We start from the raw sequence: 51,256 nt of genomic DNA, 5'->3' as shown, positions 1-51,256 counted from the left end.
GGCCACAACAACCGACGCGACAACACGCCGGAAACGGGATGCCAGCTGGCCCACTTCAGCTAGCGAGACTGGCCACTTTCACTTAGCGCCATCAAAGTATCCGATGTCCTCGTGCGGAGCCTTCGAGATTTCGTCGCCGAGGTTACGTCGGTGGAACCGCCGGCCGGTGCACAGGGAGCGTTCCTGGGTGTTGAACCCGATCCACCCCAATTTCCGGGCCTTCAGGAAGATAGCTGGTTGAAAGTCCTTGCCGAGGTACGCCATGCCGGTCGCCTCGGTCCACCACTGCGCAACCTCGGGGGCGGCCGCAGCTTCGCTCCAGTGCGGGCCGGTGCCGTGCTCGCGCCAATATGCTGCCACCGCTTCGGCCAGTAGCTTGCTGAGAGCTGTCACGTCCTTGGTCGTGGAGATGGCCTTCTTCGCACGCTGTTGCCTGGCGAACCATTCGTGCGTTTTGGCCAGCTTCTTCGCGGACTTGGTGGGCGCCGACCCCTCAATAGGATCCGCTGTCAGAACAGCAGCAGGCGTGGGCGTCTGCCCAACTTTCAGCAGCCACAGCACCTTGGCAGCGCAATCACTGTCCTCGGCCGGCGGGATCAAAGGTTCTCGTTTCGCGAACCCGTACCGTGCCGGAAACATCGCGCGCGTCAGCAATATGGCTGCCCGCTGATCGCTGGCCAACTCAGTCGCAGCGAGCCAGCGCTCAGCCTCTTGATCGGTCGGCTCCACACCGTTCTTGACCTTCACCACGGTGGACACTGTTCACCCTCCCGAACGCCTGAATCACCGAATACCTTCGCCGCGTCGAGGATGGCACCCGAGTTCGGGCCCATCGCTGATTCCTGCAGGTGTGTCGAGTTTTCCGACCTCGGTTGTGTGCGAATGACACCCGGGTAGCACCTTCTCGTCGTGGACATGTTTTTCCGTGAGCCGGTGTCCGATCGAGGTGATTCGATGCGTGCTCCATCGACGCCTCAGGCATGTCGGGGCCTCGGCGTAGCGTCGGAGGGCTCGGTAGTCGCCGGGCACGAACTACTGGACTGAGGAGAAACCCGTTGAGTTCGAGTCAGTATCGGAATCAGCTCAATAACAAGCGGAAGCAGCGCCTCGAGGCCGAGAAGAAGGCCGGGGAGTACCGGACGAAGGAGTCGAACTTCCGCTCCGATGCTGCGGCGCTGCGTCTCGCCGCGTCGAAGACGTCGAGTGCGTCGACGGCCAAGAGCAAGCTCAGCGAGGCCGCGCGGAAGGACAAAAGCGCCGAAGATGCTGGGAAGCAGGCTAATAGTTGGCAGCGTCGGGCCAGCACGTATGCCAAGGAAGAGCAGGCGCTGGCGCTCAACCTGAGCAAGGCCGAAGCATCTGAGACTGCCGCGGCCGAACGCAAACGTCAGTCTGATGCCGCTGCGGCCGAACGTAAACGTAAGTCCGAGGCTGACGCTGCCGAGCGTAAGCGCAAGCGCGACGAGCAGCAGGCTGCTCGCCAGCAGGCCGCGTTCGAATCTCGGATTGCCCAAACGGAGACAGCTGTCGAGCATGTGCTTCGGCAGCTGCCCGCGCCCAAGCCCGAGAAGCTTCGTGTGCTGCTGCTCGGCGCCGCATCCAAGGGGGATTTGCGAGTGGGGCGTGAGCAGCAGCGGATCCGCTCCGCTGTCGAATCCGCGCTCGGTCGCGATCAGATCGAGTTCGACGTGCGCACTGCGGCGACAACGGCTGATCTGCTCGACGGAATCACCAAGTTCCGCCCTCATGTGGTCCATTTCTCTGGTCATAGCAACGAGGACTTCATCGAGTTCGAGGCTGACGAGGACGCGCGTCATATCGGTATAGCTGTGACTGCTCGTGCGTTCGCCCGGGCGGTGAAGGCCACCGACACGCCGCCGCTGCTGGTGCTGTTGAACTCGTGCAAGTCCGCTGCCCAGATCGAGGATCTGGTGGCCGAGGTTGCGCCGTTCGCGATCGGCATGGCCGACGAGATCAGTGACGGTGACGCGATCAACTATGCGGCCCAGTTCTATGCCGCGATCGCCAACGGCCAGTCAATCAACTCGGCCCATCTGTCCGGGCAAGCCGCCCTCGAGCTCACGGGATTGGAGGGCGCGGACTTGCCGACCCTTGCTTGGGCTGAGGATGTCGACCCGACCACGACGCTCTTGGTCAAGGCGATGGGCTAGCGCTCGGCTGGTCTTTACCGCGGTAAAGAGACCGAAGCAGAGCGGCGGCGCACGCCCAGCCATGCAGATCTGGCTGTGGTATTTCAATCGGTGATCAGCTTGACCAGGGTGCCGACGACTTGACGCATGGTCACCTCGGTCACGACACCGATGCGTTCGGTGAGCCAAGGTGTGTACAGCGGATGGATGCGGTAGACGACGGCGGACAGGCCAGGCAGCGGGTCATCGTCCGACAGCTCCACCGCGAGGCCGGGCATGCGCGGTGCCTGCTCGATCGGGATCGCCAGCACGGTCGGCAGGATCGAGTTGATACTGGTCCGCTGGACCACGAGCACGCGGTCACCGCTGAGGGATGAGGGTTTCTCGCGGCCAGCGATATTCGGCAGGTAGCGCCACAGTTCGCCGTGGGCGGGAGGGGCTGCGGTCACCAGGCGGCACCGCTGCCGCGGATAACGTCGTCCATCGCCGCGCGCTCGGCCTCGACCTGAGCGAAGTATTCGGCGGTGGCACGTCCCTGGCTGTGCTCGTAGCCGGCGGCGATACGGGCCGAGTTGCGCATCACCTTGTCCAGCAGCGCCGACTCAGCGAATGCGGACAAGGTGACCCCGTCAGCGTCGGCTGCCAGCTTGGCCTGCTCCAGCACAGCAGAATCCACACTCAGCGACGTATTACGCTTCATATTATGAATCATAACAAGGTCGATGAGGCGTTTCAGACCGCTTACCGATCTGCCCCGGTCGCTGAGTAGCTATTTGCCGCGTTCCAAGGCCAGGAAGCCGGGACTCTTGCGTACGTGAGTGAGGCTGGGGCGCAGCACCAGGCCTGAGTCGGTGACATCCACGTTCGCCTCCTTGTACACCGTTGTCACCTCGGCGAGCCGCTTCTTGAAATCGCGTTTGAACTGGTAGTTGCCCTGCTTGGTGTCGGCGAGCTCGGATCCGAACTGGCCTTTGAGCGAGGCCCACGGCACGGTGGTCTGCTTCTTCAGCCGCGACATGCGGTAGGTCAGCCAGGTGTAGATATCGAGCCGCATCGGTGATTCGCGCAGCAGCATCAGCGCCTGCATGTCTACGGGCACCGGGCGTTCGACGACTTGCTCGAAGAATTCCGGCGACAACCGCACCATGGACTCCATCAGCGACGGCTGGTCATCTTCGGAGCCCGGTTTCCACCACAGGTCATATCCCGACGCCACAGACATCTGGGCGCCCAGCTGCCGGTTCTCGTCGCCGATGTACTCCACAGAGACGGTGGATCGGAAAAGGCGTTCCATCTGCTGCTTGGCGCGTGTGCCGTTGCCATTCTTGCCGCCGGTGGGTAGCTCATGATCCTTGATCAACCCGACTTTGCGCATGAACTCGGTCAGGCTCGCACCGAGCACCAGGTCCCGGCTTTTCGTGCGGACCGCTTCGGTGCTCATCCACGTCAGGACCAGCCGCGGGATGCTGCCAAACGGGTATCCGAGCGAGACTGCCTCGCCGTCCGGGCCGAAAATGACCCCGGGCCGCACGATGAGCTGGGTGTTGCCATTGACCCGTCGCCACGCCGCCGGATTGTTCTTAGGTTCCTTATACGGCAGGGAAGTTTGGGTGAACAGCCTGGCCAGATAACCGATTTCGGGCTCGGCATCCCACAGCTCGACCGCGGCGTTGAAGAAGTCCAGGTCGCTGCGTTTCTGCCGGGGCATGAGGGCCAGCCTGCCAGAGCACTGCGCCGTTGTGGCGGCACCACTCGCATACCTTGCCGACCGGGCGGCCCACAGCACCAGGAAACGCGCCCTGGCTCGCATACCTTGCCGACCCGAGACGGTTATCCACGCATACCTTGCCGACCGGCCCCGAAGCGGAGTTGTCCTCGCATACCTTGCCGACCAGTCCCCAATCTGGGGATCCGCCGCCGCTGCCAGCAAGTTATCCACGCATACGTTGCCGACCGGATCGGCCGTGTTTTCCCAGGATCGCTCGCATACCTTGCCGACCCACTCGCATACCTTGCCGACCACGCCCCTGTATCTGCGCAGGTGACACGCACAAAATCACGTCCCCCTTTAGTTCTTTCCTGTTAAGAACTACCTCTAGTAGGCTGGCCGTGGCTGTGAATGGATCCCAGCCCACATCACAGGAATTCTCGCCTTGACCAGGGCAACTTCCGGTCACGCAGCAGTTCAGCCCACATCCAGCTCGCGCTTTCCCGTGCCTTTCCCGTCCCGGCGTGTCTCGGGTTTCCGCGCCGCCGACACGGATCTTGCGTCACGGCGATCTAGGCGCTGCGGCGCGTGGTTCCGTACGGTTTCGCCTCATGACGGGAGCACACGCAGACCGCGCCGAAGGGTTCGCCGCGAAGGCCGACGAAGCAATGTGGGCGGCGCTCGATGTGATGGACAGCTTTACCGAGCAGGACGAGTGGTCAGATGCCCTCACGCGCAGGCATCGGCGAGCCGTACTGCTCGCCTGGGCGAAAGTTCACGCAATCCAGGGGCAGGCGCAGATCCATGCCATGCTTGCGCTCCTCGACAGCATGGCCGCGCGCGTCTAACTTGCCCCAGTCTCAGTCGCCTTCTTCACGTTCACGAAGTCGGCGGTCGGCCCGCTCGAAGAGAGCACGCACTCGCCGCTCGGCCTCGGCGATTTCCTCAGCAGTCGGCTCGGCATGGTCACCGCCGCGGCGTCGGGCCGCTTCCTCGGCTTGGTACTGAATCTCGTGTTCGGCTTCGGATTCCAAGGATCGGGCTGCTTCCTCGGCGCGCTCCCGGGCGGCCTCCACGGGGTGTTCGCGCTCCCAGATCACTGCGTCCCGGGCCGCGTCGGCCAGCAACCGAGACCGGCACGCCTTGGAGACCCATTCCGAGAAGTTCTCCCCGGCTTCCTGCTGTATCCGCGCGAACAAGACGTCGTCCATCTCGATGATTGCGGTTGCCATCAGCCCACAGTAGAAGCATCCTCGCGGCGGGATACAGGTATGAAGACCACAGCGAGGACGACCAAACCCGCGCCGGCTGCCAGGCCACGCGCGAACGCCCACTGACGAGCCACGAATCCCTGAGCCCATCCCATTCATCTTCCCGATGGCGCCGCTGGCGCTGTCGTGGCGCTCGGGGGTGGGGTGCCGGATCCGACTGCGGCGGTGATGGTGATCTCTGGTGCGGGGGCGCCGGGCGCTGGGGGAGTCTCGATCCTGTCCACCACCGGCGTCACTGCGTCGTAGACAGCTGTTGCAAGCGCCCTCTCCGGTGCGACCCCGCCAGTGTGCGCGTTGTAGTCGAGGATCTGGAGGTAATCGACCATCTGCGGGCCGGTCAACTCGACAGTCACCATGCCGTTCGGCTCTTCTGCCAGATCCTTCGGCTTGTCGATCTTCCGCCCACTGCCGTAGCTCTTGTCGTGATTGGTGCGAGTCCACAGATCACTGGTCATGTGCAGCTTGAACACCGGCACTGTCGCCGCCTTACGCTCGCGCTCGGGTTGTTCCTTCGGCGAGTCTGTTCCGCACGAGGCGGTCAATGTCAAGGCCCCGACCGCCAGCATGACAGTGAGCATCCGGCGAATCGCCTTGCTATTGCCGACCATTTCTGAACCCCCTTGCACCCTTGGCCGACGCCGGCCTCGATCCATTCAGGGTAAGCAACAGTGCAGGGCAACCGAGGCGAAACCGGTTGCCTCAAAGGCGAACTGGTGCAACTCGCCTGGCCGATTCAGTGCGAGCGGCGGCGGTCTTTACCGCGGTAAAGAGGATCCGGGAGGGTGTCGTCGAGACCACTTCTTCGGCGCGTCGGTGTTGTTCGCCGCGCTGGGAGTTCGCGAGGGCCGTATGCTGCGAGCCAGTTCCGAAGTAGCCGGAAGGCGAAGCACACGGGAGAGTTTGAATGGCGTTTGTATATGTGCTGCTCAATCAGAAGGGTGGCGTGGGGAAGTCCACCCTCGCGGTGAATCTGGCGGCCGTGACCGCGGATGTCATCAGCGACGCGAATGATCCAGAGGCGTCAGCAACCGTCGCGGCGGTGTCGATCGACCCGCAGGGGTCAGCGGTGTGGTGGGCCTCGCGGCTCGACAACTTGCCGTTCCACATGGTCCAGGCCCACGACGACATCGAAGGGCTGCGCAAGCTGCGCGAGTTGCCCGGCATCGAGCATGTGTTCGTTGACACCCCTGGCTGGTTGGACACCACCGGCGCGGACAGCAGCAGCGACCCTCTCGGTGAAGGACCGGCCGCGGACGCGCTTCGAGCAGTGCTCGAAGCCGCAGATCATGTGATCGTGCCGATCGAGCCGGAGCCGTTGTCGTTCGATCCAACAGCCCGCACCATTCAGAAGATCGTTCAGCCTCGTGGCCTGAAATACACGGTGGTGCTGAACAACTGGGACCCGCGCGATGGCGAAGCTGATCGTGATCAGACCATCGAATTCATCCGCCGCAACGGCTGGAACCGTGCCAAAACGGTGGTTCGCCACTACAAGCTGCACACCCGCGCCGCGGCCGACGGTCGGCTGGTCACCGAATATCCACCCAACGGGACAGCGTTGCGGGCGCGGGAAGATTTCTTCAAGCTGGCGCTCGAACTGAGGGTGGCTGTCTGATGGCCCGCGGAACCACCCGGCGCAGCCTCGCCGAGCTGACCGAGTCGATCGGCGACAAATCTCCCGTCGACGGGAAAACTGCGGCACTACAGCCCAGGACACCGACAACGGCGCCGCTATCCCACCTGGTCGCCAACCCGCGCAACCCACGCCGCGACATCGGTGACCTGTCAGATCTGGCGTCGATCAAGGATCGGCAGCTGCAGTCGGCGCTTGTCGTGTCGCGCGAGGCGTACTTGAAGCTGTGGCCAGAAGACCTGGACGCGATCGAGGACGCGTTGTGGGTAGTCATCAACGGGTGTCGGCGCCTGGAAGCCGCGCGTAAGTACGGGCGCGTCGAGCTGGATATCGTCGTCAAGAACGAGGTTGCCAGCGACCGCGTTTCACTACTCACCGCAGCGATCGACGAGAATATCGGCCGCCGCGACTTCGATGTCATCGAGGAAGCCGAAGCCGTCGAGCGGCTTGTCGCTGAATGCGGCGGCCGCGCCAGCGAGGCTGCCAAACGGCTCAACCGCACCGAGGGATGGGTGTCGCAGCGGCGTTCGCTACTGAAACTCGCTCCCGAACTGCAGGAGGCGCTGCGCGCCGGTGAACTTGCGGTACGTGTTGCACGGGGCCTGGCCCAGGTCCCCTGGGAGGAACAGGTCGCCCGGTGGCATGCCGAGCAGGAAAACGCCGGGAAGAAACAAGAGGGGGTTGAAGCCCCGAAGCCAGGGCCCAAACTTCGGCCGGCGAGCGCGCCGCGCATCGTCAAGGCGCTGAGCCGGTTTGAGCCAGAACCGGCGATCCTGGCCGAGGCGCTACGCGACTACCTTGACGCGGGGCAACTCACCCAGCTCGTATCGGCACTCCAGGCAACTCGCTGAACCGCTCGGCTGCCGCGAACTGGCGTTCTTTACCGCGGTAAAGAACGCTGCTGTCTGGCGGTGGTTGGCGGTTCACGCTGAGGCAGCGCGGCGCGGGACCGCTACATAGCTCGAATCGTCGCGCACAATCCCTCCGGACGAAGGGAGCTCGCGTGAGTCGTGGTAAGTGGTCCGATGACGTTCGTACGGCGGCACTGACGCTGATGGCGCAGCTGCATCGCCAGCGGCCGGATGCGAGCCGCCGCCTGGTTTGCCTGGAGGTCATGCGCCGGATGGACCCGGCGCCGTCATTGCACACACTGCTGTATTGGGCACGGGCCTACGCGGTCTTCCCGCGCCGCCCACAGTTGCAGTTGCAGTCGGTGTGCTACGTCGAGCCGGTCGCCTCCGAAGCCCTTGACGTGGAACCTCTGGACATCGACGAAGGCGAGGAGCTTGAGGAGATGGAGCCGCCCACACTGGCGAATGACGACGACCTCGCGGGTGCGCTGCAGGAGAAAGCGTTCGACCTGCGCGTCGAGTTGCGGAATCTTGTAGCTGCGGTCGAGGGGGACGATGACCTCGAAGTGCTGCAAGCGGCCGATGAACACCTGCTCGCCGTGGAGAGCCTCCTCCGATCTTTGGGCGAGCAAGGGCGTGGTAAGCCGCCTGTCCGTCGGGCTATCGCTGGATAACTCTGTCGAACAGGGGTCCGACTTTCGGACATCGCAGCCAGGGCATCCATCACATGTGCATACCGGAGTAGCATTTGGGTATGGCGAGGAAGCGGCAGACCCGCAAAGTGACTGTGACCGTGCCCGAAGAGGTCGCGGCCACTCTCGACAACTGGCGCGACGGCGGCACGATCGAGTCGGTGAGCGCGTTCGTCGCAGAGTCGATCCAGGCAGCTGTCGATCGGCAGAAGTCCCTGGCCACCATCGAATCTGTGTACGGCGGCCGACCGCCGCTGGAGATGATCAACCGCGGCCGTGAGCTGTTGGGCCTGCCGCCACTGTCGTCTGACGAACACCCTGCTGCCGGCGCCGCATGAGCGCAACGGCCCTGTCCGGGGTCGTGCTCGACCTGGCCGCTGTGCGCGGCTGGTGCCGCCGCGACCCGTATCCCCACGCCATCACCTGGGCGACCGTCGAGTCGGGCAACACCATCGTCGTACCCGCCGCCGTGCTGACCGCCGCTTACGCGCTGATTCCGTCCGACCAGCACGACATCCTCGCCGCCCTGGTGGGCATGCCACACACGCTGGTGGCCGCCTGCGACGAGGCCTCCGCCGGTGACATCGGCACCTTGCTGGCGGGGAAGTCGAACGCCGACGCATTGTTGTCGGCGGCGCACGCTGTGCGCGAATGCCTCTCGCGTCGCTGGCATGTGCTCACCGACCGCTCCGACGTGCTGCTCGACATCGACTCGGGCACGCTGACCGACACCATCCCATAGAACGAACCAGCGGCATGATGCGAGGCGAGGACATCCGGGCAGCCCGGAATGCGAGGGGATGGTCGATCCCGATCCTCGTCGCGGCCTTGATCGAGGCCGCCGACCGCGACGGCGTCCACCTGATGACCCCGGCCTCGCTGAAGACGTCGGTGTCGCGGTGGGAGAACGGCCACGTCGTACCCGACGACCTGTACTCCAGGCTGCTGGCGACGGTGCTGCATCTGCCGTACGCCGGCGACCCGCTCGCTCGAGGACGTGAGTATCAGCGCGACGTCGCCGCCGCGATCACCGTGCTCGACGGGTTGGCCGACAGCGACAGCGGCAACGATCCGGCCCTGGTCACCGCGGGAGCGATCACCAGCATGGGCGCCTCCCAGGTCGTGACCGGGTACCTGTTCGCGCAATCGCCCACCTTGACGGTGGAGCCGGACGGTCCGGTACACGGGGTCGCGATCGCCACCCGGATCCGAGACACGGTCTCGACGATGATGTCGATGGACTTCGCCCGCGGCGGTGGGCACGTGCGGCGCACACTGCTGCAGTTCTTCCGCACCCAGGTCGTGCCCGAGCTGCACGCCGTGCATCCGCAGCGGGTACGCCGCGAGATCTTCTCCGCTGCCGCCGAAGTCGTTCAGCTGCTGGGCTGGAGCGCCTACGACGCCGGACGCCACCCCGCCGCGATCAGATACTTCATCCAGGGCCTTCGCCTCGCCGAGGAAGCCGGGGACATGCGGATGGGCGCCCGGCTGCTGGCCAACCTGTCTCATCAAAGCAATTTCGTCCACCGCTTCGACGACGCGGTCATGTACGCGCGGGCGGCGCAGTCGGCTCTGCGGGGACACGGCACGCCCAGCGTCGAGGCCATGTGCGTGATGATGGAGGCGCGCGGGCTGGCCAGCCTGGCCGATCGCAAGGGCACCGCGGCCGCGATCCACCGCGCCGAGCAGCTGTTCGAACGCCGCCACGGCGACGAACCGACCTGGATCGGCTACTACGACCCAGCCGAACTCGCCGGCGACGCCAGCCACTGCTGGCGCGATCTGCAACTCGTACCCCAGACCCGCACCTTCGTCAGCGACGCCCTCACCGACGCCACCCCACCCCGGACCCGGGCGTTCATCCAGATGGTCTCGGCCGAAGCGTCGCTGGCCGCTGGTGACTGGGAGGACGCCGGGGCACTGGCCGCGGCCGCCGTCGTCAATGGCGGTGACCTGCGGTCAGCGCGCTATCTGAGCTACCTGCACGACTTCTACAACCGGCTGCCCGCCAGCTGCTCACGCCATCCCGCGCTCGTCGAGTTCGTCGACCTCATGCACACCCACCACCCCGCGATCGTGGCAGTGACGCGCTGAGGGGCGGGCCCGGCCAGTGAGGGAGCGGCTCAGCGGATGCCGAAGCGGCGCGCGCGCAGCTCGGCCAGCACGCGGCGCACCGCTGCCGGGTCGGCGTCGGTGAGCGCGGCCAGGTCCGCCATCGAGTAGTTGCCGCGCTGGGCGATGATGCCGCCGACCGCGTGCAGCACGACCAGATCGTGGGCCTGGGTGGTGATCGAGGCGAGTTCGGAGATCACCTCATCCAGCCACGGCACTTCACCGCGTTCGGCGCGTTCGTGCTCGGCGCTCGACAGCACCGCGTCGAACGCTTCGGCGATATCGGCGTACACCGCACCGCGAGCGTCATCACGCCCCACACATCCAGCCTTGTCCGCCGATCCGCATCGCGCAAACGGTGCGGCCTGCGCGTCGCCCAGTTGGTGTGCCTGGCTGTTGATGTCGGCGGGCGGGTGGTGGGGTGGGCAGCGCGGTGGGGTGGTGTCAGTGGGGTGTGGGTTGGGTGGTGGTTGGTGGGCCCGGGAGCAGGGTGATGTCGATGGCTTGGTTGGCGAGTAGAGCTCCGGTGACCAGGCAGGTGAGCACGGCGGCGAGGGTGATGATCATCGGCGGGGTGGAGTAGCGGTCGTAGCGGTCGCCGCGGGCTTTGGAGGTGAAGTATTCGGAGGTGGGTTGCCAGTCGCCGATGAAGTGGGTGTCGGCGTCGGCGTAGGCACGGCGGGCGATGGCGTCGAGGACAGCGCCGATGGAGCCTGCGATGAGGAGCACGATGAAGGCGGTGACGAGGATGGTTACGAGGGTGGGGTCGGCGGGGTGGGTGGTGATCATCGAATCCCCCTGTCGGTGAGATGGTTTCGGGGTGCAGATACGGGTGATTGTGTCCGCAGGGTCTGACATGCGTGTCACTGCGCGCGGAAGTGGGGGTGTGGCGGCGTGGTACGTGGAGTCGTAGTGGTTGTCCGGCGCCGGCGCGGCGTTCCCGGTTGCTCTCCGTCCCTACGACGACTACGACAGGCTCTTCCCCAACCGAGACGTCTCCCGTCGCTGAGGACGAATGCCACGTGTCCGGTGTTGTGTCCTTAAGTGGCCGCGGATCCAGCACTGGTGGGTCCGCGGCTGACGGTTGGTGTCCCTGATCATCCAGACGGTCAGAGACCACGCCAGGGTTCGGTCAGTCGGCCGGTGCGCAGTGTGCGGATCCGCTTGTCGTATTCGCCGCGGACGCGCGCGGAGTGATCGACGTTCTGTGACAACCAGCTGACCATCTTCACCTGCTGAATGGCTTGCAGGACCGGCCATCCGGACCAGGTGGTGATGTCGTAGCCGTAGCTACCCGCGAACGCGGCGTAGGCCTGTTCGGAGAGCATTCCCATCGACGCTTCGGCCGCAGTCTTGGCCAGATCCCATTCCGCCGGCCCGAACGCGAATGCCTCGAGATCGATCAGCACCGCCTGGCCGTCGTCGGTGATCATGACGTTCTTCACGTGGGCATCGCCGTGCAGCGCGGTCACCGGCAGCTGGAAGGTCAGCGCCTCCAGTTCCTGCTCCAGCTCGCGTACTCGGTGCCGCAAGAAATCGGCATCTGTGGCTGGGATCGGCGCGGTGGCCAGCCGCGCCGGAACGTGCCCGAATGCCTGCACGGCGGGGAGCGTCAGCCCGGCCGGCCGGTCGAGTTGGTGCAGCTGGTGCAGCAGATCGCCGAGGATGCCGGTTTCGTCGAGGTCGGCTGCTCGCCCCGGGATCAACCGCCAGAACGTGACGGGATGTCCGTCGATCTCGATGGGCTGGCTTCGCTCACCGGTGCTGTAGGTCTGCGCGGCGGGGAATCGCTGGACAGCAAGCCAGTTCGCGACCGCGACCTCCTTGGCAGCGTCGTCCCAATGCTGCATGTTGCGGGCGATGCGGACAACGACCGGCGCTGAGGCCAGCTGGTAGAGCATGTTCTCTCCCAGCCGCAGCATGACCGCATCGGCGGGATCCAGCCCGGCTGCCCGGCACGCTGAGATCAGCACTTTGTCGACCATGTCGGGCAGGAACGCGGATGCCGATGAGCGAGCCACGACGTCCAGGCTAGGCGACAGGCCGGATGACGCCGAATGTCGGATCACTGCGGCCGGTGCGCTCCTGGGAGGGGCTAGATGTGGCATCCCCTGAGGTGGTCATGCCCGTCGAATGCTCGGTGGTCTCATCTGAGAGGCCAGGTCAGATGTGCCACGCCCAGTAACGGCAGTGGTTGCCTGCGCCGATGTGACGGACGTGACGATGGCAGGAAGTCTGAAAGGTCCGGATGACGAGTCCGAGGGAATGTTCTGGCATCCCGAGACACCATTTCGAAAAGCGCGGGGGCGGTTGTTCCTTATACGCTCGCAGAAGCCGGATCTACGACTGTCCAGCCCGATCGTGACCAAACCTGAAATTACTGACAGTTCCGAGCATTACGAGTCAGTGGCGGCATCCCGATTCATAAAGGAGGATGTCGCGGCATACCAGCCGATGACTCTTCATGGTGAACTGGAGGACGGTACAGCCGTGACCGCCCTCTACGCCCAAGGCGGATCCGATCCCGCTTTCGAATTTGTAGAGCAGCGTTATGGGTGCCGATTCGTCATCCTCGGGGCTCATCTGCCTGGGCCGAAGCAGCTCTACGACAATATGCGGTTCCAGATGCGCGGAATCCCCTATGCTGCCCAAACGGATTTAGCGGATACGGTCCCGGAGAACTCGTGCCTGGTTGTCGACATCGACGAAGACACTGCATGGCTCCGGTATCAGCCTCAGCGACCTGGCGTCCTGCAAGAGGTCGTCAATGCGGGGGTTTCAGGGTGTCTTTCGTTGGCGGCATTGGCAACTCGTGTCCAGCCATCGGTTGTGCGGGCTCAGGTCCGTCCGGAAGGCAGCGATGTCTGGGTGGACGTTGTCAGTGCCCGGCTGCGTGAGACGCTTTCCTGGAAAGCGTCTCAACTTTTGCCGTGGTCCGAAGTGACTGTCGCCAGGCTTGCGCGCTGGATCCCGATCTCAGAAAGCTTTGACGGACTGGAGTGGGGAGTGATCTCTCCTCCCAACGGCGCTGTCCAGGTTCAGCTTCTTACAGCGGCCTCGATCGTGGAGGGCCTGCACCGTCGGACGAACGATCGCAACCAGCTCTCTCTATCAGGGAAAGCACGCGAACGAGTGATCGCTGCAGCCAAGGATGCTGGCAGGGCCGCGCTTCAGAAGGAAGGTGTCGAGGACCCCGAGGCAGGACGTCGGATACTGGGGGAGGCCCTTGGCCACTTCCACGAGCTGACCTTTGCGCAACGCGCGCGCGAGTTTGTAGCCCTCGCCGAGGAGGTGCTGCCAGAGCTGTTCGTCTCGCTGCCCGGCTACGCCGATCACCTCGTGCGGGCTCGCAACCAGCTCGCCCATCATCTACCACTCAAGGCGGCAGAGCAGCGCGAAACCCGCATCCTTCGATGGGCGGCGATCTCCCTTTCTGTTCCCTGGCTGCTCCGCATCGTCCTCCTCGACAAGGCCGGATTCCCCCGAGATCTGATCAGGAATAGCTTCTTGAGCAATGAAGACTTCCAATCCCACCTTGTAAACACAGCTCAGATCGCCCGAGATGCTGACTGGACACCTCTCTAGCCCGGCCGGATCAACCCGCCGGAATGATCTATTGAAGCCTCCTCGATTGCCGACCCCGGCAGAGTAGGTGCAACGACAGCAGGCCCGAAGCGTTGCTCCGGGCCTGCTGGTTCGTGGTTGCTTCTAGAGGCGGCTGAGGAAGGTCTTCACCTGGGCTTGGATCGGCTCGTCATTGAGGTTGTTGCCGATGACGGTGTGGGGCCAGGCCGGAGCGAACTGGGCGTCGACGCCGGCGAGGTATTGATCCCAGTGGCCCAGCTTCCAGGTGTCCTTGGCGGCCGCGCGGCGCTCGAGGTGAGTCCGCATCACCTCGGTGCTGCTGGCAACCCAGATCACCGACATGTCGGCTCCCTGTTCGGCCAGCGAGGCGGCTTGGCGCTCGAACCAGGCGCGGTTGGCGAACTGCTCGAGAAACGGTGCGATGGCGATGACACTCACCCCGTAGGCGATGTTCTCGCTCACCGCGGCCGCCAAACACTGGTACTCGGCAGGCTCGATGACCTCGCGGTAGAGCGCGGATTCCCGATCGGCGATCGTGCTACCGAGCTGGACGAGTGCCGCGTCCACCACGCTGCGGGTGAGTACTTCCTTGTCGAGGATCGCCCACCTGGTCTCTCGCGCCAGAACCCGGCCGACCTCCGTTTTCCCGCTCCCGGCATAGCCGCCGACGTACACGACCCGCGACTGCGCCGTTCGCGGCCGGTCACCAGCTGCCGCGGCTCGGTCGGCGACCACACGCCCCGACCGGGGGCGGGTGTGGATGAGCCCCTCGTGCCCGAGCTGATCCATCGCCAGGTTGACCGTCCCGATGCTGACTCCCCATCGCTCGGCGAGGGCGCGGGAAGACGGCAGCTTCTCACCCGGCCGAAGCCGGCCCGACTCGATCTCGGTCCTGAGCTCACGCGCGATCTGCCACCGCCGGCCCTCGCTACTGGTCGATTCAGTCATCCCGGCTGAGCCCTCTCTGATCTGCGCTTGTGAGCAACCAAACGCTATCAGTCCGAACCGATCAGCGGGCGACAGCGCAGATCGAGGCGCTTGTACCAACAATCTGGGGAATGTTCAAGAGTTACATCTGAATAGATCAGTTGATACGATCTGAACATTATGTGACCCGGATCTCCCCCTTTGGAGGGGTGCTCGATGAACTTTCAGACTCGGCCCGAAATTTCCTGGAAACCGGGCGAATCATCGCCCGAACCAGTGCATGCGCGGACAGGCGTCAGCGGCTCGAACATCGTCGACTCGAATGCTCTGCGCTCTCAACTGATCAATTCAGATCGCTGGGCAGTGGGTGAGATCGCGTTGTTCTGCCACCGATTCGCCGCCGCCAGCGCAGGGGCTGTTAACCCCTGCCAACTCCCGACACGCCGCCGCGCAGGAAGACGGTGAGGACATGGCTCCGAAACGTTCCTCCGCACCGAGATCTTCACGCCGCGCGACCAAGGCGTCGTCGTGGTGCACGACCGCATTCGTGCTGGTCGGTGTCCCGGTCGGGTTGGGGATCTGCACTCGTCCGATGTGGCCAGCGGGCTGGGCTGATCAGGTCGTGGAAGCCGCCACCCCGGTCGCGGCCGGGGCGGCGGTGGCCACGACGTCGGTCGCGCTGCTGGCGCTGAGCGTCTCGTCCGGTCGCGGCATGCGGCGGCGCCGGTGGGCACGCGCGGTCGAACAGGCCGGTCTCACCCGGAGCCGCCTCGGTGAGCAGTTGGTGCCGAAGTTGGTGTCGAGCAGCCGCGAGGGCGGTGAGCTCGTGTGGCGGGTGCGGATGCTGACCGGCCAGACCCCGCAGGACTGGGACCGCCGCGCGCAGCGCCTGGCCGCAGAGCTCGGTGCCGGCAAGGCTCGGGTCGCCTGGAGCCCGGATCGGATCGAAGAGATCGAGCTGCGGCTGACCCGGAAGCAGGCCGCGTAATGGCGCGGCTCATGTCGGTCAGCCTGACCGAACCCCAAGTGATCGCCCGGCAGAAGACCGTGACACGGCGGATGGGCTGGCGCATGGCGCGCGTCGGTGACCAGCTCACCCTGTGCCGGAAGGTGATGGGCCGCAAGGCCGGTGAGCCGCTGGTGCGCATCGCTCAAGTCGAGATCACCGCGATCAGCCGCGAACCGCTGGCCGCGATCAGCCAGGCCGATCTCGTGGCCGAGGGCTTCCCGGAGATGACGCCGGCCGAGTTCGTCGCCTTCTTCTGCTCCACCCACCGAGGCTGCCGCCCCGACAGCCTCGTTACCCGAATCCAATGGCGGTACCTCACCGCCGCTGACACCACCGAGGAAGTGGCTTGAGATGGACATCGAACCGGAGTTCATCGCTCCCGTCGCCCTGCTGGGGACCGGGATCGGATTCATGACGATCGCGACCGTGTACAAGACGGCCGAAAACCTGGGTGTGCCAGGGTCGGTCGGTGTCACGCCGCTGCTGGCCGGGGCGGGTGCGCTCGGCGCGCGCGCCGTGTGGTCGCGGTGGTCGGCCAAGACCCAGGTGACCCGCGCCGAGCGGGTTGCTGCCCGGGACTGGGCGGACTGGGTCACCGATTTCCCCGAAGACGTCCAGGAGACGGTGCAGATCCTGTCCACCCCCTGGGATGCGGTGAAGAAGTGGGCCGCACTCGGTTTGGGTCGGTTGCCCGATCCGGCGAACGGCGATCCGGGGGAGTGGCCGCAGCTGGTGCCGTCGCAGAGCTCCTACCCGCCCGACCGCGGCATCATCTCCGTGCCGGTGGGGTTGCGGCTGCGGCTGCGCATGAGCGACGGCCAGGAGCGCCGCCACTACGAGGAGAAGCTCAAGCGCATCGCGGTCGCCCTCGACGCCGACGCCGCTCGCGTGGTCGGCTCACGGGGGCGTGTGATCTGCCTGGACGTGCGCTACTTCGATCCGATCAAGGAGCTGGTGCCCGTTCCGGTCCCCGCCGAGCCGGTCGACCTGAAGAAGCTCAACCCCGGCATGCGCGAGGACGGCGAGCACTGGCTCGTGCCGCTGTTCGAACGCAACATCCTCGGCGTCGGCCTGCCCGGATCCGGCAAGTCCGGGTTCGTGGCGTCGCTGCTGATGGCGACCGCTCCCGCCGCCCGTGACGGCCTGCTCGTGAACTTGATGATCGACATGAAGTTCGGTGTCGAGGCCGCGCGGATGAAGGGGCTGCTGCATCGCACCGCGACCGATGCGGGCTCGAGCGGGCAGATGCTGGAGTGGCTGCGCTGGACGGTGATCGAGGAACGCGGCCGCGAGATGGAGGCCCTGGGCCTGTCCAAGCACGTCATCACCACCGGCGCCCCGATGTATCACCTGATCATCGACGAGATCGCCGAGCTGCTCGACGACCCGAAGACCCGCACCGACTTCCTGCGGGTGCTGGTGTCGATCGCGCGGCTGGGTCGCGCCCTGGGCGTCTCCATCTCCGGGTACACGCAGCTGGCGAACAAGAAGATCCTCGACATGCTGCGGGATCTGTTCCAGATCCGGATCGGCATGCGCCTGAGCTCGCCGGAGCAGATGGTCATGGTCTACGGCGATCACCACGCCGCCGAGCGTGGCGCCGACAACACCAACATCCCCGACAAGGGCAGCGCCGGCATCGCCTACGTCTTCGACGACTCCAGCTCCCAGATCGTGCGTGTGCGCGCCTACTTCGTCTCCGACGAGAACCTGGCCTGGGCCGCGCAGACCTACCCGCCGTACCCGCACCCGCATGTGCAGGAAGCCGCCGCCCAGGCCGCCGCGGTCGGTGGGCAGCGCGCCGCAGGGGGCAAGCCGGTGGTGTCGATCGACTCCGCGCGTCGTCGCCGCGGTGACGGCGAGATTCCCAACGTCACGGGGTTGCTGCTGGCCGAGATCGACGCCGAGGCCGAGGAATTGAGCAAGAAGATCGGTGACGCCCTGGCCGAGGACCAGCAGCGCGACAAGCGCGAGAGCGCCGACGAGCCGCTCGACGGCATCGACTTCGACGAGCTCGGCGACGACGACCGCAGCGACGACACCGACGACGCCGACGCTGCCGACGGGTTCGCCTGAAATCCACACAATTGGACCGTTAACAGTCTAGACTGTTAAATATCGGTTCCGCCTTGAACTCCCACCCCCAACGGGTGGGCGACCAGAGAAAAAAACCAGTTCAGGAAGGCAAATCATGACCCTCACCTTCGATCTCGCCCGCAGCCTGCTCGCGCCGCCGACCGCCGCCGAGCAGGCCCTGATCGACACCCTGACCGCCATCTCGTCGACCACCCACCAGTACGCGATCAAACTGCCCAACGGCCGCTGGTGGCGCAAGGTCTCCACCCGCCTCGCCTCCCCGAACCACACCACCCCGACCGTCTTCCACGACCGCGCCCGCGCCGCCGACGAGATGTTCGACATGACCGCCCAGGCCATCGACGACTACGGCCCCCAGGACTACCAGCCGCAGCTGATGGTTCGCGAGGTCGTCATCCGCGGCAACGAGATCAGCACCGGGCCGTGGTACCCGGCCGAAACGGTGCGGTGAACGCCATGACGATCCTGCACCCGTTCCGCCGTCACCGTGACGACGAGCTCGCGCGTCTGCGGGCCGCGCTGGCGGATCGCGACCGGAAACTCGCCGAGCTGGAGCGGCAGCTGGAAGACGCGCTGGATCGGGAGTCGATGCACGTCAACGCTCCCGACATGGAGCGTCTGACCTCAGCTGCGGAGATCGAGCGTTATGGCGCCCCACGCGCCTGCCACCGCGCCGGCCCGGCCGCTCGGCCACAGCTGAAGGCGTTGGCAGGCAACGTCACCGAGCTGACGATTACCGCCCCGCACATCGAACGCGGCGTGTGGGCGGGGTTCTCGCGATGAACGATCGGCTGGGTTCCCACGACATGTGGGCTGGGCTCGTCGTCACCGGACCGATCCGCGGCCAGGACATGACGATCACGAACTGGTCGTGCGAGGACACCGGCCGGGGGCTGAGCGTCGACGAGGCCAAGGCCATCACCCGCCAGCACCTGGAATGCCCCGGTAACGCCCCCCGGATCTGCCGGATCAAAGCCGCCGCCATGGCACTGCTCATCGACGAAGGCGTGCTCGTCCCGGCACGCAACTACTCCACCTTCTGAACAAAGGGACGCCCCAGCCAGCGTGAACCTGGCTGGGACGTCCCTCAGATCATCTCATCACAGACAGGACGTCCCGATGCGAATCACCACCTCCACCGAGGTCGCACTCGCCGAGAAGATCGCCGCCAGCGCCCACCAGCTGCTGACGCTGCTGGCCGAGCTCGACGACCTCGAAACCCTGATCCAGAAGGCGACCCGCGTCGACTGCGCCGGTAGCGCCCTCTACCTCGAGGTGCTCGACACCAGCGACCTGCCCATCACCCCGCAGACCCTGATCGACGCCGTGCGCGAGCGCCTGCCCGAGCAGCTGCGCGCCCTCGTCGGCACCGGCCGCGTCCCCCGCTGACCCACGCGGCGATCACCACATCTCACGACCCGAAAGGCCCACACAGTCATGACCATCACCGATCTCGATGCCGCCGCCCCCAGCACCGACTGGCGCGATAAGGCGGCCTGCGCCGGCCATCCCGACCCCGACCTGTGGTTCCCGATCTCCTCGGACGACCCCGCCACCGAAGCCAAAAGGATCTGCCGGGGCTGCCCTGTCCGCGAGATCTGCGGCATGATCGCGGTCCGCACCAACGAGCAGTACGCCGTCGCCGGCGGATACCGCACCTCCAACGCCGACGAGCGCGCCGAGCTGGAGGAAGAGCTGGGATTCGGGCCCCGCCGAGCGCCCAAGGTCCGCTGCACCGAGTGCGGCACGGTGTTCGCCACCCGCACCAAGTTCACCACCTGCGAGGACTGCAGGGGCTTTACCCCGGTCGAAGATCTTCACCGCCACATCAACACCCTGCTGGACGCCGGACGCAGCGCGCGCAGCCTTGCCGCCAGCGCCGGTGTCGGAGTCTCCACGATCTGCAAGCTCGCCAAAAAAGAGGACGGCTGGCAGAACGTGCACAAGACGATCGCCCGCCGCATTCTCGCCATCACCCTCGACGACGCGGACGCCGTGGCATGAACACCAACACCAACATCGACGGCGCCGCGCCGCAAGACCAGATCGTGGCCCGCCCCGAGTCCACCACGCTGCCCGAGCTCGCGGCCGCCGACGCCGGCGCGCTGTTCACCGCCGCCTTGCGCCTGGCCGCCGCGGTCGAGGCGGGCTCGATCAGCAGGGCACTGGAGGCCGCACACCGCGCCCACAGCGCCGCCGCCAACCTCGCCTGCGCGCTCGACGACATCGCAAACGCCGGTGACGACGAGGATCTCGCGTTCGACTTGCTCGCGTTCCAGCGCCGCATCGCCGGTCAGCTCGACACCGCCGTCGCGGCCTTCGACACCAGCACGGAGGTCCTGCCGTGACCAGCGCCTACTCCCCCCGCATCGAGCAGCTGCTCGCCCGCGGCCGTGCCGAACTCGGCCGCGGCGGTCACCGATCGACCCCGAAGCTCGGCGAGATCAGCATCGCTGTCGTCGACCACGGTGACCGCTACATCCTCACCGACTCCCATCCCGATGGGATGCGCGTGCACATCCGCAAACCGGCGACGGCCGAGGCCGTCAACGACGCCATCCGCGAGGCGATCGCCCACAACAGCGACTGGTTCGCCGACGTACTGACCACGAACCTTCCCATCGACGATGAGACCGAGACCGATCATGACCACCTCTGACACCACCGCCACCGCGGTCCTGGACCGATCCGACTCCCTCTATTCCTCATCCGTCGACGCGTCGGTGCCGGAGGTCTACATCTCGGCGATCTCCGTGGCCGAGATGTTCGTCGACGCCAGCTATCAGCGCGAGCTCGACAAGCCCCGGGCCCGCGCGATGGCCAAGACATGGGATCGCCGCCTCGTCGGCGTTCTCGACGTCGCTGATCGCGGCGCTGGATCCCTGGCCCGCTACGCGGTGATCAACGGCCAGCACCGCGCCGCAGCCGCCCGCCTGATCGACCCGGACATGGCCCTGGTCGCCAACGTCCACACCGGTCTGACCGTGGCAGACGAGGCTCGGCTGTTCCACGAAATCGACGCCAAGACGCGGCGATTGACCACGTGGGACCGGTGGCGCTCGCGCCGCGCGGCCGCGGACCCGACCGTCGCCGCCATCGAGGACATCGTCGGCGAGGTCGGGCTGACCGTCGCCGAGGCCGCCACGGACGGCGTCGTCCGCTGCACCAGCACCCTCGAGCGGATATACCGCACCGGCGGGAAGCTGCTGCTGGGCAACACCTTGCGGCTGATCATCGATGTCTGGGGCCGCCGCCTCGACGCCGTCGACGCCCCGCTGGTCGCCGGCGTGGCCCTCATCCTGCGCAGCTACGAGCAGCAGCTCGACCACGACCGCTTCGGCGAGGTCCTCGTCGACCTCGCGCCCCGCCAGGTCAAGGCCCGCGCGATGGCGCTGAAGGAGACCGAGAAAGGCCAGAACGGTGCGCTCGTCGCCCTGGTGATGATCGGCGCCTACAACTCCTCGCGCGGCCCGAAGCTCAACCGCGACGAACTGCGCCGCTGACCTCCACCCCATGTCGTCCAGGGAATCCGCACCCAAGGAGGAATCCGTGAAATCACTGCACCGCCAACGTCATTCGCGTATGGCTTCGGCGGCCGCGCCCACCCGGCAGCACCACCGGCTGCAGCTGGCGCCGCGAGAGACCGACACCACCGGCCGTCAGCTGTTCAGCGGGTCGTGCAGCTGCGGCGAGATGACCCCGACCCCGAGCTGGGGAACCGACGAAATCCACCACGCGCACACCCTCCACACCCAGATGCACACCGCCTTGCTCGAGCTGCGCCGCATCAACGGCCCCGCCGAGCAGCACAGGAAGGACAACAACCGATGATCGCGATGTACCGGTTCCGCCGCTGGGTTCGGCGTGAGGCCGCCGCCGCGCGCCGCGAACCCGACACCATGGCCCGCCACGCCCAGACCGAGGCCCTCGAGCCCGGATCCCTGCGTTGTGTCACCCTCCGCGACCGCGTCGGCGGCCCCTGGTGGTTGTTCGGCGCGTGGGGTCCGCTGCGCACCGTCGATATCTCCACCGGCTGCCCCCGCTGCGGCGAACCCCGCGGCGTCCCGCGCTGGCGCGGCCGCGTCCAGACCTGGACCAACCCCTGCGGGCACCGCGACCGGCCGCGGGTGGTCATCACCGAGGCCGACCAGATCATCCTCGGCGCCCGTGTCGACGCCAACGTCCAGCGCATCCTCGCGCAGTGGCCAGCGGAATCATGACCCTGACCAGCATCGGTGGCCACCATTCGACCCGCGCCGGGTCGAATGTGTGGCTCACCCCGCCGGGGATCCTCACAGCGCTCGGCCCTTTCGACCTCGACCCGTGCGCAGCCATCGACCGGCCATGGGATACCGCACGCCAGCACATCGCCCCACCGGACGACGGCCTCGCCGCCGACTGGACCGGGCGGGTCTGGCTGAACCCGCCCTACGCCGCCGTCGACCGCTGGCTGTCCAAGCTCGCCGAGCACGGCCAGGGAGCCGCGATCGTGTTCGCGCGCACCGAGACCCGCTGGTTCATCAACGCCGTGTGGGAACGCGCGACCGCTGTGTTGTTCCTGCACGGACGCCTGCACTTCTACCTGCCCGACGGCTCCCGAGCAGCCGGAAACGCCGGCGCGCCATCTTGCCTGGTCGCCTACGGAGCCCTCGATGCCTCCCGGTTGGCGACCTGCGGGTTGGCGGGCAGGTTCGTCCGGCTCAGGGAGGCGCCATGAGCCTGCAGACGGACATCGAACGATTCGCCACACCGGCGCGCGCGACCACCGCCGCATAAATCCCCCAACCCCGGAAGAAAACCCAACCAGGAGGAAGAAATGGCTCTGATCAGTCTCGAGATCCGGTGGAGCGACGGTTCCCCGATCACCATCACCGCCGAGCAGGTGACCGCGCATTTCGCGATCGCGCCCACGCTCACCGCCCGCCAGGACGGCACCCTCACCTTCGCCGACCACGGCCGTTCACTGACCCACATCCCCACCGGGCTGCTGGTCACTCGCTCCGGATGGCTGGACCTGCGCCGCTACGCCACCGAGCTGGAGAAACTGCCCATCGACTGGGCCACACTCACCCACGCCTCCGACCTCACCGCCGAGCAGGCACAGCAAGTTCGCGCGGTCAGCGACCGGCTGATGGCCGAAGACGACACCAGCTGGCCGTGGCCGGAGTGGGTGGGCGACGAATCCCGGCCCGCGCTCTCACTTCTGGCCACCGAGATCGACCAGGAGCTCAAGTTCACCGACCGCTACGACTTCATCACCACAGTGACGAAGTCCCTGCGCGCCGACCACCCCGATCTGGCCCGCACCGTCGATGACCATCTGCGGGCAGCGCTCCTCGGCCGTCACGTCACCGGATACGGCCTGGTCTACCTTCTGTCGGTCCTGCACCGTGTCGACCCGGCCGCGGCCGACCGCGCCGCCCGCAACCTCGTCGGCGCATGGGAGGACGGCAGCTCGATGGACGAGTGGCTGTTCCAGTGGCGCACCGAGCTCGCCGAAGGCGTTCCGCTGACCCTGCACGAATTCCCCGACCTCCCGCTGCTCGAGCAGGCGGCCGTTTGATGCGCAGGATCACCACGCTGAGGTGCCTGTGCGGCGCACAACTCGACGAAGTCGACACCGACACCGGAATCTCGATCGCCTGCAGCGACTGCGGAAGCGCCGAGGCGTGGCCTGAACACATCACCGACATCATCGACCTCGATCGGACCGAATCATGACCACCGTCAAAGTCGGCACCACCGACCTCCGCCACGCCCTCAACGCTGTGCGCGTGCACGCTTGCACCGACAGCGAGATCCCGCCCATCCACCGCATCCGACTCGCCGTCGACCGGCAGAACATCGTTGTCACAGCGACCGACATGTTCACCGCCGGCCTGGCCATCGCGTCGGTCTTGGACAGCGCCGACGAACCCGGGCAGTACCCGTGCACCGTCGACATCGCACCCTCCGACATCAAGAACATCCTGCAGATCTTCACCGCGGGCAAGGAGAAGAGCGACACCCCGGAATTCGAGCTGCGCCTGGACATCACCAAGGACAGGATCACCATCACCGACTGCTCCGGCCTGATCGACGGACACGCACTGACCGTGCCGCGCATGCCCACCGATGGCGGCACTCTGTGCACCATCCCCGGCCTCATCGCCCGCCAGCACGGCAGCGATGCCACACAGCTCACGGACATGTCGGTCGGGGGTGAGATGCTGGCGCGCTTCAGCGCCGCGTCCAACGCCTACGGCCAGGCACTCGACATCGAGGCGCACTCGGCCAGCCGCGCCCTGCTGATCCGCTGCGGGGAAAGCTTTCTCGGCCTGATGATGCCGCGCCAGCTCCTCGACCGCGACCGCGACGACCGCCGGGAATGGTCCGCCGGATGGGACCGCCGCCTGCCTGACATCGTCGCCGCGGCCGAGGCCGAGCGCATCGAGCAACACGCCCAGGTCGACATCGTCGACCTCGACGCCGACGAGATCGGCGACGACCGCGACATGTTCCTGCGCGCGGTCGATCTCGTGGTCCGGTCGCAGTTCGGTGCGGTGTCGATGCTGCAACGCCGGATGCGGATCGGGTTCGCCAAGGCCGCACGCCTGCTGGATCTGATGGAGCAGGCCGGCATCGTCGGCCCGAAACCTGAAGGGACCGCAGCGCGCGAGGTACATGTGCGTGCCGAAGACCTGGATTCGCTGCTGGCCGATCTGCGTGCCAGCGAACAGGACGGCGGCGACCGATGACCATCGGATCCGCCTCGATCGTCATCCGCCGATACGCCGCCGATCTTCTGGAGGTGTCCCATGGCTGAGGTCCTGCAGCTGCTACCCGCAGTGTGGCATTGCGACCGAAATTTCGACCGCCTGGTGAACGCCGATCTGCGCGACAGCCGCGGCATCGGAACGCAATACGCGGTGCTTCGCAGGAAGGAGAACCGCGTCCGTTGGCTGCACACACTCCTCAGCATTCGCCAGTCGATCATTTCGCAGAGCGCGCAGGACAACGCCCGGCTGCGGTCGCATCCCGACCGAACCGCTGGTGGAAGGCCGTCGAAGGCCTACGTCGCCGCCAAGAGCGAGATGGCCGACCGGAGGGCGAAACGGGAACGGGTGATGCGTGTGGTGAACGAGCGGATCGGGGAGGCGCGGCGGCTGATCGGCGCTGCTCCGATCGCGCGAAGCACTGCCGGTGCGATCGTCTGCCAGCTGCTCGAAGCCGATGCGTTTCTTCACGACGGTGACGTGGGAGAAGCGCGGCAGATGCTCGCCGGACTGGTTCGCGCCCTGAACGGAGAGGAGGCAGCGTCGTGACCAGTAGCAACCGTCCGCCCGTGGTCACGCTGTGCGGCAGCATGCGGTTCTTCGACCTGATGCTGGTGACCGCTGCCGAACTCACCGGCCGCGGAGAGATCGTGCTCGCCCCGTTCGTCGTCGTCGACGCCGGCGATCAGGACAGCACCGCCAAGGCCGCGCTCGACGAGCTGCACCGCCGCAAGATCGACCTCGCCGACCGCATCGTCGTCGTCACCGACCACACCCGGTACCACGGCGAATCCACCCGCGCCGAAATCGCCTACGCCACCGAGCACGGCAAACCCGTCGACTGGGCCATCCACACCCCCAGTACGAGCACGTGCACAACAGCAGCTACCACACAAGCGCGGGGGTCGGAATGACTTCCACGAGCATCGAGTGGACCGAGGTCACCTGGAATCCGGTCACCGGCTGCGATCGGATCAGCGCCGGATGCGACAACTGCTATGCGCTGAAGATGGCCAGGCGGCTCAAAGCGATGGGCGCGGCCAAGTACCAGAAAGACGGCGATCCGCGAACCAGTGGCCCAGGATTCGGTGTCGCAGTTCACGAGGACGCGATGACCGAGCCGTTGCGGTGGCGGTCGGCGCGCCTGGTCTTCGTCAACAGCATGTCCGACATCGCCCATGCCCGTGTTCCGCGTTGGGCGCAGGCGTCGATCTGGGCTGTGATGGCGCTGACGCCTCGGCATCAGTATCAGATCCTGACCAAGCGCTCCAAGCGCCTGGCCACATTGTTGACCGACCCCGCCTTCTATGCCGAGATCACCGACGCCATCCACAAGATCCTGGATCAGTTCGACGGCCGATTGCCGGTCGAGGACGTGGATGCGGCGATGCGGTGGGCCGATCCTCGTCAGCGGCTGCGTGGTGAAATCCCAGCTCCGCTGCCGAACGTGTGGATCGGGACATCGATCGAATCGGACGACTACTGCTGGCGCGCAGACGAACTGCGGCGGACCCCGGCCGCGATCCGGTTCCTGTCGTGCGAGCCGCTGCTGGGGCCACTGCCCAGCCTGGACCTCGCCGACATCGACTGGGTGATCGTCGGCGGCGAATCCGGACACAGGTTCCGGCCGCTGGATCTCGACTGGGTGCGTGACCTGCGGGACCGCTGTGTGCAGCGTCGCGTCAGCCTGTTCTTCAAGCAGGTCGGGGGCGTCCGCCCGAAGGCCGGCGGCCGGTTGCTGGACGGGCGGACCTGGGACGAGATGCCCAGTCGCTGAGGGGGTCTCAGGGTCCGCAGCGGCGTGAACCCGCTGCGGACCCGGCTCCACCGAAAACACACAGACCAATTTCTAGACTGATAACAGTTTAAACTGCTAGAGTGGGTTGTGGCGGAACGGACATCGTGAACATGCCCGATCCGCCCCATCACTCCCGAACGGAAAGGGGCGCCACCCCATGCAGGATCCCACCAACATCGAGTTGACTCCGGAAATCCTCGAGCGCAACCGGAAGCTGGTCGCCCAAGCCCCGGCCATGATCAAACGCAACCGCGAGCTGATCGCCCAGCTGCTCGAAGTGGCGGATCTGCCACCGGCCCCGACCCGTGGCGACGACCCGGCCGCCAGTGCCCGGACCCGTCGGTCTCGGGTCGCGGCGCGTGAGCAGCGCACCCGCGCCGACATCGTGAGAAGCCGATGAACGGCACCGCGTCACGCACCTAACCACCCAGACCCCGGTGCCGCCCCGCTGCGATGGGGCAGAGGGCGGCACCGGTCACCAATCCGAAAAGGCGAACCATGACCGCGAAATACGTTCTGAGCATCACCCCCACCGAGCAGGGGTACGAGAACAACCCGGCCTGGAAATTGGGAACCGCGATCAGCGTCTACAGCCGCCAGGAGCTGGATACGCGACTGGCCGCCGCGAAGGTCGCGGAGCGCGCCGGTGAAATCTCCGCCGTCAGCGTTCGCGCACTCACCCACGCTGAGCAGCTCGAAGCCGAGCGCTGCCGCCGCCTGCACGTGCGGCGGCAGCAAGAACGCGCTCGCGCGCAGCAGCGCTCCCACAGCCGCGAGCGGTGACCCACAACGCAGCTGAAGAAGGAGAGACCACCATGCCCATCACCAGCCAGGATCTTGTCGCCAACCACCTCGAGGCGGTGGTGCGCGCCGCCCAGGCCCGCATCGATCGCTACCACGCTCCCGAAGCTCCCGTCTGGGAGACGGAACCGGCGCTGGCCGTGCAGGATCTGGCCGAGATCCTGCGTGGCATCCGATTCACACCGACGTTCCCGTCGCTGGGGCGGTTCGTCGACGACTTTCTTGCCAAGCGCCACGCACGGCAAGTCACCGACATCAACGAGGTCGTGTGGTGCCCCGAGTGGTGGCAGCACGCCGAGGCCCTCTGGAAATTCGGCCTGTTGTGGCAGGGCTACGAGCATGTCCGCGCCACCGGCGGCCCGCTGGAGATGAGCGATTTCGCACTCCACCACATCGACCCGCACATGCGGGAGATGTTCGACCCGAGGGGCCCATTCAAATTTTGCAGCGTCCGCCACGGGCACAAAGACATGCTCAAGCCCCTGCCCAGTCGCATCGACAAAGCCCCAGACGGGCTTTTCGCCGGTCCTCCGACCACCACCGCCACGCTCACCGTGGCCTGAAGAGAAGGAAACCAGTGATGGATCACGAGAAATTCATGCGAGGGCACGAGAAGCGGATGGCCCGCATCGATGCTCGCATGCAGCGCATCGCCGAACTCGCCAAGGAGGCGAAGGCCAAGCAGCTGGCGCGCGACGAATGGTACCGAGCTCTGCGAGTTCGCCAAGGGCGATCACCTGAGCCCCGCATACCGGAAATCAGCCCCCGCGAGCGATAGGCGGACCCGGTCACCATTGAAGGATTCAAAATGACCACCACCACCGACTATCCGTACGTCACCACCGTGCACCGTCCCGGACTGCCGGACGTGCACCTCGGATTCGCGTTCGCGCACCAGGCCGAGCATGCAACCTGGTCGCTCACCAGCGACTTCGTCAACACCGCGCACGTGCAGGGAACCACCGTCACCTGGTCACCGACCCCTGACGGTGTGTCCGCACTACCTCCGGTGCCGACCGATCCCTACACGCTGGCCGAGCTGATCGCCACCGAGGGCGACGACCAGCCGATCGAGCACGCTTTCCCCGATCTGTTTTCGCGGCTGAAGGCGCAGCAGGGCTACGAAGCGGCGGCGCAGATCTGGCGTGCGGCCTGCTACCAGCTGGACAGCGACGAGTTCGAGGAGGACTGACCGATGCCTTTCCCGGCAAATTCGACAGACCACGTCGTGAAGCCGAACCCCACGTGCCCGTTGTGTGCGCCGAGTTGGCCGCCCGCCCGGCGCGCGCGGCGGATCCGCATTCGCCCGGCCACCGCGGCGGCTGTCGCTGTCGTCGGCGCGGCGGCTGGGTATGCGCTCGGCTACACCCACGGCTGGAATGCCTTCTGACGATGGCGCGATCCGCTTGACCTGCACATCTCCTCAACTCGAAAGGTTTTCCGTGTCATCTACTGCCGCTTCTCCCCTGGTCTTCGTCGACATCGAGACCACCCATACCGATCCGGGTCTGCGCCGGCCGTGGGAGATCGCGCTGATCCGCCGTGAACCCAACGGCTGGCAGAAGCAGATCACAATCCTGATCGAAGACGTAGACCTGTCCCACGCCGATCCCCGCGCGCTCGATGTCGGGCGCTTCTACGACCGGCACCCGCAGTACGCGCCGACGCCACCGCTGGTGCGCGGCACCCCGCCCCCGTCGATCACCTGCACCGGAGAAGACGACGTCTTCTACCTGACGGAGGCCACCGCGGCCGCCGTCGTCGACGACTGGACCGCACCCAGCGCCAACGGGCGAGCCCGGTTCGCGGGCTACAACGTCTGGTTCGACGCGGACACCCTGGACGCGATGCTGCGCCGTCATCGACGTCTGCCGCAGTGGGACTACCACCTGATCGACGTGGGCAACATGGCCGCAGGCCGCCTCGGCATCGCCGAGCCGATGCGCAGCTACGAGCTGTCCCGCGCGACCGGCGCCGAACCCCCGAGCGAAGCCGAGCAACACACCGCACTCGGCGACGCCCGATGGGTGATGCGGTGGTGGGACCAACTCACCTCCCCCGTTCCCGACGATCACGGATCAACGGCCACCGAGCACGTCGCATGGGAGGCGGCCACCCACTGACCGCGCCCCGCCGTTCCTGTCAGTGACCCGAGAGAGGATCACCGCGAGCCAGGACGGCACCGACCCCCCCGAAACGACAGAGAGGCAACGATAATGGGCACATCTGCCAGTCAGACCGTCGAAGACCTGGCCACCGACGCTTATATCGCGCTCCAGGAAGCTCAGGAAGCCGTGGAACGGCTCGCCGCCCGCATAAACGCGCTGGCAAGCCACCCCGACGAACCAGAGGTCTACTGGGCGCGAGAGGCCACCGAAGCGGCAACCAAATCGCTCGACAACGTCGGGGCGGCACTCCCGCCGGACGGCCTGTACAAGAAGACCGGAGAAACGTGGGCGGCGTCGCAATAGCCCCCTGCTGAGTCCTCAACGGCCTTCGAATGGCGGGCCGGGGACGCTTTCACCGTCCCCGGCCCGCTCACCATCATCACAAGCTCAAGGAGCGAAATGGACATCACCCCAACTTCCGGGCCGTGCCTGCTCGAGCACAGCCCGGACACCGGATTGGCCCCGTCGCGGACGATCTGCACCGACCTGCGTAGCGCGCTCGCGCTGGCCGTCCAGACCGTCGAGCCGGGCCCGCCTGAGGTGTGGCCGGACGAATGGCCTTGCGAATCGGTGAAAATCACCTGTGCCCGCGCGGACGGCAGCCTGCCCGACCCCGACCTGTGGGTATCCGGCCCGACACTCCACGTGTACAAGCAGCTGCTCACCTGGGCCGCGGATGCTTCGGTGCCGAATCTGGTGGCCGCGCTGACCGGCGAGACCAACCCGTCCGCGAACGACCTGCGCGCCGCAGTGGCCGATCCGATCCGGCTGGCCGCTGCACTGCGCGCGACTCACGGCCACACGTGGACAGAGCAGCAGTGACGGCGTGGTCGTAGAGACCGCCAGGCGTCAGCAGTGACCAACCTGAAGGCGAAAGGCCGGGGGCGTTCCCGCTCCCGGCCTTGCTTGTCGGCCGAACTGGTCGGTGCGACAGGCGGAAAATAGACGATTAGCGAAAGGACCGAGCGATTATGTCGACCTGCCGATTCCCGATCGTGAATGACGGAAAACTGATAGGCGCATGTGGAGGCGGGGTCCCCGTCGACGCAGAGCCGGTCAACGGGCGCGTGCCGATGCTGTGCGGCCGTGTCGTGTCCGGGATGCGTCACGACCTGAAAACCCTGTGCCTGTGGCGTTCGGAGGTCGACGGCCTGGCGCTGCACCAGTTCGTCGCTGCGCTCAAGACCGCAGAGGATCAGATGGTCGTCGCGCGTGAGGTGCTCGATGTCTGGCGTGACGAGCTTGTCGGTGGCGGGGAGATCTCGAGCGAACCGGGAGACGATGTCGCGCACCACCTGGCCGACGCCATCCGATCGATACGTGCCAGCCGCGCTGTTTTGGAAACCGACTGCGGATATCACGTGCGCTGACGATGCGGCGGGGTCGCGACCAACTCACCACAGAACCGACCACATAGACTGATAAAAGGCTGACAGTCTATAATCCGGGTATGACTGAACGGACGGACAGAACCGATGTCTAGCGGCGAACGCGCCAAGACTTCAGCAGTGGAGGACCGGTCCGACTGGCTGACATGGACGCTGAAGATGCCGCCCGAGCAGAGCGATCACTGGAACGACCTGCTGGCCAAGCTGGCCAAGCAGGCCGGACTGCGTGTGCGCACCAGCGGCCGCGCCAGCACCCGCAGCGTCGGCAGCATCAGCCGACGCGACATGGTCGAGGCCCTGGTCGAGCTGGCCGAGCACGACTCGGCGGTCTGGGACCTGCTCGTCGACAAGATCCGGGTCTGGGAGCCGCGATAAGCCGCGGCAGCTTGAGATCCGCCACGGGCCCGAAGCGATGCGCTCCGGGCCCGTTTTGCGTGGCAGGACGTACGGCAGCCCCGGGAGCCGGTCTCCAGGGCGTGCCTCCTGGGTTGTTCTTGCCCTGCCGCTGGGATTCAGGGCGTGTCAGCGGATGCTGCGAAGGTCATCGGGGTGCTGCGTGTATGTGATGAGTTGCCAGAATCCGGGCGAGTAGATCCGGACACCGTGGGTCTTGCTCTGGACTTTGAGAACGCCGGATTCGTAGATGTGGAACTGATCGTCGTCGCCGAAGCTGAGCCCTGCCGGAGATGTGTCCTCGGGTGTGTGCACAGTGAAAGCCATACCGCGAATTGTGAACGCGGACACCGAAACATCCCCGATCCGGCCGGGCAAGCCCTCCCCTTCGTAGGTCGGCAACGTCGGACCGCGGCCGTCGGACGAGCACCATGGACGCGACTTCGGCCCCGGTGCAGGATCCGGGGCCGAAGCGGTAGTGAGGCGAACTTCCTCGATGGGATATCGAGGCCGCGTCGGCGTTACCCCTGCTGACCTGGGGTGACTGGTAGCTCTGCCTCGGGTGTCGCGGCCGACGATAGGTGCTTGACATGTCACGGTGTAGTGGCAGGCTGCTGGGTGAGGTCGGGGTCTGAAGCGTTGGAGTTCGGGCACTGGCCGGGGCATCGCAGGTTCGGCCGGGACGCCAGGGCTGGGCCTGCGATGTCGTGTGCGCGGGCATGACACGCGTGAATTGCGGTACCGGGCATCGGGGTGAGCGTGGCTGTAGTGTCTGCGGCTGTCACGAACATCCATCCCTGCGGTCATCGTGACAGCGCTCGAGGGGCGGGCACCCCCGAGTCCCGCTCACTCCTTTGCTGGGCGGGTCTGCGGGTGTCGCCCCCCCGGGTGTCTCCCGGCGTGAACCATGTTCCCCACGCGGCGATGGGCAGGCCCGCCCGCAACCTCACCCACCGAGGCGGGCCTAACGCTGGCCTGGGCTCGAGCAGTCCTACGACTGCCATTCCGGGGCGTCGACCGGGTCGCGGGAGTACCAATGTCCCGTCCAGGCCCGACCCGCGTCCCGCGCGGCGAAGAAGGCATCGTCGTCGTCGAGGTCGGGAGAGTGGGCGAACACTATCCCTCCGCTGTGAAATCGGCGGGCGCGCACGACTGTCCGGGCTTCTCTCTCGGCCCAGTACATCCGATCCGCGGTCCACCACTGCTGCGCGGTCCATCCCCCGACGATCTCGCCGTGCTCATCGATCGGCGGATAGCACATCTGGTAGACGAACCGTGCGGTAGTCGGGTTGCGCTCGTACAGCCATTGGATCCACGCGGGCACCACCGGGTAGAGCGCGTGGGCGGCGCGGGCGGCGAATCCGCTGTGTGCGGTCGGGCTGCCGGGGTCGCGCTGCGCCGCCGCTGTCACTCGGCCGAGGGCGGCGGAATCCATTCGGGCACTGCGCCGCTTCCGATTCCGAGACGTCATAGCAGACGACTATAAGGATGCTGCGATGCCGGAGCGGGGACATCGGCTCGAATGGTCACCCCGGGCACCGACAGGAACCACAGTTCGGCGCCGGTCTGTCGAGTCGGTGCCCGCCCGGTTCAGTCACTGGTCGGGCGGCGGCGCAGTGTCACCAGCGCGACGGTGCACAGGATCGCCAGCGCGACCATCGCGGTGATCATCAGCACGTTCTTGAGGGTGGACTCTCCGGTGACGGCGGGAAGGGTGATCGCCAGGATCACCGATCCGACCGCGCACATCAGCAAGCTGGCCTGGAAGACCTGCACCTCTCGACGGCGCAGGAGGCGAGAAAGAACCATCACGGCGACGCTGGGAAACCAGATCCCCGCACCGATCCAGAACAGAGTGGTCATGTAAGTCCCCTGCCTTGTCTGTCGTGCATGTCTGCTGGCGGCGGCTACTTCGACCGGGACTGACCGGCCTCTGCCGCCGCGTCACGACCGTTTCCGGGGACGTCCGGGTCGTTGCTTTCCGAGGAATCCTCGGGCGCACCGGCCCGGTGCTGCTTCCACCACGGGGTCTCCTCGGGGCTGTCGCTGCTCGCGGGCTGGGCATCCGCGATCGCGGCACTGCGGGCGAGTCTGGCCACCCGTTCGGCTGATTCGCGGATATGGATGTCGCGGATCGACGCCTCGATCCGTGCGGGGATGATCACCGCGAGCACGACGTACCCGCATACGCAGCACACCAGGCACGCCGGCGCGACAGAGACGACGGCCGTGATCTCGCCGGTGGACAGCTCGGTCGGGCGCCGGGAGATGACCGAGACATTCCCTCCGACACTGACCAGCGCTGCGGACACCAGCAGCAACTGGTAGACCAGGGCCAGCGGCTTGATCCGCTCGTGAGGCATCCGCGCCAACATGACGTAGGTGTAGGCGATCTGGGCGACACTGAGGCCGACCACCACCGGCCACAACCAGGCCAGGCCCTCGGGAACTCCCGCCAGCCGCGCCAACGTGCTGGTGAAGGAGAACGACGCGATGCTCGCGGCGAGGACCAGCACCGCGGACAGGCCACTGAGCATCCACGGCATGGTGAACAGGACAGGGCGGGGATAACGGTCCATCCGGGCTTCTCCTACTGAGTCGAACACCGGCACACAGACACTGCCCCAACAGAATACGATCACTCACCGGACGCGCTCACGGAATCACGCTGTCCGACAACTATTTTCCGTGTAGGTAGCACCGTCGGACTGTGCTTGCTCCGACTGATCCGCGAACGGCAACCCAAGGTCGGCGAGGCGTTCAGTGGGTTCGTGGCTTCAGCAGCCGCCGCCACCGGGGAACCGCCCGGGCCGGGGCCGGGTCGCTGATTGTGTCGGTGGGGGGTTCGGTGGCCGGCCGTTCGGTCCAGGACCCGGTCTTGGTCGCGCGGGTGGACCCTTCGCCCAGGACACGAGTCGCGATCGTCCACACCGCGGGCAGCTCTTCCAGCGCGGTCTCGTCGACCTCGCCGCAGGCCTGTGCGGCGGTGTCGATGTCGGGGTGCAGCGACAGGTGCAGCACGGCGCCAGTCGCGGAGGTGATGACCAGGACACCGACCGCGGTGTTGGCCTTGTCGCGTCCCAGCCGGGCTTGGTAGGCCAGATCACCGCCGGGTTCGGCGCCGAGGTGGTCGACGATCTCCACTCGGGTCTGGGCGAGCTCGAGCGCGATGCAGCGCCGCGCGATGTCCTGCTCGCCGACACCGAACTCCTCGACCAGCTCAGCCATGCTCGGTGCCGGATTCCGCGCCCAGGCCAGGATCAGCCGCTCGTCGGTCCTGGCATCCCAATAGGGCTTGTTGGCGAAGGCGTGCGCGTCGCGGGCGAGGGGCTCCCAGTCGAAACCCGGCTCCGAAGCCATCTGCCGCAGCTTGCGCAGGGCCACCGCAGACGAATAGTTGTCCAGCAGCAGGAACTTCGCCCGCCCGCGCAGGCCCTCGAGCGAGCGGCCCAGTTGTGCGGCGATCTCGCTATCGGGGACGGAGGTCGCCAACGCGGCGAACAACGCCTCGTAGTCGTCCCCGGTCCACAAACTGCCGCGCCGATCCTGTGCCCCCGTTGTCATGTAACGAATATGCCAGATACCGCTGACGCCAACAGGTTTCGTTCATTGCGATCACCACGGCAACAACGGCCCCGGATCCCCCGCCTGCAGACGAGGTCCGGGGCCGTGTTGCAACCGTCCACAACCGGGGTGCCGGGCTCGCCACATTCATAGACTGTCAACAGTTGAACTGTTAAACTGGCAATAGTTGTCGAGCTATCTCCGGAAGGACCGACCATCATGTCGATTCAGCCCCGCACCTCCCGCCGATCCGCTCCCGTTCTGCTGCGTCCAGCGTTGGCCATGCGCCACCGGGCCGGCCGCGTGATCGCGTTCCTGCTCCGCACACCCGCACTGCTGGCAGGCGTGTTCGTCGCCGCGGCCGCCCTGTACTTCTCGATGCTGCTGACCGTGGACCGCGCTCCCGCCGCCGCGCTGCCCACCACCCCCGCAAGCGCCGACTGCGCCATGTTCTGCACGGCCACCGAGGCCCCGAAGCGCGTCGACACCGCCGCGGCCTCCGACACGCGGGCCTGCTGGCTGTTCTGCGAACCCGCCCGGCACCTGGGCCTCCTGTAGCGCTCGCCGAGACCCGGCTGGGCCAGGTGTGCACTTTCGACACGCCGAACGCGGGCCTCACCATCACGACACGTTCACGGCACACGAAGTGCCCTCCACGACAGGGAAAAAACTCATGCTGATCATCAACGGAACCCGCCCGAAAATGTCGGGTGCGGAACGGGCTGTACTCGACTGGCTCCAAGCCAGCGGCATCCCCGGTGTCGCGATCTCGGGAAGCCACATTCCCGACCGCAGCGGCCGCGACAGCCAGGAAGTCGACCTGGTGCTACTCACCCCCGACACGCTGGTGTGCATCGAGGTCAAGGGCATCCTCAAGCGCGGTGTGAACGGCACTTTGTCCTGCCACGTGAACCCTCGCTGGTCCTTGCCCGGCATCGACGGCGACCCCGTGCACGTCCGCGACGGTGACACCAACCCGCTCAACCAGCTCGCCGACGCCATGTTCAACCTCAAGGGCGTCGTCTCCCGCTGCGGTCTCGACGTGTTCGTGCCGGGCCTGGTCCTGGTGGAGCCGTTCGGCGGCCGGATTACCCTCGACAAAGGGTCGGTGCCGATGCCGGCGGGCCGCGACGTCCTGCTCGGTGGCGATGACACCGCACTGAGCGGGTGGCTGGATACCGCCGCCCGTCAGCACCCGCAGGGCTGGACCGTCGAGCGCGCCCACACCCTTCTTTCCGCGCTGGACCAGGCCGACGCTGTCACCCGCGACGACTTGGCCGCCGAAGGATTTCCCAACCCCACCCCGGCCGCGGGCGCCGACGATGACGGGGTGGTCGTGCCGCTGCGACCCACCGCCGTCATCCCCCAGGCGCCGACCGGAGCCACGACACCGCCCCGGACCACCGCGCCCACAGCCGACCGCGGCGACCTCGGCCGCAGCCCTGAGGAACAGATCCACCCCAGGACAGCGATGCTGGCCTCAACCGCCGCGAGCCGAGCTGCCGCCCGCAACCATCGGATCCGCAACGCCGTTCTCATCGGCGCGGCAACGTGCCTGCTCAGCGGCGGTGTCGGCGTGCTGAGCCACGTCTCCGCCTCGCAGCCCTCCGACGAACCCACCAGCAGCGAGCCCGCCCCGCCACCCGCCGCCGACGCTCCGGTCCCGCCGGCACCCGCCGCGCCGCAACCGCCCCCACCGGCCCCCAAGCCCAGCCGCGGAGTGCTGTTCCCGATGGACAAGACCTGCTTCCCCTTCCAAACCGATTGCGTGCGCTGACCAGACACAACCTGAAAGAAAAAAGGAGAAAGAAACCCCCTATGAACCGCAACGACATTCGCCCAGCCGCTGTCGGCCTCGCCGCGGGTGCGGTCATGTTCGCCGGGCTGATCGCGTGGATCGAGATCGACCCGTGGAACAGCATGGCCGAACGGGTCGCCCGTCACCGCCTGTCTCCAGCCGAACGCGCTGAGATCGAACGAATCGAGGCTGCACGCGACGAACGAAGCCGCGAATACGCCGCCAAGACCAAGCAGGACCAGGAAAGCCAGCGCCTCCAGGTGCAGGACGGATTCAGCCCGGAGCTGCTGAAGACGCCAGGATCGGTCACCTCGTCGCAGGAGCTGTCTGTGGAGGACCTGGTGGCCGAGATCGAGTACGCCGAGGAGGCTCGCTACCAGTACCCGATCAGCGGGCTCTGGTTCCGGCACTGTGACGCCTTGGCCCAGGAGTTCATGGAGCGGCGCAACAACTGGGAGACCCGCTCCAAGCTTCCACGCGTCGAGCGGCTGCGCCTCGATATCGCCGCCGACCGTGTCCGCACCGCCCGCTCACGGCCGGTCGTGATCCAGACGCCGCCGCAAGACTGACCGACAGAGCAGAGACCGGCCACGGGGAATGTGGCCGGTCTCCGCGAGTGATGGTCGCACACACGGCCAGAAAACGAATCGAGCCCCACCCATCAACGACGGGTCGGGGTGCCAACGACGTCCCCGGTCCCGCATCCGATCAAAGAGAGAAGCGCACCATGACAACCTTTCTCAACATCGCCTACGAACTGCTCATCGCCCCCGATGACCCCGCCACCAGCGCGGACGATCTCATCGGAGTCGGCTTCCACTACGCCGGCACCTGGTCGGTGATCTACCTCAGCCGCGGCCACCACCCCGGCACCGCGTACAACCCCGCCACCGACCGCGCAATATCCACGCACGCGATGGAATGCGGCGGGAATTTCGTGGTCCACATGCACACCGAGGACCGCGCCGCGATCGGGCACGCACACGCGGCACTGGCACCCTGGTACGCCGCCGAACGCGAGCGGGGCCAGATGCCCGATGTGGTGGCGTTCGAGATGGAAGAGCACCTGGACGTACTTGCTCACTGGGCGGCGGGCGGCAAATGGGAAGTGGTGATTCCGCGGATCGGCGCACCAACCCTGCAGGTGCGGGACTTCCCCACCCCGGCCGCTGCCTGGACCGCCGCCGAATCCGGGCGCGTGTGGGACCTGGCCGGAATCGACCCCGAAGAATGGGATCTCAGCCTGCACGACCTGTATATCTGCTCGACTCCGCTCGATGTTCATTCCCGGCCTTCGAAATCACGCTAACCCGCCGTGTTTGGCCGCTAGATCAAGCTGATCTTCACGACGCGACATCTCACATCGATGACTCCGCCCTATGCGGACCGATCGGTCGGATATAGTCGAACATGTGTTCGACAATGTGCCGCCGGTGGCGTTGGCTGATCTCCCCCGAGATCAGCAACTTGCGGCGCTGCGAAGCCGCATAGCGGCCATCCCGGGCCGGGTTGGCGCAAGCCAGCCATCGCCGTCCTCTGCTGGCTCGCCCGCTGCAGTGATCCCGGTAGCGGGCGGCCTGGGGGAGGCACTGCCGGAAGGTGGGTTGCCGCGCGGCGGTGTGGTCGCCTGCACCGGCCGTAGCACGCCGTTGCTCGGCCTGCTGGCGGCCGTCACCGCCGCCGGTGAATGGGTCGCCGTCATCGGACAGCCGCAGCTGGGGTTGTTGGCCTTCACCGAGATGAACGGTGACCTCACCCGGCTGGCTCACATCCCCGATCTGAAGGGCGAGGACCCGCTCACGATCGCAGCCGTTCTACTCGACGGCGTCGACGTCGTTGTCTTGGACGTCGCCGGGGGCGCACCGCCGAGCCGGATGCGCGCCGTGCTCGCCCGGCTGCGCAGCCACGAGGGCGTCCTCGTCGTCACCGGTCCAGGATGGGCGCGCCCGGATCTCGAAATACAATGCGAACTCACTGGATACGACGGTCTGGGCCGGGGGCGTGGACGGCTACGGGCGATGACGTTCGACATCCAAGTCACCAGCCGTGCGATGCGGCGGCCGCGCACCACCCGCGTCCAGCTCGCCGGGGCCGGCGCCCAGCGGTGCAGCTGGACGCGTCAGACCCCGTTCGCCACCGCGGGGCCTGCGGTGCCGACGTCGATCGCGCGAACCGGGTGAGTGTGTGATGAACGACGATCGCTATGCCGCCATCCGCATGCTGCAACCGCCCCGGCCGGTCCGCCTTGATCCGCGGCGAGCATGGGTGATGCCAGCCCGCGAGCCGGAGCGCGTCATGCCGGTGACGCTGGGAGAGAAGGCATTCTCTTTCGATCTGCGCCTCGGGGAAGAGTGGATCCCGGCTATCGCCTACCGATGGGCGCGGTTCAATATTGGGACCACTCCCATATGGTTTGCCGAGATCGAGGTCCAAGTCATGACCAAGAACGGCGTCAGTGGAACCAGTCTGCGTCAGTGGGTCCCTTTTGACGCTGTCCAACCGGCCTGATCATCGCCGGGAATCTGCGGACGAGTCTCCCGTGGTTATTGGTGGAACTGGCCGATGCCGGCTTCGACGAGTCGCCGGAGGATGCGTTCGACGGATGCGACATCGCGGCCGGTGATCGCGGCCAGCTCGTCGACCGGCCAGGGCCCGTCGCCGTGCAGCTGGACTGCGTGGTGGATCGCGCGGAACGTTTCCAGGTCGTAGGCCTCCTCGGCGAGTGATCCGAGTTCGGCGGTCGTCTGGTCCAGCCACTGGGCCGTGGGGTCATCGCTGCTGAGCAGCATCCGCTCGCACTCTGCCAGCGACAGCGCGCTGGCAAAGTGTTCGGCGATCTTGCGGATCACAACGTCCCGCTCGGCGTCGTCCATGACATCTCCAGCCTAGGCCGCAACACCCTCACGCCGACATGCCCTGCTGCGAACTCAGCAGCTTGAACACGTGCGCTCGTTCGGCAGCGAGATCAACCGGCTCACCGGCCACGGTGTCGAGCAGTTGCTGCAGCGGCCAGCAGTGCAGCATCCCGTAGCGGGCGGAGTAGAGGGCGATCGTGTGGATCCGGAAGGTGTCGGTGGTGTCGAACACCGCGTAGCCGATCACCTGGTAGATGTCGGCCAGCGACAGCGAGTCCGCGCGACCGGACTTCTTGGCGGTACCCAGCCGGGTCTTCAGCTCGAGCAGCACGCCGTCGACGATGATGTCGGCGTCGGCGCCGCAGAAACGGGACGCGGCGAACGTCGGCCCCAACGCCACCGCCGACATCGGCGGAGACAGCAGCTCGCCGAGCTCGGTGAGCGCCAGCATGTACAGCGACCTCACCTGCGTGAGCGCATCCTCCGGCGCCAGCGCGAGCAGTGTGTCTGCGGTGAACCGGCCACTTCGGATGGGATCGGCCAACGGGGAGGTGGGAAAAGCATAGGGATTGCGGTACAGCTCTGTGCACAGTGCCAGCGCCCAGCTTGCGCGGATGACAGTCGATAACGTGCTTTCCGACAGTGGCCGATGCGCCGCCGCCCCGGCCAGCCGCGCCACCTCGAGGACTTCGCCGATGTACTCCGGCCTGCCGGAGATCGCCGGGGACGCGGCAGCGATCTGCGGCCGGTAGTCGGCATCGAACGTGAACCGCAGGAGGAAGTCGAACGCGGCACCCAGCGTTCCCGGATTCGCGGTGGCGCCGTCGACCAGCAGCGTCCCCGCCGATGCCCGGTAATCGGCCTGGACGGGCTTGATGTGTGGAAAGCGCCGATCGAAGTACTGACGCAGCGGGCAGTACTTGTCGGCGATCGCAGCGGTCAAACTCGAATATTGGTAGCTCACATGCATAACTGTGGCATGCCTTGCCGACATGGTCTGGCGGGCGACAAGGGTAGGGGTATATGCGTCCCAGGCCAGCCCAGTGCCCAGCGTGCAGCTGAGCCACGGTTCGCCGCCAATCCGGCTGCGTCACATCCGACGGTCGGCGTCGGTGGCTGCTGATCTAATTTCTGGTGTGGACAACAGTGATGTCTTGGCGAACACCAGCATGGTGTGGTTCTCCCTGCTCAACCTCGATGACCGGGTGGCCTTGCTCGCCGAACCCGGCATGCCGCTTCCGCGATCGTTGGCGGACAACCTCAGGCGGATGGATCCCAGCTACGTCGTAGGAGAAGCGGTCTGGACTGCGAACCACACGGGCAACGCCGCAGAACAGTTGCTGCCAAGCCTGCAAGGTGTCCTGGCCACCTACCGCGAGCTCCTGCTCAAATGGTGGAAAACGCTGTCCGCCGATGACCAGTCCGTGTTCATCGAGCACCGGGACGAGGCGGTGCCCGCACAGTATCTGCCGATCGCCCAGAATGCTGTCGGTGGTGCGCTCGTCGGGAACGTGGCCGGCGAGCCCATCGACATGGAACAGCCCTTCTCGATCTCACCGATCGCCCGCGTGTTTCTGGAGTGGAAGGCCCGCGAGCGGAACTCCTGACCGCGAACCGCGAACGTTCACCACACCGCAGGCCCAGCCCTTCGGCCAACGACCGAGCCACGAAGGCGGGCACCGAGCGCTGTTCGATGTGCACCCGTCAGCACCTGCTCCGGATGACACCACCCCTGACCGGATTCGCCAGCACATTAATTTTCCCCGGAATAATATTCCCGACCTGACTAATGGCCGGATACTTCTCAGCCAAGGTGACAACTACATGGGGACGACACCCAGCACAGTCCACTACGAGCTATACATAGGCATCGACCTCATGGCCGGAGAGGCGGTGAGCCTGGCTATCACAGGCCTCACCTACCCCCGGATCGGTGAGGAGCTGGTACTGGACGGCGCCCGCGGGGAAAACCTGACCCTGACCGTCACCGAGGTCGATCACTACTTCGGCATCGCGGACTCGACCGAACATGCTCGCGTTGTCGTCTCCACCGTAGCGACGCCCAACAGCGCCGCACTGGCACGCCGGCTACTGGACCGCGACATCCTCGATGAATGGGCCAGCCACTTCCCGCTCGTCGAACCCATCCACTACGGGCCGCCTCTGGCACCCGACGGATCCCTCTGACTGCGTGGATTTCGACGAATCGATCCGCGCTGGTCAAGCGTCGGCTGGTTGTGGCTGGGTGGGATGATGTTCCAGCCCTATCGAGCACCGAGATGAAGGAAGTTCTGTGACGCGTCCCCACGAAGGAGAACCGGAGTCGGTGCGTGGCTCTGGCTATTTCGACAAGTCGATGGAGACTCTCGGCGGCCCACACCCAGTCATCGTGGAACAGCAACAGCAGGTACCGCCGAACGAACCGCCACCCACGAGTGCCGCGGCCTGGGGCGACATCGACGAGTAGCTCATGACGCCGAGCACTTGGCTGACCGTCATCGCGTTCTTCCTCTTCGTCGCTCCTGGTCTTCTATTCGATCAACTGAGCGCACAGAGGAAGGTCAAGCGCAGGGAATCGACCTTCACCGAAATCAGCCGGGTGGCCGGGGTATCGACAATCTGCAGTGGTGTGGCATTTCTACTGTTCGCGGTTTTCGGAGCCGTGTGCACCTGGCGGAAGTGGAAACTGCTGCCGGTCCCCTCGGCAATGATCAAGCAGGGCAGCAACTACGTCGCCGACAACCTCACCAAGGTCGCGATCTCATCCGCTGTCTTCGTCGCGCTGTCGCTCCTGGCTGCCTGGCTGCTGTTCGAGTTTGTCCATCACGGCAACAAGGCCAAGGTCTACTACGATTCCGCCTGGCGGCTGATGATGCGAGAACACGCCCCCGAATCTGCGTCGGTACACGTGCGCGCAACGCTTTCCGATGGCACAGTTTGGTTCGGCCGTGTACACGACTATTCGCCAGACTTGGAAGCAGCCGACCGTGAACTGGTCCTGCAACCACCAATCGCCGTCAAACCGAAGTCCGACAGCGGCGGCCCCAGAACCCTTGTGCCCTTCCCGGCCAAATGGGCGTATGTGGCCCTTCCCGGATCGGAAATCCGAACACTGGCAGTGTCCTACGGGCCGCCGGATCCTGTCCCCGACAGCCCACCAGAGGGCACCTCGAACCCTGACGAGAGCACTCCAGGGCCCGGTGGTGCCTAGGCTTGCGTAATCAGGCTGAACCGGTACCGTTCCCGACTGCTCGTCATCGCTAGTGCAGGACCATCGCTCGACAGGATCGGTCGGTCTTCTCGAGTAGGTTTCGACACATGATTCATGAAGCGAACACCGACGAGGAGCGTCAGGAGGTCCTCGATTTCTTCCTCGAAACCTTCGACATTGCGCCGAATGCGGTGCCGATGACCAACGTTGATGACCTGTACGCACCGATCGTGCTGCAATACCGCGACGGAGCCGGCCAGCTTCAGGGCGGCGCGCTCACATGCCGAGCACAGGTCGCCGTAGGTTCGGTGGTCGCGAAGAAGTACGGTGCCCCATTTCCGCACCAGGACGACTACATCAATGTGCTCGACAGGCACAGTGAGCTCGATCTGATCAAAGTCGCGCCAGACGCACGAGGCCAAGGCATCGGATCGCAGATGCTGGCCTACCTTGAGAAGCAGTTGCGTTCGCGTGGAGTGCGTGTGTGGTTCGGAAACGTGACCCAAGACCTGGACATCGAGCGACTGCGCGGCTTCTACACCTCACACCAGTTCACTGTTCTGGATCCTGGGCAACCGTTGCCGCCGTTCTTCGGCCGGAGATGGGTGCCGCCGAACACGATGCCGCCTGCATTCTTCTTCTACAAGAAGTTGACTAACGGCACGTCCTAGGGGCGCGGCGAGCGGCGTCCTCGCTCTGATGGCGCGGTTGCAGCAAGGAATGGCGCACCATCGGCTAGCTACTCTCGAACGCGGTAGCGCCGCTGGCTTCGGGCCGGGCAAGTCGTCATGACACCCGGAGGCCCGCATGGCCGTTCCATCTGAGCAATTTCCCCACGCTGAAGAGGCTTTCGCCGGGCTGTGGGTCATCAGACACAGACGCCGCAAGAGCGTTTCCCCAGATCAGGTAAGGCTGCACCCCAGTTTTCTACCGTCCGCGGCATGGATAACGATGTACCCGAACAGGATCCGATCCGCCCCGCACGACGCTGGGAGACGATCAAGGCCAAGACGCTGGCCGCCATTGTTGCGCCGGTCGTTGCGCAGCTCACTGCAAACGGGATCTGGGAGTTGGGCACATGGCTGATCGAACTGTGCCAGCGATGATGACTCTCTGCACCTACTGCACGGAGCTCAGAAGCCCAAGCCGGAGCCGGTGCCTGAGGATGGCCCCTGCGAGGGAATGTCGCGGTAGGCACCGGGATCCCAGGTGCGTGTGGCCCTGGTCTTGCGGTGCGGAGCCTTCTTTGCCGCGGTCGGCGCTTCCGGCTGTGCGGGACGCTCAAGGCGATCGAGTTCCGCCCGGGCGCGGTCTTCGAGGTCCCGCTCCGGACCGGCCTGCTCGGTGCGGCGCTGTTGTTCGTCGAGTGCGGCGTCGAGCTCATCGCCGCTCTTGTCAGCCTGGGCGATCGCTTCGGCGCGTTGTGTCGCGTACTTGCGGTCGGTGGCGGCTGCGGTGTCGAGCTCGGCGGCTTGGCGGCGGGGATCGTCTGCTTCGGCGAGGAACTGCCTCCATCGGTATTTCGGCTCGGTTATTTTCCGCCGGGCGGCATCGACAGCGTCTTGCACGGGCTTCTGGATTTCGTCGTGGGCTTCCAGCTGCTTCTCCAGCTCCGCGATCCGCCGAGTGGCCTTGCGGATGGCGAAGCGCCGCAACTGGTTGGTGTTGTGAAGGTTCTGCCGCTCGGTCATCAGCGCGACTCCGATCTCGCGGCGTTGTTTCTCCAGCTCGTCGAGTTCGGTGATCAGTTCTTGCGCGTGGCGAATGTCGTCGGCTTGATCGGTGCGGCGCTGCTGCCTCTTCCGGACCTCGGCGGCGGCTTGGCCGGTTTTGTCGCCGATCAGCACGGGCTTGGTGCGGTCGCTCATCACCTGGCTGCGCAGCTGCTCGACATGCCGCGCCAACTGACTGTCGGTCATCCGCCGCAGCTTGTTGCCGCGCAGTTCATCGAGGACCGCGCCGAACGCGCTGGTCTTGTCGTCGCTGTGTTCGTCTAGTTCAGGCGCTAGACGCCACCGCAGCGCGGCGGCGGGCTGCTCGACCGGCAACGCCCGCTCGTCGACCGCAGCCCGCACCGCGGCGGGTACGTCCACGTCGGTTCCGGCCGCCCGCGACAGCTCGGCGGCGAGCGTCGGCCAGTACGGGTCGGTGGTGATCTTCGGATCCAGGCTGTCGGCCAGGGGTTTCCAGCGGCGCACGTCGTAGGTCTGGTCGCCGAGCACGGCGGCCGCGCGCCGGTCGAGATCCAGCTGCACACCCCGGGCGGTGGACTCACGCACGGCCGGGCCGGTGCGCCGGCGGTCGTTGTCGGCGATTCCGCGCGCGGCCCGCCACACCGCGAGCTCTCCGAGCAGCTGCGCGTCGGCGCCGACCAGCGGACGCGCCCACATCGGCGCCGTCTTCTCCGTCCAGGACCGCGCCTGCTGCGCGACCTCCGCGGCCAGCGCCTGCACCTGTACCTCGCGCGCGGCCAACGCAGCCCCGTACTCCGGATCGCCGCGCAGCCCGGGAGGCACGGTCGGCAGCCACGGCAGCGGCCCGCGCTCGGCCCGGTCGCCGATGCGCCAGTGCAGCACCGCTGCCCGGTCGAGCGCGGTGTCGAGCTCCCGGCCGGCCACCGCCTCGGTCAGGACCGCCACCGGATCGTCGCCCTGGGCGGCGCGCAGCGAAAGGTGTTGGCGCAGTGTCGGATAGGCGGGTTCGTCGGTGAGGCCGGGGACCAGGCGCTCGGCGGCCGCGTCGATGTCCGCGCGCGCCCGGGCGCCGAACAGGTGCTCGGCCACCACGCCGATCGAGTCCGTGTATGCGCCGGCCGCGGCCCGCAACCGGCGGCTCGGATCCTCGGCTTCTCGTTGCGCGGTGCTCGCCGAGACCTGCCCGCCGCGCCGGTTCAACACCTCGGTGAGCACGTCGAGGTAGGTCGGTGGGTGCGCCGCGTCGATCGTGTAGGCCGCGGGCCCCGCCGGATCCAGGCCGGTCTCGACATAGACGTGGTTCGCGGAGCGGCCGCGCGTGAGCATGACGTACGCCTGGCCGCGGTGCGCGCGCCGGGTCAGCAGGCCGTGGCAGGTGTCGACGGTCAGGCCCTGGCTCGAGTCAATGGTGCTCGCATACCCCAGCTGCACGTTCTCCCGGACGTAGTCGGCATCCAGCGTGGCCAGCCGCCCGGAGGTGGTGTGCGCGGCGGTGATCCGGCCGTCCGGGTGCACCTCCCGCACGATCCACCGGTAGCTGTTGCGCACGAAGTCGGTCGAGGAGATACGCACCGCATAGTTGTTGCGGCGGGTGACGATCATGTCGCCGACGCCAGCGGCCAGGCCGTCGCTGAGCACCACCTCCCGCGCGCCCTCCGGCAGGGGAGTGCGCGACAGCCGCCGCGCGCGGGCCCGCGCGTTCAGCTCGGTCACCAGCTCCCGGGTCGGGGCGAGCAGCAGCGAGTCCAGGCCCGCGGCGCTGTCGGCAGCCCACGCGGCGAAGGCCTGCTCGGTCACCGATCCCAGCGTGCCGATGTGGATGCGGTCTCGGTCGGCGTAGAAGGCGAGGCCGGCTGGATCCCCGTCCCGCACCGCCAGCGACGCGGCGCGCTCGCCGGCATCGGCGAACCGCATCACCGTCGTCAAGCTCAGCGCGTCGCTGGTGTGTGCGATGTCGCGCATAACCCCGCCCGCCGCCACGGACGCCAGCTGCTGGTCGTCGCCGATCGCCCGGACAGAAGCGCCGCGCCGCAGCAGGAACGCCACGGCCGCATCCAGATTGGCGGTCGAGGCCTTCGCCGCCTCATCGAGGATGACCAGCGTGCGCTCGTTGATGCCGTGCATCCACTCCGGCGCGTCCAGGACGCCGGTGTCCAGCTCGGCGGCCATCGTGACCAGCAGGTCGATCGTCACCGCGCTCACGCTCGCCTCTTCCTCGAGCACCGCCGCCGCGGCCGAGGTCGGCGCGATCCCGATCACCGAGCCGCCCTCGGCTCGCCACGCCCGCACCAACACCTGCATCGCCGTGGTCTTGCCGGTCCCGGCAGGGGCGATCGCCACCTGCAGCCGCGCCCCGGAAGTCGCGAACGCCCGCACGAGGGCCCGCTGACCGGGATTGAGCCGCTTGCCCTGGTTGTTGGCCGCGTACTCGACCTCGGCGACCTCGACGGCGGCCGCGGAGATGGCGTGCCCGCCGTACTGGGTACTCGCCTCGATTAGCCGCTGCTCGGCCGCCAGCACCTCAGGGGAGGTGTACAGCGTGGATCCGGCGGTCACGTACACGCTCGTGCCGTCGCGGCGAGCCAGCACACCCGGCGCTGCGATGGTGTCGTGCACACCACGCGGGATCGAGATCGGCTCCGACAGCGCGGCATCCACGATGCGATCGGCAATCTCATCCAGCAGTGCTACATCGATCCGCCGGCCACGTAGCTGTCGCTCCGCCTCCGCCCGCACATGATGGATCCGCCACGTCGCCCGCGCCCGGGAGACCGTCGCGATCACCCGCCGCGCGGTGGCATCCACCCAGACGTCGTCGACGACCTCCGGCACGCGCGCGCCATTGTGCTCGCGCGCCAGGACATGCGCCAGCATCGCCTCGAGCCGCTGCTCGCCCAGCAGCCCCACCGCCTCGGCCCACCATGCTGCCCGCTGCTCGATCAGCGCCCGCGGCGCGTGCTTGCGCGCCCGGGTCGCGATCGTGGCCGTCCCCGCCATCCGCAGCACCTCTTTCGGCATCGGCTCGCGCCGATGGCGGGCCTGGAATGCGCTGCTCTCGGCACCGACCTGGGCGGTGATCTCGTTGTTGCGCTTGGACCACAGCTCGTTGAGCTCGGCAGCCACACCGACGATCTCTCGCACCGGTCGCTTGCCCGCGACCCGGCCGGGCCGTTCGGCGAACTCCAGCCCGCCCAGCGCTTCGCTCAGGTACGCCTCCAGCCTGGTGTTGTAGACCTCGGAGGCAGCCACGTTGTGGAGATAGAGCTGATTGCTGTCGATCGCCCGCCACTCGCCGTCCAGGGTGCGGACCTTCGCCGAGACGACGACGTGGGTGTGCAGATCGGGGTCGCCAGCGCGGGAATCCCGGTGGGTGTAGGCGGCCGCGATGATCCCCTCGGTCTCGACTTGGCGCACACCGCCGTTGCCCAGCCGGGTGAACAGGGCGTGCTTCTCCAGGTACGCCAGCGCGTCCCTGATTGCGGCATGGTGGGCCGCCTCGATCTTCTCGGCGATCCCGCGCGGTGCGATCGCCCACAGCGTGGACACCGACTTCGCGGGCGAAAACGTCAGATCGACCGCCGCCAGAGCCGTTCTCGGCGGCCGCAGATTCCGGGCGATCCACCCCGACAACTCGGTGTCGGTCTTTGGCGCCCGCTCGTGCTCCGCGGTGAACATCCGCAACGCGACCTCAGTGCGGATGCGCTCGAGCACCTCCTCCGGCACCTTCGCAGCGCGCGGATTGCCCTGCTCGATGTTCCAGGCCTCGACCGCGACTGCGCACTCGCGCCGGAAATCCGGCCGCTCGCGGTACCGGTAGAACGGCCGCCCCAGCCGGGTCAGCTCACGGATCACCCACGGCTGCGTCACGCCGTCAGCCTTCAACCGGGCGGTGATCGCCGCGGCATCTGGATGCCGACCCTCACCGAACAACGCGGCCATCTGCTCCTCGGTGATGGCGTCCCCGGCCTCGATCCCGTCGAACGCGACCAGCCCGGACCCGATCCACCGACCCGGCGCCTCGCCCTTCGCCTCGTAGTAATCCGCCAACGTGGCGCGGCCTCGGTCGTCGCCATCGGCCACAGCAATGCAGCGGGCGTAGTACAGATACCCGTCGCCCGCTGCCAGCTTGTGCAGCGTCATGACCACACAATCCAAGGTACGCAAACGCTTAGCAGCAATGAATGTATGAGGTTTACGCGGTTATTGCTGAGTGGTGATGTGGGTAGGCATATTTCGGGCTATAGGCGGATTGTTGCAGGTGATGGGTGGCTTCCAGTGAGGATGGTGAACGGACAGCAAGTGTGTGAAGGGTAGTGGCAGCACACCGGTGTATTCACTTGGCATTCAAGGCCATCGCCGCCCAGCCGCGCCGTGCCCAGGAATCGCCCTGCCGCCCCGACTCTCACGCACACAGCAAAAGCCCGCGCGCAGGAGGCTGTACGAAACTCCTCGACCGGGCGGTGGTGTATGGAGGTAGGGGGCCGACCGCACCAGGCGAGGACAGCACAAGGCCCGGACCGCTGAATGCGCGTCCGGGCCTTTGCGTGTGGTCACTCGTGAGGGGGCGAACCCTTTTTCCTCGCAGTAGCTCGAGATGCGCGAACTCGGCACGCGCCTGAGCACGTCTTGCGAGGTCGGCCGGTGGCGGGCTGCACGATATCCTTGCCGCACACCGAGCAATGATTGCTCGAAGTCGCCGAAGCTGGGGAAGAAATAGGCATTGGCGTCGCTGGTATCGCGACGTCGGGGGAAGAAATGGGCACGGCAGCGAGTGCGCGCAAAGCAGCTCGCTGAGCTGGCCGCCGCTGTCTGCTCTCGGCGGTGCGTTCAGGGGTGCTGTGCGCCGTTCTGACAGGATGAACCTGCTCAACCGCCCCTGATAGCACCCCAGCTGGATCCGGCATGGGAGCGGGCTCTGCAGGCACGCTGTCGGACTGCTGCGCCTCCCAGGTGATCTCCAGCCACATCGCACCGCCCTTGCCTTTCTCGGCGCGGTGGATGATCGGCTCGGGCTTGGCCATGAACTCGGGAGTGTCATCTGGCACCAGGCCGCACCCGAGCTGGGCAGGGATCAGCCGCGGTTTCTTCTTGGGGTCCTTTGGCCGCGACAGCCGCGCGGGCCGACCGTCTGTGAGCGCGTCGTAGGCCGGCTTGGCAGTGTCGACCAAGTTGTCCGTGTCCCGCCGCCGATTGTCTCTCGGGCGGTAGTGCAGCGTCACCGTGACGTGGTCAAGGCCGCGCGGCAGGCCCGCCGCTGTCGCCCGCTCGTAGACCTCCTGGCGGACAGCTGCGATCTTCGCGGCGCGGGCGAACATGGCGCCACGCGTCGCGCGCCGCTGGTTCAGCGTGAGAGGCGGTGCTGTCCAAGGCAATTCGACAATCGCAGAACCCGCGCCGATGTCGGCCCGCGCCGCCGCTGCTGGGTTGTTCACCACGTCCAAGCCCTTTCTTGAAATCAGCCCTGAGCACGCGGGGCGGTCGGGGAAGAATCCTTTTCTTCCCCTTGCATGGCATTGTGTGCCGCCACAGTGGCATTTTTCAGCATTGCGCTGTAGTAGTCGGTTACCTCTGTGAGTCGCGTCCGGTACCGCTCGTCATCCTCGTCGCGGCGCTGACGCTCCTTTTCCAGGTTGGCTATGAGCTGATCCACCTGCTTCCGCAGATGCATGGCCTCATCTTCCGCGTGCTTCCGTGCCCGCTGAGCAGCCTGGACCTCCTCATGAGCAACCCGCGTGTCCTCGGCTGCTTTCTGGGCAATTGCGGCGGACTCAGCGGCAATCCGATCCGCCCGCTTCCTCTGCTCCTCTGCCTCTCTCAGCGCCTCGTCACGCTCCGCTACGGCAGCAGCAATCGCCTCGGCGGCCTCATCCCGAGCGGCCTGAATCGCGTCCGCCGCCGTCTGCTGGGCCTCGGCAACAGCCTGATCGGCCTCCGACTTCGCAGCCGCTGCCGCAGCTTTCGCCTCGTCGCGCTCAACCGCCATCCGACGGCGCTCCTCGGCGTGCTTGTCGGCGAGCTTCCGGCGCTCCTGCGCCAACTCCTCTGCGACCTTGCGTTGCGCGTTCGCGTGGACCAGCTCCTCCTCTGAAGCGGTCACAATCTGGATGATCTCGCGCTCGGCTGCCCCGGCTGCCCCGGCTGCCCCGATTACTGCGCGGGCTTCCGGAGCGATCTTCTCGGCGGCCTGGGCGATCTTCTCGGCGGCGTCCGCGAACTGCTCGACGAGCGCGGCGAACTGCTCACGAGCCTCGGTCACCGGACGGTCGGACTCTTCGCTGACCGACTCTGCGGCGTGCGATGTAACGGAAGTGGATGTAACGAAAGTATCGGCCGCAGGCTCAGCGGGCTCGGAAGAAATGGGCTCTACGACGCGTGAAGGGGCGGGGGCCTCCTGCTTCGGCGCGAGGTGGATAGCCGGTGCCGCGTTGAATCCGTGCAGCTCACGCGCCTTTGCGGCATTCTTCCCGTCGTGCTTTACCGGAATCCCATTCTTTCCCGTGACCACCTGGCCGCAGTACTTCGGGCGGCGACCGTGGAGGGACTTCGCGTAGACCGGATTTCCGCACAGATTGCCCGCGTCATCCATCACGAACTCGCAGGTCCCGACCTGCTCACCAACAGGCACACGGGGGCCGCGCTCAGTCTCGATCATCACGTCGCCTTTCGTTTCGTTTCTCCGTCTGGTACCCTCTCATCCTACAGGAAAAATACCCAGGAAGTCAAGAAAGAAAGGAAAGAAAATGAAAAAAGAAGTTAAAGAACAAACAGTTTGTTCTTTAACTTCTTTTTTCATTTT

69 protein-coding genes and 1 pseudogene are annotated in these 51,256 nt (G+C 66.4%); 50 read left to right on the top strand and 20 right to left on the bottom strand.

The genetic code is table 11. From position 1 onward, the window contains the following. Positions 1-78: 78 nt before the first annotated feature. Positions 79-750: a hypothetical protein gene (locus AB0L97_RS34895; protein WP_364438296.1), complete on the bottom strand. Its 672-nt coding sequence runs from the start codon at positions 748-750 to the stop codon at positions 79-81. 305 nt (positions 751-1,055) lie between these two features. Here AB0L97_RS34895 and AB0L97_RS34890 point away from each other — a divergent pair, with 305 nt between their 5' ends. After that, positions 1,056-2,171 (top strand): hypothetical protein, encoded by a 1,116-nt coding sequence (locus tag AB0L97_RS34890; protein ID WP_195133497.1) that lies wholly within the window; start codon positions 1,056-1,058, stop codon positions 2,169-2,171. An 83-nt stretch (positions 2,172-2,254) separates the two neighbouring features. Here the strand turns inward: AB0L97_RS34890 and AB0L97_RS34885 are convergent, their stop codons facing one another. The 3 genes from AB0L97_RS34885 to AB0L97_RS34875 all read right to left on the bottom strand — a co-directional run bounded on the left by AB0L97_RS34885 (position 2,255) and on the right by AB0L97_RS34875 (position 3,858). Next, complete coding sequence (locus AB0L97_RS34885; protein ID WP_364438292.1) at positions 2,255-2,599, bottom strand: hypothetical protein; 345 nt, start codon at positions 2,597-2,599, stop codon at positions 2,255-2,257. After that, positions 2,596-2,850 (bottom strand): hypothetical protein, encoded by a 255-nt coding sequence (locus AB0L97_RS34880; protein ID WP_364438289.1) that lies wholly within the window; start codon positions 2,848-2,850, stop codon positions 2,596-2,598. The genes AB0L97_RS34885 and AB0L97_RS34880 overlap by 4 nt, the downstream gene beginning before the upstream one ends. A gap of 69 nt (positions 2,851-2,919) precedes the next feature. Further along, positions 2,920-3,858 (bottom strand): replication protein RepA, encoded by a 939-nt coding sequence (locus tag AB0L97_RS34875; RefSeq protein WP_195133496.1) that lies wholly within the window; start codon positions 3,856-3,858, stop codon positions 2,920-2,922. 611 nt (positions 3,859-4,469) lie between these two features. Between AB0L97_RS34875 and AB0L97_RS34870 the strand changes: the two genes are divergently transcribed. Beyond that, positions 4,470-4,706: a hypothetical protein gene (locus AB0L97_RS34870; protein ID WP_364438285.1), complete on the top strand. Its 237-nt coding sequence runs from the start codon at positions 4,470-4,472 to the stop codon at positions 4,704-4,706. A 12-nt stretch (positions 4,707-4,718) separates the two neighbouring features. Here AB0L97_RS34870 and AB0L97_RS34865 read toward each other — a convergent pair whose 3' ends face one another. Next, positions 4,719-5,090, bottom strand: coding sequence for a hypothetical protein (locus tag AB0L97_RS34865; protein WP_364438282.1), 372 nt, complete (start codon positions 5,088-5,090; stop codon positions 4,719-4,721). 134 nt (positions 5,091-5,224) lie between these two features. Beyond that, entirely contained in the window at positions 5,225-5,737 is a 513-nt protein-coding gene (locus AB0L97_RS34860) for a hypothetical protein (RefSeq protein ID WP_364438279.1), read from the bottom strand. A 296-nt stretch (positions 5,738-6,033) separates the two neighbouring features. Between AB0L97_RS34860 and AB0L97_RS34855 the strand changes: the two genes are divergently transcribed. From AB0L97_RS34855 to AB0L97_RS34830, 6 genes are all read left to right on the top strand, one after another. After that, positions 6,034-6,744 carry a ParA family protein gene (locus tag AB0L97_RS34855; protein ID WP_355081092.1) on the top strand — a complete coding sequence of 237 codons (711 nt, stop codon included), beginning with the start codon at positions 6,034-6,036 and terminating at the stop codon, positions 6,742-6,744. After that, positions 6,744-7,613, top strand: coding sequence for a ParB N-terminal domain-containing protein (locus AB0L97_RS34850; RefSeq protein WP_364438275.1), 870 nt, complete (start codon positions 6,744-6,746; stop codon positions 7,611-7,613). The genes AB0L97_RS34855 and AB0L97_RS34850 overlap by 1 nt, the downstream gene beginning before the upstream one ends. A gap of 152 nt (positions 7,614-7,765) precedes the next feature. After that, positions 7,766-8,287: a hypothetical protein gene (locus AB0L97_RS34845; protein ID WP_364438272.1), complete on the top strand. Its 522-nt coding sequence runs from the start codon at positions 7,766-7,768 to the stop codon at positions 8,285-8,287. A gap of 80 nt (positions 8,288-8,367) precedes the next feature. After that, complete coding sequence (locus tag AB0L97_RS34840; RefSeq protein ID WP_159850991.1) at positions 8,368-8,643, top strand: hypothetical protein; 276 nt, start codon at positions 8,368-8,370, stop codon at positions 8,641-8,643. Further along, on the top strand, positions 8,640-9,047 hold the full coding sequence (locus AB0L97_RS34835; protein WP_195133485.1) for a hypothetical protein: 408 nt from the start codon (positions 8,640-8,642) through the stop codon (positions 9,045-9,047). The genes AB0L97_RS34840 and AB0L97_RS34835 overlap by 4 nt, the downstream gene beginning before the upstream one ends. A 14-nt stretch (positions 9,048-9,061) precedes the next feature. Next, positions 9,062-10,399 carry a helix-turn-helix transcriptional regulator gene (locus AB0L97_RS34830; RefSeq protein WP_364438268.1) on the top strand — a complete coding sequence of 446 codons (1,338 nt, stop codon included), beginning with the start codon at positions 9,062-9,064 and terminating at the stop codon, positions 10,397-10,399. A 29-nt stretch (positions 10,400-10,428) separates the two neighbouring features. Here the strand turns inward: AB0L97_RS34830 and AB0L97_RS34825 are convergent, their stop codons facing one another. The 3 genes from AB0L97_RS34825 to AB0L97_RS34815 all read right to left on the bottom strand — a co-directional run bounded on the left by AB0L97_RS34825 (position 10,429) and on the right by AB0L97_RS34815 (position 12,438). Then, on the bottom strand, positions 10,429-10,737 hold the full coding sequence (locus AB0L97_RS34825; RefSeq protein ID WP_364438265.1) for a hypothetical protein: 309 nt from the start codon (positions 10,735-10,737) through the stop codon (positions 10,429-10,431). 124 nt (positions 10,738-10,861) lie between these two features. Further along, on the bottom strand, positions 10,862-11,206 hold the full coding sequence (locus AB0L97_RS34820) for a hypothetical protein (protein ID WP_364438262.1): 345 nt from the start codon (positions 11,204-11,206) through the stop codon (positions 10,862-10,864). Between the two features lie 320 nt (positions 11,207-11,526). Continuing rightward, positions 11,527-12,438: an aminoglycoside phosphotransferase family protein gene (locus tag AB0L97_RS34815; protein WP_364438259.1), complete on the bottom strand. Its 912-nt coding sequence runs from the start codon at positions 12,436-12,438 to the stop codon at positions 11,527-11,529. A 187-nt stretch (positions 12,439-12,625) separates the two neighbouring features. On the opposite strand from AB0L97_RS34815, the gene AB0L97_RS34810 reads away from it, so the two are divergent. Further along, entirely contained in the window at positions 12,626-14,002 is a 1,377-nt protein-coding gene (locus AB0L97_RS34810; RefSeq protein ID WP_364438256.1) for a HEPN domain-containing protein, read from the top strand. Between the two features lie 123 nt (positions 14,003-14,125). On the opposite strand, the gene AB0L97_RS34805 is transcribed toward AB0L97_RS34810, so the two are convergent. After that, positions 14,126-14,950 (bottom strand): GntR family transcriptional regulator, encoded by an 825-nt coding sequence (locus AB0L97_RS34805; RefSeq protein WP_364438253.1) that lies wholly within the window; start codon positions 14,948-14,950, stop codon positions 14,126-14,128. 448 nt (positions 14,951-15,398) lie between these two features. On the opposite strand from AB0L97_RS34805, the gene AB0L97_RS34800 reads away from it, so the two are divergent. The 29 genes and pseudogenes from AB0L97_RS34800 (at position 15,399) to AB0L97_RS34660 (ending at position 31,320) form a co-directional block, all read left to right on the top strand. Then, positions 15,399-15,917: a hypothetical protein gene (locus AB0L97_RS34800; protein WP_364438250.1), complete on the top strand. Its 519-nt coding sequence runs from the start codon at positions 15,399-15,401 to the stop codon at positions 15,915-15,917. A gap of 11 nt (positions 15,918-15,928) precedes the next feature. Then, positions 15,929-16,288: a hypothetical protein gene (locus AB0L97_RS34795; RefSeq protein ID WP_355080330.1), complete on the top strand. Its 360-nt coding sequence runs from the start codon at positions 15,929-15,931 to the stop codon at positions 16,286-16,288. A gap of 1 nt (position 16,289) precedes the next feature. Next, positions 16,290-18,014, top strand: a complete 1,725-nt coding sequence (locus AB0L97_RS34790) for an FtsK/SpoIIIE domain-containing protein (protein WP_364438246.1) — start codon at positions 16,290-16,292, stop codon at positions 18,012-18,014. A gap of 115 nt (positions 18,015-18,129) precedes the next feature. Continuing rightward, positions 18,130-18,486 (top strand): hypothetical protein, encoded by a 357-nt coding sequence (locus tag AB0L97_RS34785; RefSeq protein ID WP_364438244.1) that lies wholly within the window; start codon positions 18,130-18,132, stop codon positions 18,484-18,486. 5 nt (positions 18,487-18,491) lie between these two features. Further along, positions 18,492-18,818, top strand: coding sequence for a hypothetical protein (locus AB0L97_RS34780; protein WP_159850654.1), 327 nt, complete (start codon positions 18,492-18,494; stop codon positions 18,816-18,818). Beyond that, entirely contained in the window at positions 18,815-19,078 is a 264-nt protein-coding gene (locus AB0L97_RS34775; RefSeq protein WP_364438240.1) for a hypothetical protein, read from the top strand. Before AB0L97_RS34780 ends, AB0L97_RS34775 begins: the two co-directional genes overlap by 4 nt. 76 nt (positions 19,079-19,154) lie before the next feature. Then, positions 19,155-19,424, top strand: a complete 270-nt coding sequence (locus tag AB0L97_RS34770; protein WP_364438237.1) for a hypothetical protein — start codon at positions 19,155-19,157, stop codon at positions 19,422-19,424. 48 nt (positions 19,425-19,472) lie between these two features. Then, positions 19,473-20,039, top strand: coding sequence for a WhiB family transcriptional regulator (locus tag AB0L97_RS34765; RefSeq protein ID WP_364438233.1), 567 nt, complete (start codon positions 19,473-19,475; stop codon positions 20,037-20,039). Then, positions 20,036-20,383 carry a hypothetical protein gene (locus tag AB0L97_RS34760; protein ID WP_364438230.1) on the top strand — a complete coding sequence of 116 codons (348 nt, stop codon included), beginning with the start codon at positions 20,036-20,038 and terminating at the stop codon, positions 20,381-20,383. Before AB0L97_RS34765 ends, AB0L97_RS34760 begins: the two co-directional genes overlap by 4 nt. After that, positions 20,380-20,694, top strand: a complete 315-nt coding sequence (locus AB0L97_RS34755) for a hypothetical protein (protein ID WP_364438227.1) — start codon at positions 20,380-20,382, stop codon at positions 20,692-20,694. Before AB0L97_RS34760 ends, AB0L97_RS34755 begins: the two co-directional genes overlap by 4 nt. Continuing rightward, on the top strand, positions 20,681-21,538 hold the full coding sequence (locus AB0L97_RS34750) for a DUF6551 family protein (RefSeq protein ID WP_364438224.1): 858 nt from the start codon (positions 20,681-20,683) through the stop codon (positions 21,536-21,538). The genes AB0L97_RS34755 and AB0L97_RS34750 overlap by 14 nt, the downstream gene beginning before the upstream one ends. 46 nt (positions 21,539-21,584) lie before the next feature. Continuing rightward, positions 21,585-21,866 (top strand): hypothetical protein, encoded by a 282-nt coding sequence (locus tag AB0L97_RS34745; RefSeq protein WP_355080314.1) that lies wholly within the window; start codon positions 21,585-21,587, stop codon positions 21,864-21,866. Then, positions 21,863-22,255 carry a hypothetical protein gene (locus AB0L97_RS34740; protein WP_355080312.1) on the top strand — a complete coding sequence of 131 codons (393 nt, stop codon included), beginning with the start codon at positions 21,863-21,865 and terminating at the stop codon, positions 22,253-22,255. Before AB0L97_RS34745 ends, AB0L97_RS34740 begins: the two co-directional genes overlap by 4 nt. Then, a complete protein-coding gene (locus tag AB0L97_RS34735; RefSeq protein WP_355080310.1) occupies positions 22,237-22,752 on the top strand; it encodes a DNA N-6-adenine-methyltransferase in 516 nt (171 codons plus the stop codon). The genes AB0L97_RS34740 and AB0L97_RS34735 overlap by 19 nt, the downstream gene beginning before the upstream one ends. Before the next feature lie 99 nt (positions 22,753-22,851). After that, on the top strand, positions 22,852-23,598 hold the full coding sequence (locus AB0L97_RS34730) for a hypothetical protein (RefSeq protein ID WP_364438218.1): 747 nt from the start codon (positions 22,852-22,854) through the stop codon (positions 23,596-23,598). 895 nt (positions 23,599-24,493) lie between these two features. Beyond that, positions 24,494-24,772: pseudogene (locus AB0L97_RS34725) on the top strand (DNA translocase FtsK); the annotation flags it as partial. Positions 24,773-24,895: 123 nt separating this feature from the next. Then, positions 24,896-25,339 carry a hypothetical protein gene (locus AB0L97_RS34720; protein ID WP_159850633.1) on the top strand — a complete coding sequence of 148 codons (444 nt, stop codon included), beginning with the start codon at positions 24,896-24,898 and terminating at the stop codon, positions 25,337-25,339. Then, positions 25,336-25,704: a hypothetical protein gene (locus tag AB0L97_RS34715; RefSeq protein WP_364438214.1), complete on the top strand. Its 369-nt coding sequence runs from the start codon at positions 25,336-25,338 to the stop codon at positions 25,702-25,704. Before AB0L97_RS34720 ends, AB0L97_RS34715 begins: the two co-directional genes overlap by 4 nt. After that, positions 25,701-26,567 (top strand): phage Gp37/Gp68 family protein, encoded by an 867-nt coding sequence (locus tag AB0L97_RS34710; protein WP_364438211.1) that lies wholly within the window; start codon positions 25,701-25,703, stop codon positions 26,565-26,567. Before AB0L97_RS34715 ends, AB0L97_RS34710 begins: the two co-directional genes overlap by 4 nt. Positions 26,568-26,745: 178 nt before the next feature. Further along, on the top strand, positions 26,746-26,988 hold the full coding sequence (locus AB0L97_RS34705) for a hypothetical protein (protein ID WP_364438208.1): 243 nt from the start codon (positions 26,746-26,748) through the stop codon (positions 26,986-26,988). 98 nt (positions 26,989-27,086) lie between these two features. Beyond that, positions 27,087-27,371, top strand: coding sequence for a hypothetical protein (locus AB0L97_RS34700; RefSeq protein ID WP_364438205.1), 285 nt, complete (start codon positions 27,087-27,089; stop codon positions 27,369-27,371). A gap of 32 nt (positions 27,372-27,403) precedes the next feature. After that, the gene (locus AB0L97_RS34695; RefSeq protein WP_159850625.1) at positions 27,404-27,952 is read left to right on the top strand and encodes a DUF4913 domain-containing protein; all 549 of its coding nucleotides are present in this window, start codon (positions 27,404-27,406) and stop codon (positions 27,950-27,952) included. Between the two features lie 17 nt (positions 27,953-27,969). Further along, complete coding sequence (locus AB0L97_RS34690; protein WP_355080298.1) at positions 27,970-28,167, top strand: hypothetical protein; 198 nt, start codon at positions 27,970-27,972, stop codon at positions 28,165-28,167. Between the two features lie 30 nt (positions 28,168-28,197). Next, positions 28,198-28,581, top strand: a complete 384-nt coding sequence (locus tag AB0L97_RS34685) for a hypothetical protein (protein WP_364438200.1) — start codon at positions 28,198-28,200, stop codon at positions 28,579-28,581. Positions 28,582-28,831: 250 nt separating this feature from the next. Next, positions 28,832-29,512 (top strand): hypothetical protein, encoded by a 681-nt coding sequence (locus AB0L97_RS34680; protein ID WP_364438197.1) that lies wholly within the window; start codon positions 28,832-28,834, stop codon positions 29,510-29,512. A gap of 93 nt (positions 29,513-29,605) precedes the next feature. Beyond that, positions 29,606-29,860, top strand: a complete 255-nt coding sequence (locus tag AB0L97_RS34675; protein ID WP_364438194.1) for a hypothetical protein — start codon at positions 29,606-29,608, stop codon at positions 29,858-29,860. Positions 29,861-29,956: 96 nt separating this feature from the next. Further along, complete coding sequence (locus AB0L97_RS34670) at positions 29,957-30,379, top strand: hypothetical protein (RefSeq protein WP_364438191.1); 423 nt, start codon at positions 29,957-29,959, stop codon at positions 30,377-30,379. A gap of 149 nt (positions 30,380-30,528) precedes the next feature. Continuing rightward, positions 30,529-30,927: a hypothetical protein gene (locus AB0L97_RS34665; RefSeq protein WP_364438188.1), complete on the top strand. Its 399-nt coding sequence runs from the start codon at positions 30,529-30,531 to the stop codon at positions 30,925-30,927. Between the two features lie 105 nt (positions 30,928-31,032). Continuing rightward, complete coding sequence (locus tag AB0L97_RS34660; protein ID WP_159850610.1) at positions 31,033-31,320, top strand: hypothetical protein; 288 nt, start codon at positions 31,033-31,035, stop codon at positions 31,318-31,320. A gap of 147 nt (positions 31,321-31,467) precedes the next feature. On the opposite strand, the gene AB0L97_RS34655 is transcribed toward AB0L97_RS34660, so the two are convergent. The 5 genes from AB0L97_RS34655 to AB0L97_RS34635 form a co-directional block, all read right to left on the bottom strand. Next, a complete protein-coding gene (locus tag AB0L97_RS34655) occupies positions 31,468-31,665 on the bottom strand; it encodes a hypothetical protein (RefSeq protein WP_364438183.1) in 198 nt (65 codons plus the stop codon). A 664-nt stretch (positions 31,666-32,329) separates the two neighbouring features. Continuing rightward, positions 32,330-32,809 carry a hypothetical protein gene (locus AB0L97_RS34650; protein WP_364438180.1) on the bottom strand — a complete coding sequence of 160 codons (480 nt, stop codon included), beginning with the start codon at positions 32,807-32,809 and terminating at the stop codon, positions 32,330-32,332. A 119-nt stretch (positions 32,810-32,928) separates the two neighbouring features. Next, positions 32,929-33,201 carry a hypothetical protein gene (locus AB0L97_RS34645; RefSeq protein ID WP_355080281.1) on the bottom strand — a complete coding sequence of 91 codons (273 nt, stop codon included), beginning with the start codon at positions 33,199-33,201 and terminating at the stop codon, positions 32,929-32,931. A gap of 44 nt (positions 33,202-33,245) precedes the next feature. Beyond that, entirely contained in the window at positions 33,246-33,917 is a 672-nt protein-coding gene (locus AB0L97_RS34640) for a hypothetical protein (protein WP_364438176.1), read from the bottom strand. A gap of 181 nt (positions 33,918-34,098) precedes the next feature. After that, on the bottom strand, positions 34,099-34,902 hold the full coding sequence (locus tag AB0L97_RS34635) for a hypothetical protein (protein ID WP_364438173.1): 804 nt from the start codon (positions 34,900-34,902) through the stop codon (positions 34,099-34,101). Positions 34,903-35,121: 219 nt separating this feature from the next. Here AB0L97_RS34635 and AB0L97_RS34630 point away from each other — a divergent pair, with 219 nt between their 5' ends. The 6 genes from AB0L97_RS34630 to AB0L97_RS34605 all read left to right on the top strand — a co-directional run bounded on the left by AB0L97_RS34630 (position 35,122) and on the right by AB0L97_RS34605 (position 39,208). Further along, complete coding sequence (locus AB0L97_RS34630; protein WP_364438170.1) at positions 35,122-35,460, top strand: hypothetical protein; 339 nt, start codon at positions 35,122-35,124, stop codon at positions 35,458-35,460. A 115-nt stretch (positions 35,461-35,575) separates the two neighbouring features. Next, on the top strand, positions 35,576-36,679 hold the full coding sequence (locus AB0L97_RS34625) for a nuclease-related domain-containing protein (RefSeq protein WP_364438167.1): 1,104 nt from the start codon (positions 35,576-35,578) through the stop codon (positions 36,677-36,679). Then, on the top strand, positions 36,667-37,269 hold the full coding sequence (locus AB0L97_RS34620; protein WP_364438164.1) for a hypothetical protein: 603 nt from the start codon (positions 36,667-36,669) through the stop codon (positions 37,267-37,269). The genes AB0L97_RS34625 and AB0L97_RS34620 overlap by 13 nt, the downstream gene beginning before the upstream one ends. A 158-nt stretch (positions 37,270-37,427) precedes the next feature. Continuing rightward, positions 37,428-38,009, top strand: coding sequence for a hypothetical protein (locus AB0L97_RS34615; protein WP_364438161.1), 582 nt, complete (start codon positions 37,428-37,430; stop codon positions 38,007-38,009). 247 nt (positions 38,010-38,256) lie between these two features. Continuing rightward, the gene (locus AB0L97_RS34610) at positions 38,257-38,880 is read left to right on the top strand and encodes a hypothetical protein (protein ID WP_355080268.1); all 624 of its coding nucleotides are present in this window, start codon (positions 38,257-38,259) and stop codon (positions 38,878-38,880) included. Between the two features lie 7 nt (positions 38,881-38,887). Further along, complete coding sequence (locus AB0L97_RS34605; protein ID WP_364438157.1) at positions 38,888-39,208, top strand: hypothetical protein; 321 nt, start codon at positions 38,888-38,890, stop codon at positions 39,206-39,208. A gap of 35 nt (positions 39,209-39,243) precedes the next feature. On the opposite strand, the gene AB0L97_RS34600 is transcribed toward AB0L97_RS34605, so the two are convergent. Next, positions 39,244-39,573 carry a hypothetical protein gene (locus AB0L97_RS34600; RefSeq protein WP_364438154.1) on the bottom strand — a complete coding sequence of 110 codons (330 nt, stop codon included), beginning with the start codon at positions 39,571-39,573 and terminating at the stop codon, positions 39,244-39,246. A gap of 28 nt (positions 39,574-39,601) precedes the next feature. Beyond that, positions 39,602-40,519, bottom strand: a complete 918-nt coding sequence (locus AB0L97_RS34595; RefSeq protein WP_364438151.1) for a hypothetical protein — start codon at positions 40,517-40,519, stop codon at positions 39,602-39,604. 190 nt (positions 40,520-40,709) lie between these two features. Here AB0L97_RS34595 and AB0L97_RS34590 point away from each other — a divergent pair, with 190 nt between their 5' ends. From AB0L97_RS34590 to AB0L97_RS34565, 6 genes are all read left to right on the top strand, one after another. Beyond that, the gene (locus tag AB0L97_RS34590) at positions 40,710-41,162 is read left to right on the top strand and encodes a hypothetical protein (RefSeq protein WP_364438148.1); all 453 of its coding nucleotides are present in this window, start codon (positions 40,710-40,712) and stop codon (positions 41,160-41,162) included. Between the two features lie 217 nt (positions 41,163-41,379). Beyond that, the gene (locus tag AB0L97_RS34585; RefSeq protein WP_364438145.1) at positions 41,380-41,742 is read left to right on the top strand and encodes a hypothetical protein; all 363 of its coding nucleotides are present in this window, start codon (positions 41,380-41,382) and stop codon (positions 41,740-41,742) included. Between the two features lie 106 nt (positions 41,743-41,848). Continuing rightward, on the top strand, positions 41,849-42,022 hold the full coding sequence (locus AB0L97_RS34580) for a hypothetical protein (RefSeq protein ID WP_364438142.1): 174 nt from the start codon (positions 41,849-41,851) through the stop codon (positions 42,020-42,022). A gap of 3 nt (positions 42,023-42,025) precedes the next feature. Then, entirely contained in the window at positions 42,026-42,766 is a 741-nt protein-coding gene (locus AB0L97_RS34575; RefSeq protein ID WP_364438139.1) for a DUF6338 family protein, read from the top strand. 107 nt (positions 42,767-42,873) lie between these two features. After that, positions 42,874-43,437 carry a GNAT family N-acetyltransferase gene (locus AB0L97_RS34570; RefSeq protein ID WP_364438136.1) on the top strand — a complete coding sequence of 188 codons (564 nt, stop codon included), beginning with the start codon at positions 42,874-42,876 and terminating at the stop codon, positions 43,435-43,437. Between the two features lie 270 nt (positions 43,438-43,707). Then, a complete protein-coding gene (locus AB0L97_RS34565) occupies positions 43,708-43,872 on the top strand; it encodes a hypothetical protein (RefSeq protein WP_364438133.1) in 165 nt (54 codons plus the stop codon). 27 nt (positions 43,873-43,899) lie between these two features. On the opposite strand, the gene mobF is transcribed toward AB0L97_RS34565, so the two are convergent. The 3 genes from mobF to AB0L97_RS34550 all read right to left on the bottom strand — a co-directional run bounded on the left by mobF (position 43,900) and on the right by AB0L97_RS34550 (position 51,112). Then, positions 43,900-48,600, bottom strand: a complete 4,701-nt coding sequence (gene mobF / locus AB0L97_RS34560) for a MobF family relaxase (RefSeq protein WP_364438130.1) — start codon at positions 48,598-48,600, stop codon at positions 43,900-43,902. A gap of 410 nt (positions 48,601-49,010) precedes the next feature. After that, positions 49,011-49,901 (bottom strand): hypothetical protein, encoded by an 891-nt coding sequence (locus AB0L97_RS34555; protein ID WP_364438127.1) that lies wholly within the window; start codon positions 49,899-49,901, stop codon positions 49,011-49,013. Positions 49,902-49,915: 14 nt separating this feature from the next. Next, positions 49,916-51,112 carry a hypothetical protein gene (locus AB0L97_RS34550; RefSeq protein WP_364438124.1) on the bottom strand — a complete coding sequence of 399 codons (1,197 nt, stop codon included), beginning with the start codon at positions 51,110-51,112 and terminating at the stop codon, positions 49,916-49,918. Between the last annotated feature and the right edge of the window lie 144 nt (positions 51,113-51,256).

It is taken from the genome of Nocardia sp. NPDC051911, assembly GCF_040681035.1.
Lineage (GTDB): Bacteria > Actinomycetota > Actinomycetes > Mycobacteriales > Mycobacteriaceae > Nocardia > Nocardia sichangensis.
Note: the sequence above shows the minus strand (reverse complement) of the source record. Positions and strands in the feature narration are given on the sequence as shown.

Coding starts and splice junctions, on each gene's coding strand:
- AB0L97_RS34880 (WP_364438289.1), bottom strand. CDS start 2,850: ATGAAGCGTAATACGTCGCTGAGTGTGGATTCTGCTGTGCTGGAGCAG.
- AB0L97_RS34875 (WP_195133496.1), bottom strand. CDS start 3,858: ATGCCCCGGCAGAAACGCAGCGACCTGGACTTCTTCAACGCCGCGGTC.
- AB0L97_RS34870 (WP_364438285.1), top strand. CDS start 4,470: ATGACGGGAGCACACGCAGACCGCGCCGAAGGGTTCGCCGCGAAGGCC.
- AB0L97_RS34865 (WP_364438282.1), bottom strand. CDS start 5,090: ATGGCAACCGCAATCATCGAGATGGACGACGTCTTGTTCGCGCGGATA.
- AB0L97_RS34860 (WP_364438279.1), bottom strand. CDS start 5,737: ATGGTCGGCAATAGCAAGGCGATTCGCCGGATGCTCACTGTCATGCTG.
- AB0L97_RS34855 (WP_355081092.1), top strand. CDS start 6,034: ATGGCGTTTGTATATGTGCTGCTCAATCAGAAGGGTGGCGTGGGGAAG.
- AB0L97_RS34850 (WP_364438275.1), top strand. CDS start 6,744: ATGGCCCGCGGAACCACCCGGCGCAGCCTCGCCGAGCTGACCGAGTCG.
- AB0L97_RS34840 (WP_159850991.1), top strand. CDS start 8,368: ATGGCGAGGAAGCGGCAGACCCGCAAAGTGACTGTGACCGTGCCCGAA.
- AB0L97_RS34835 (WP_195133485.1), top strand. CDS start 8,640: ATGAGCGCAACGGCCCTGTCCGGGGTCGTGCTCGACCTGGCCGCTGTG.
- AB0L97_RS34830 (WP_364438268.1), top strand. CDS start 9,062: ATGATGCGAGGCGAGGACATCCGGGCAGCCCGGAATGCGAGGGGATGG.
- AB0L97_RS34820 (WP_364438262.1), bottom strand. CDS start 11,206: ATGATCACCACCCACCCCGCCGACCCCACCCTCGTAACCATCCTCGTC.
- AB0L97_RS34805 (WP_364438253.1), bottom strand. CDS start 14,950: ATGACTGAATCGACCAGTAGCGAGGGCCGGCGGTGGCAGATCGCGCGT.
- AB0L97_RS34800 (WP_364438250.1), top strand. CDS start 15,399: ATGGCTCCGAAACGTTCCTCCGCACCGAGATCTTCACGCCGCGCGACC.
- AB0L97_RS34795 (WP_355080330.1), top strand. CDS start 15,929: ATGTCGGTCAGCCTGACCGAACCCCAAGTGATCGCCCGGCAGAAGACC.
- AB0L97_RS34790 (WP_364438246.1), top strand. CDS start 16,290: ATGGACATCGAACCGGAGTTCATCGCTCCCGTCGCCCTGCTGGGGACC.
- AB0L97_RS34785 (WP_364438244.1), top strand. CDS start 18,130: ATGACCCTCACCTTCGATCTCGCCCGCAGCCTGCTCGCGCCGCCGACC.
- AB0L97_RS34780 (WP_159850654.1), top strand. CDS start 18,492: ATGACGATCCTGCACCCGTTCCGCCGTCACCGTGACGACGAGCTCGCG.
- AB0L97_RS34775 (WP_364438240.1), top strand. CDS start 18,815: ATGAACGATCGGCTGGGTTCCCACGACATGTGGGCTGGGCTCGTCGTC.
- AB0L97_RS34770 (WP_364438237.1), top strand. CDS start 19,155: ATGCGAATCACCACCTCCACCGAGGTCGCACTCGCCGAGAAGATCGCC.
- AB0L97_RS34765 (WP_364438233.1), top strand. CDS start 19,473: ATGACCATCACCGATCTCGATGCCGCCGCCCCCAGCACCGACTGGCGC.
- AB0L97_RS34760 (WP_364438230.1), top strand. CDS start 20,036: ATGAACACCAACACCAACATCGACGGCGCCGCGCCGCAAGACCAGATC.
- AB0L97_RS34750 (WP_364438224.1), top strand. CDS start 20,681: ATGACCACCTCTGACACCACCGCCACCGCGGTCCTGGACCGATCCGAC.
- AB0L97_RS34740 (WP_355080312.1), top strand. CDS start 21,863: ATGATCGCGATGTACCGGTTCCGCCGCTGGGTTCGGCGTGAGGCCGCC.
- AB0L97_RS34730 (WP_364438218.1), top strand. CDS start 22,852: ATGGCTCTGATCAGTCTCGAGATCCGGTGGAGCGACGGTTCCCCGATC.
- AB0L97_RS34710 (WP_364438211.1), top strand. CDS start 25,701: ATGACTTCCACGAGCATCGAGTGGACCGAGGTCACCTGGAATCCGGTC.
- AB0L97_RS34705 (WP_364438208.1), top strand. CDS start 26,746: ATGCAGGATCCCACCAACATCGAGTTGACTCCGGAAATCCTCGAGCGC.
- AB0L97_RS34700 (WP_364438205.1), top strand. CDS start 27,087: ATGACCGCGAAATACGTTCTGAGCATCACCCCCACCGAGCAGGGGTAC.
- AB0L97_RS34695 (WP_159850625.1), top strand. CDS start 27,404: ATGCCCATCACCAGCCAGGATCTTGTCGCCAACCACCTCGAGGCGGTG.
- AB0L97_RS34690 (WP_355080298.1), top strand. CDS start 27,970: ATGGATCACGAGAAATTCATGCGAGGGCACGAGAAGCGGATGGCCCGC.
- AB0L97_RS34685 (WP_364438200.1), top strand. CDS start 28,198: ATGACCACCACCACCGACTATCCGTACGTCACCACCGTGCACCGTCCC.
- AB0L97_RS34675 (WP_364438194.1), top strand. CDS start 29,606: ATGGGCACATCTGCCAGTCAGACCGTCGAAGACCTGGCCACCGACGCT.
- AB0L97_RS34670 (WP_364438191.1), top strand. CDS start 29,957: ATGGACATCACCCCAACTTCCGGGCCGTGCCTGCTCGAGCACAGCCCG.
- AB0L97_RS34665 (WP_364438188.1), top strand. CDS start 30,529: ATGTCGACCTGCCGATTCCCGATCGTGAATGACGGAAAACTGATAGGC.
- AB0L97_RS34660 (WP_159850610.1), top strand. CDS start 31,033: ATGTCTAGCGGCGAACGCGCCAAGACTTCAGCAGTGGAGGACCGGTCC.
- AB0L97_RS34655 (WP_364438183.1), bottom strand. CDS start 31,665: ATGGCTTTCACTGTGCACACACCCGAGGACACATCTCCGGCAGGGCTC.
- AB0L97_RS34650 (WP_364438180.1), bottom strand. CDS start 32,809: ATGACGTCTCGGAATCGGAAGCGGCGCAGTGCCCGAATGGATTCCGCC.
- AB0L97_RS34645 (WP_355080281.1), bottom strand. CDS start 33,201: ATGACCACTCTGTTCTGGATCGGTGCGGGGATCTGGTTTCCCAGCGTC.
- AB0L97_RS34640 (WP_364438176.1), bottom strand. CDS start 33,917: ATGGACCGTTATCCCCGCCCTGTCCTGTTCACCATGCCGTGGATGCTC.
- AB0L97_RS34635 (WP_364438173.1), bottom strand. CDS start 34,902: ATGACAACGGGGGCACAGGATCGGCGCGGCAGTTTGTGGACCGGGGAC.
- AB0L97_RS34630 (WP_364438170.1), top strand. CDS start 35,122: ATGTCGATTCAGCCCCGCACCTCCCGCCGATCCGCTCCCGTTCTGCTG.
- AB0L97_RS34625 (WP_364438167.1), top strand. CDS start 35,576: ATGCTGATCATCAACGGAACCCGCCCGAAAATGTCGGGTGCGGAACGG.
- AB0L97_RS34615 (WP_364438161.1), top strand. CDS start 37,428: ATGACAACCTTTCTCAACATCGCCTACGAACTGCTCATCGCCCCCGAT.
- AB0L97_RS34605 (WP_364438157.1), top strand. CDS start 38,888: ATGAACGACGATCGCTATGCCGCCATCCGCATGCTGCAACCGCCCCGG.
- AB0L97_RS34600 (WP_364438154.1), bottom strand. CDS start 39,573: ATGGACGACGCCGAGCGGGACGTTGTGATCCGCAAGATCGCCGAACAC.
- AB0L97_RS34585 (WP_364438145.1), top strand. CDS start 41,380: ATGGGGACGACACCCAGCACAGTCCACTACGAGCTATACATAGGCATC.
- AB0L97_RS34575 (WP_364438139.1), top strand. CDS start 42,026: ATGACGCCGAGCACTTGGCTGACCGTCATCGCGTTCTTCCTCTTCGTC.
- AB0L97_RS34570 (WP_364438136.1), top strand. CDS start 42,874: ATGATTCATGAAGCGAACACCGACGAGGAGCGTCAGGAGGTCCTCGAT.
- AB0L97_RS34565 (WP_364438133.1), top strand. CDS start 43,708: ATGGATAACGATGTACCCGAACAGGATCCGATCCGCCCCGCACGACGC.
- mobF (WP_364438130.1), bottom strand. CDS start 48,600: ATGACGCTGCACAAGCTGGCAGCGGGCGACGGGTATCTGTACTACGCC.
- AB0L97_RS34550 (WP_364438124.1), bottom strand. CDS start 51,112: ATGATCGAGACTGAGCGCGGCCCCCGTGTGCCTGTTGGTGAGCAGGTC.